The organism is Microbispora sp. KK1-11, from assembly GCF_006874435.1.
GTDB lineage: Bacteria > Actinomycetota > Actinomycetes > Streptosporangiales > Streptosporangiaceae > Microbispora > Microbispora catharanthi.
Genome location: NZ_VIRJ01000017.1, coordinates 115344 through 171781, shown reverse-complemented (window position 1 = coordinate 171781; position 56438 = coordinate 115344). Strand labels below are relative to the sequence as shown.

52 protein-coding genes (1 of these 52 only partly in view) are annotated in these 56438 nt (G+C 71.4%); 18 read left to right on the top strand and 34 right to left on the bottom strand.

From position 1 onward, the window contains the following. The first annotated feature begins 733 nt into the window (after positions 1-733). Together FLW16_RS24210 and FLW16_RS24205 are read left to right on the top strand one after the other, a co-directional pair. Positions 734-6067: a LamG-like jellyroll fold domain-containing protein gene (locus tag FLW16_RS24210; protein ID WP_142562399.1), complete on the top strand. Its 5334-nt coding sequence runs from the start codon at positions 734-736 to the stop codon at positions 6065-6067. 73 nt (positions 6068-6140) lie between these two features. Continuing rightward, complete coding sequence (locus FLW16_RS24205; RefSeq protein ID WP_142562398.1) at positions 6141-6731, top strand: DUF6461 domain-containing protein; 591 nt, start codon at positions 6141-6143, stop codon at positions 6729-6731. A 132-nt stretch (positions 6732-6863) separates the two neighbouring features. On the opposite strand, the gene FLW16_RS24200 is transcribed toward FLW16_RS24205, so the two are convergent. Beyond that, a complete protein-coding gene (locus tag FLW16_RS24200; protein WP_142562397.1) occupies positions 6864-7277 on the bottom strand; it encodes a hypothetical protein in 414 nt (137 codons plus the stop codon). 262 nt (positions 7278-7539) lie between these two features. Here FLW16_RS24200 and FLW16_RS24195 point away from each other — a divergent pair, with 262 nt between their 5' ends. The 3 genes from FLW16_RS24195 (at position 7540) to FLW16_RS24185 (ending at position 11252) form a co-directional block, all read left to right on the top strand. Beyond that, positions 7540-8088, top strand: coding sequence for a TetR/AcrR family transcriptional regulator (locus tag FLW16_RS24195; RefSeq protein WP_142562396.1), 549 nt, complete (start codon positions 7540-7542; stop codon positions 8086-8088). Between the two features lie 23 nt (positions 8089-8111). Next, on the top strand, positions 8112-10268 hold the full coding sequence (locus FLW16_RS24190; RefSeq protein ID WP_142562395.1) for an MMPL family transporter: 2157 nt from the start codon (positions 8112-8114) through the stop codon (positions 10266-10268). A gap of 123 nt (positions 10269-10391) precedes the next feature. After that, positions 10392-11252: a universal stress protein gene (locus tag FLW16_RS24185; protein WP_142562394.1), complete on the top strand. Its 861-nt coding sequence runs from the start codon at positions 10392-10394 to the stop codon at positions 11250-11252. A 96-nt stretch (positions 11253-11348) separates the two neighbouring features. Here FLW16_RS24185 and FLW16_RS24180 read toward each other — a convergent pair whose 3' ends face one another. The 12 genes from FLW16_RS24180 to FLW16_RS24125 all read right to left on the bottom strand — a co-directional run bounded on the left by FLW16_RS24180 (position 11349) and on the right by FLW16_RS24125 (position 23389). Then, positions 11349-11693, bottom strand: coding sequence for an RNA polymerase-binding protein RbpA (locus FLW16_RS24180; protein ID WP_139579392.1), 345 nt, complete (start codon positions 11691-11693; stop codon positions 11349-11351). Between the two features lie 125 nt (positions 11694-11818). Then, positions 11819-13168: an MFS transporter gene (locus FLW16_RS24175; protein ID WP_142562393.1), complete on the bottom strand. Its 1350-nt coding sequence runs from the start codon at positions 13166-13168 to the stop codon at positions 11819-11821. A gap of 150 nt (positions 13169-13318) precedes the next feature. Further along, positions 13319-14116 (bottom strand): glycerophosphodiester phosphodiesterase, encoded by a 798-nt coding sequence (locus tag FLW16_RS24170; RefSeq protein ID WP_396686806.1) that lies wholly within the window; start codon positions 14114-14116, stop codon positions 13319-13321. A 174-nt stretch (positions 14117-14290) separates the two neighbouring features. Next, a complete protein-coding gene (locus tag FLW16_RS24165; RefSeq protein WP_142562391.1) occupies positions 14291-14842 on the bottom strand; it encodes a TrmH family RNA methyltransferase in 552 nt (183 codons plus the stop codon). A gap of 14 nt (positions 14843-14856) precedes the next feature. Then, positions 14857-16239 carry a S8 family serine peptidase gene (locus FLW16_RS24160; protein ID WP_142562390.1) on the bottom strand — a complete coding sequence of 461 codons (1383 nt, stop codon included), beginning with the start codon at positions 16237-16239 and terminating at the stop codon, positions 14857-14859. Between the two features lie 8 nt (positions 16240-16247). Beyond that, on the bottom strand, positions 16248-16847 hold the full coding sequence (locus FLW16_RS24155) for a class I SAM-dependent methyltransferase (RefSeq protein ID WP_142562389.1): 600 nt from the start codon (positions 16845-16847) through the stop codon (positions 16248-16250). Between the two features lie 76 nt (positions 16848-16923). Next, entirely contained in the window at positions 16924-17619 is a 696-nt protein-coding gene (locus FLW16_RS24150) for a response regulator transcription factor (protein ID WP_142562388.1), read from the bottom strand. 1 nt (position 17620) lies between these two features. Continuing rightward, complete coding sequence (locus FLW16_RS24145; RefSeq protein ID WP_142562387.1) at positions 17621-19654, bottom strand: sensor histidine kinase; 2034 nt, start codon at positions 19652-19654, stop codon at positions 17621-17623. Continuing rightward, the gene (locus FLW16_RS24140) at positions 19651-20349 is read right to left on the bottom strand and encodes a hypothetical protein (protein ID WP_142562386.1); all 699 of its coding nucleotides are present in this window, start codon (positions 20347-20349) and stop codon (positions 19651-19653) included. Before FLW16_RS24140 ends, FLW16_RS24145 begins: the two co-directional genes overlap by 4 nt. 135 nt (positions 20350-20484) lie before the next feature. After that, positions 20485-21432 (bottom strand): VWA domain-containing protein, encoded by a 948-nt coding sequence (locus tag FLW16_RS24135; protein WP_142562385.1) that lies wholly within the window; start codon positions 21430-21432, stop codon positions 20485-20487. Next, positions 21429-22349, bottom strand: a complete 921-nt coding sequence (locus FLW16_RS24130; RefSeq protein ID WP_142562384.1) for a DUF58 domain-containing protein — start codon at positions 22347-22349, stop codon at positions 21429-21431. Before FLW16_RS24130 ends, FLW16_RS24135 begins: the two co-directional genes overlap by 4 nt. Continuing rightward, positions 22346-23389, bottom strand: coding sequence for a MoxR family ATPase (locus FLW16_RS24125; RefSeq protein WP_142562383.1), 1044 nt, complete (start codon positions 23387-23389; stop codon positions 22346-22348). Before FLW16_RS24125 ends, FLW16_RS24130 begins: the two co-directional genes overlap by 4 nt. Positions 23390-23514: 125 nt before the next feature. Here FLW16_RS24125 and FLW16_RS24120 point away from each other — a divergent pair, with 125 nt between their 5' ends. Then, on the top strand, positions 23515-24267 hold the full coding sequence (locus FLW16_RS24120) for a hypothetical protein (protein WP_260615520.1): 753 nt from the start codon (positions 23515-23517) through the stop codon (positions 24265-24267). An 8-nt stretch (positions 24268-24275) separates the two neighbouring features. Here the strand turns inward: FLW16_RS24120 and FLW16_RS24115 are convergent, their stop codons facing one another. The 6 genes from FLW16_RS24115 to FLW16_RS24090 form a co-directional block, all read right to left on the bottom strand. Further along, the gene (locus FLW16_RS24115; RefSeq protein WP_142562381.1) at positions 24276-25499 is read right to left on the bottom strand and encodes a beta-ketoacyl synthase; all 1224 of its coding nucleotides are present in this window, start codon (positions 25497-25499) and stop codon (positions 24276-24278) included. A gap of 384 nt (positions 25500-25883) precedes the next feature. Continuing rightward, positions 25884-26276, bottom strand: coding sequence for an MmcQ/YjbR family DNA-binding protein (locus tag FLW16_RS24110; protein WP_260615519.1), 393 nt, complete (start codon positions 26274-26276; stop codon positions 25884-25886). A gap of 68 nt (positions 26277-26344) precedes the next feature. Continuing rightward, positions 26345-27262 carry an NADP-dependent oxidoreductase gene (locus FLW16_RS24105; protein ID WP_142562380.1) on the bottom strand — a complete coding sequence of 306 codons (918 nt, stop codon included), beginning with the start codon at positions 27260-27262 and terminating at the stop codon, positions 26345-26347. A 36-nt stretch (positions 27263-27298) separates the two neighbouring features. Beyond that, positions 27299-27946, bottom strand: a complete 648-nt coding sequence (locus FLW16_RS24100) for a nitroreductase family protein (protein WP_142562379.1) — start codon at positions 27944-27946, stop codon at positions 27299-27301. Between the two features lie 56 nt (positions 27947-28002). After that, entirely contained in the window at positions 28003-28797 is a 795-nt protein-coding gene (locus FLW16_RS24095; RefSeq protein WP_221891256.1) for an isocitrate lyase/phosphoenolpyruvate mutase family protein, read from the bottom strand. A gap of 114 nt (positions 28798-28911) precedes the next feature. After that, a complete protein-coding gene (locus FLW16_RS24090; RefSeq protein WP_142562377.1) occupies positions 28912-29457 on the bottom strand; it encodes a carboxymuconolactone decarboxylase family protein in 546 nt (181 codons plus the stop codon). Positions 29458-29591: 134 nt separating this feature from the next. On the opposite strand from FLW16_RS24090, the gene FLW16_RS24085 reads away from it, so the two are divergent. Continuing rightward, positions 29592-30245 carry a TetR/AcrR family transcriptional regulator gene (locus FLW16_RS24085; protein ID WP_142562376.1) on the top strand — a complete coding sequence of 218 codons (654 nt, stop codon included), beginning with the start codon at positions 29592-29594 and terminating at the stop codon, positions 30243-30245. 423 nt (positions 30246-30668) lie between these two features. Here FLW16_RS24085 and FLW16_RS24075 read toward each other — a convergent pair whose 3' ends face one another. From FLW16_RS24075 to FLW16_RS24060, 4 genes are read right to left on the bottom strand one after another with little or no spacing between them, the layout of a single operon-like run. After that, positions 30669-31316: a response regulator transcription factor gene (locus FLW16_RS24075; protein WP_142562375.1), complete on the bottom strand. Its 648-nt coding sequence runs from the start codon at positions 31314-31316 to the stop codon at positions 30669-30671. Continuing rightward, positions 31313-32656, bottom strand: coding sequence for a sensor histidine kinase (locus FLW16_RS24070; RefSeq protein ID WP_260615517.1), 1344 nt, complete (start codon positions 32654-32656; stop codon positions 31313-31315). The genes FLW16_RS24075 and FLW16_RS24070 overlap by 4 nt, the downstream gene beginning before the upstream one ends. 43 nt (positions 32657-32699) lie before the next feature. Further along, positions 32700-34031, bottom strand: a complete 1332-nt coding sequence (locus FLW16_RS24065; protein WP_142562374.1) for an alpha-amylase family protein — start codon at positions 34029-34031, stop codon at positions 32700-32702. Between the two features lie 28 nt (positions 34032-34059). Further along, the gene (locus FLW16_RS24060; RefSeq protein ID WP_142562373.1) at positions 34060-35013 is read right to left on the bottom strand and encodes a hypothetical protein; all 954 of its coding nucleotides are present in this window, start codon (positions 35011-35013) and stop codon (positions 34060-34062) included. A 118-nt stretch (positions 35014-35131) separates the two neighbouring features. On the opposite strand from FLW16_RS24060, the gene FLW16_RS24055 reads away from it, so the two are divergent. Together FLW16_RS24055 and FLW16_RS24050 are read left to right on the top strand one after the other, a co-directional pair. Then, a complete protein-coding gene (locus FLW16_RS24055) occupies positions 35132-36016 on the top strand; it encodes a DUF2268 domain-containing protein (RefSeq protein WP_142562372.1) in 885 nt (294 codons plus the stop codon). A 50-nt stretch (positions 36017-36066) separates the two neighbouring features. Next, positions 36067-36834, top strand: coding sequence for a TSUP family transporter (locus FLW16_RS24050; RefSeq protein WP_142562371.1), 768 nt, complete (start codon positions 36067-36069; stop codon positions 36832-36834). 25 nt (positions 36835-36859) lie between these two features. On the opposite strand, the gene FLW16_RS24045 is transcribed toward FLW16_RS24050, so the two are convergent. The 6 genes from FLW16_RS24045 to FLW16_RS24020 all read right to left on the bottom strand — a co-directional run bounded on the left by FLW16_RS24045 (position 36860) and on the right by FLW16_RS24020 (position 41714). After that, a complete protein-coding gene (locus tag FLW16_RS24045; RefSeq protein ID WP_221891255.1) occupies positions 36860-37876 on the bottom strand; it encodes a zinc-binding dehydrogenase in 1017 nt (338 codons plus the stop codon). A 177-nt stretch (positions 37877-38053) separates the two neighbouring features. Then, positions 38054-38875 carry a class I SAM-dependent methyltransferase gene (locus tag FLW16_RS24040; RefSeq protein WP_142562369.1) on the bottom strand — a complete coding sequence of 274 codons (822 nt, stop codon included), beginning with the start codon at positions 38873-38875 and terminating at the stop codon, positions 38054-38056. Between the two features lie 16 nt (positions 38876-38891). Beyond that, a complete protein-coding gene (locus FLW16_RS24035; protein WP_142562368.1) occupies positions 38892-39494 on the bottom strand; it encodes a TetR/AcrR family transcriptional regulator in 603 nt (200 codons plus the stop codon). Positions 39495-39655: 161 nt separating this feature from the next. Continuing rightward, complete coding sequence (locus FLW16_RS24030; RefSeq protein ID WP_142562367.1) at positions 39656-40372, bottom strand: DUF3618 domain-containing protein; 717 nt, start codon at positions 40370-40372, stop codon at positions 39656-39658. Then, positions 40348-40746: a phage holin family protein gene (locus FLW16_RS24025; RefSeq protein ID WP_079319590.1), complete on the bottom strand. Its 399-nt coding sequence runs from the start codon at positions 40744-40746 to the stop codon at positions 40348-40350. Before FLW16_RS24025 ends, FLW16_RS24030 begins: the two co-directional genes overlap by 25 nt. Further along, positions 40743-41714 (bottom strand): hypothetical protein, encoded by a 972-nt coding sequence (locus FLW16_RS24020; RefSeq protein WP_142562366.1) that lies wholly within the window; start codon positions 41712-41714, stop codon positions 40743-40745. The genes FLW16_RS24025 and FLW16_RS24020 overlap by 4 nt, the downstream gene beginning before the upstream one ends. Positions 41715-42352: 638 nt before the next feature. Between FLW16_RS24020 and FLW16_RS24015 the strand changes: the two genes are divergently transcribed. From FLW16_RS24015 to FLW16_RS24000, 4 genes are all read left to right on the top strand, one after another. Beyond that, positions 42353-43672 carry an extracellular solute-binding protein gene (locus FLW16_RS24015; RefSeq protein WP_221891254.1) on the top strand — a complete coding sequence of 440 codons (1320 nt, stop codon included), beginning with the start codon at positions 42353-42355 and terminating at the stop codon, positions 43670-43672. A 353-nt stretch (positions 43673-44025) separates the two neighbouring features. Beyond that, positions 44026-44931 carry a carbohydrate ABC transporter permease gene (locus FLW16_RS24010; RefSeq protein ID WP_260615513.1) on the top strand — a complete coding sequence of 302 codons (906 nt, stop codon included), beginning with the start codon at positions 44026-44028 and terminating at the stop codon, positions 44929-44931. Continuing rightward, complete coding sequence (locus FLW16_RS24005) at positions 44924-45763, top strand: carbohydrate ABC transporter permease (protein WP_142562364.1); 840 nt, start codon at positions 44924-44926, stop codon at positions 45761-45763. The genes FLW16_RS24010 and FLW16_RS24005 overlap by 8 nt, the downstream gene beginning before the upstream one ends. A gap of 44 nt (positions 45764-45807) precedes the next feature. Continuing rightward, positions 45808-47178, top strand: a complete 1371-nt coding sequence (locus FLW16_RS24000) for a GH1 family beta-glucosidase (protein WP_142562363.1) — start codon at positions 45808-45810, stop codon at positions 47176-47178. A gap of 28 nt (positions 47179-47206) precedes the next feature. On the opposite strand, the gene FLW16_RS23995 is transcribed toward FLW16_RS24000, so the two are convergent. Further along, positions 47207-48256 carry a LacI family DNA-binding transcriptional regulator gene (locus tag FLW16_RS23995; RefSeq protein ID WP_142562362.1) on the bottom strand — a complete coding sequence of 350 codons (1050 nt, stop codon included), beginning with the start codon at positions 48254-48256 and terminating at the stop codon, positions 47207-47209. Between the two features lie 200 nt (positions 48257-48456). On the opposite strand from FLW16_RS23995, the gene FLW16_RS23990 reads away from it, so the two are divergent. The 3 genes from FLW16_RS23990 to FLW16_RS23980 all read left to right on the top strand — a co-directional run bounded on the left by FLW16_RS23990 (position 48457) and on the right by FLW16_RS23980 (position 50416). After that, the gene (locus FLW16_RS23990; protein ID WP_142562361.1) at positions 48457-48990 is read left to right on the top strand and encodes a GNAT family N-acetyltransferase; all 534 of its coding nucleotides are present in this window, start codon (positions 48457-48459) and stop codon (positions 48988-48990) included. Positions 48991-49038: 48 nt separating this feature from the next. Then, the gene (locus FLW16_RS23985; protein WP_142562360.1) at positions 49039-49482 is read left to right on the top strand and encodes a protein-tyrosine phosphatase family protein; all 444 of its coding nucleotides are present in this window, start codon (positions 49039-49041) and stop codon (positions 49480-49482) included. Between the two features lie 187 nt (positions 49483-49669). After that, a complete protein-coding gene (locus FLW16_RS23980; protein ID WP_260615512.1) occupies positions 49670-50416 on the top strand; it encodes a sulfite exporter TauE/SafE family protein in 747 nt (248 codons plus the stop codon). Here FLW16_RS23980 and FLW16_RS23975 read toward each other — a convergent pair. Beyond that, on the bottom strand, positions 50401-50592 hold the full coding sequence (locus tag FLW16_RS23975; RefSeq protein ID WP_142562359.1) for a hypothetical protein: 192 nt from the start codon (positions 50590-50592) through the stop codon (positions 50401-50403). The two genes, FLW16_RS23980 and FLW16_RS23975, sit on opposite strands and share 16 nt — an antisense overlap. Before the next feature lie 32 nt (positions 50593-50624). On the opposite strand from FLW16_RS23975, the gene FLW16_RS23970 reads away from it, so the two are divergent. Further along, positions 50625-51317, top strand: coding sequence for a hypothetical protein (locus FLW16_RS23970; RefSeq protein WP_221891261.1), 693 nt, complete (start codon positions 50625-50627; stop codon positions 51315-51317). Between the two features lie 153 nt (positions 51318-51470). Then, positions 51471-51680 (top strand): hypothetical protein, encoded by a 210-nt coding sequence (locus tag FLW16_RS23965; protein WP_142562357.1) that lies wholly within the window; start codon positions 51471-51473, stop codon positions 51678-51680. A gap of 16 nt (positions 51681-51696) precedes the next feature. Here FLW16_RS23965 and FLW16_RS23960 read toward each other — a convergent pair whose 3' ends face one another. The 3 genes in view from FLW16_RS23960 to FLW16_RS23950 are tightly spaced (at most 3 nt apart) and all read right to left on the bottom strand, a layout consistent with a single transcriptional unit that may run on beyond the window. Beyond that, positions 51697-53808 carry a prolyl oligopeptidase family serine peptidase gene (locus FLW16_RS23960; RefSeq protein ID WP_142562356.1) on the bottom strand — a complete coding sequence of 704 codons (2112 nt, stop codon included), beginning with the start codon at positions 53806-53808 and terminating at the stop codon, positions 51697-51699. Next, on the bottom strand, positions 53808-55589 hold the full coding sequence (locus FLW16_RS23955; protein ID WP_142562355.1) for an N-acetylglutaminylglutamine amidotransferase: 1782 nt from the start codon (positions 55587-55589) through the stop codon (positions 53808-53810). Before FLW16_RS23955 ends, FLW16_RS23960 begins: the two co-directional genes overlap by 1 nt. 3 nt (positions 55590-55592) lie before the next feature. Beyond that, positions 55593-56438: the 3' portion of a glutamate--cysteine ligase gene (locus FLW16_RS23950; protein WP_142562354.1), read on the bottom strand. The gene runs 294 nt beyond the window's last position; the window shows 846 of its 1140 coding nt (coding positions 295-1140); its start codon lies beyond the right edge, outside the window; its stop codon occupies positions 55593-55595.

The window sequence follows — 56438 nt, the reverse complement described above, 5'->3', positions numbered from 1 at the left end:
CTGTGGCGTTGCGGTGCGTGAGCAGGGAAAGCACAGTCACCGAGGAGCGGACCTGCGCGTACAGAACGTGCGCGGGTGTAAGGGCGGGGTGTCGACGTTCGGGCTTATTTACCCGCCTCCCGTTCCAGCCGGTCGAAGGTGGTCGGCGTGGGGCACGCCGCTTGCCGCGACGACGGCGGCCGGCCGGTCTTCGAATTCTGCCGGATTAGGCCGCCCGCCGCTTTCCCTCGTCGGTGAGGCTCAGCCGCCGGCGGTTGCCCCCGGCGAGGTCCGACCTGGACATGGCACCAGGCCGTCGGCGGCGTGCACAAATCGCCATGAAGCGTGCAGAAGAAGTCAAGACATCCATGAGGGCTCCCGGCACCCTGGCTACATACGCACCCGTCGGCCAGGGTGGTACGCCGTGCTGCAAGAGAAGGGTTTGGCCCTTGTACTTCACGTGGGGAGCACAGTGAACACGGGATGAAGCCGCTGCCGTTCAAACGGAAGGCGTATCGACCCCTCACCCGTGCCTCGCAGCGAGAGAACCAGGCACGGCCATGTGAGTCGCGTAACCACTCCTGGCGCAGGGCGGCTCAAACATATCTGTTTCCATTCCTGGTCGTGCTGTATCCCCCCATCCATGTGTTGCGAAAGGTTGTGAGTGAACAGACGCCGATCAGCGTCCGGCTTATCCGTCCGGACGCGCCGCCGTGCTGCCCTGATCGCGACCCTGGTGCTACCGCTCCCGCTCATGAGCGCGCCCGCGGTCGCCCAGGCACCCCCGCCACCCCCGACCCCCGCCTCCTCGTCGGCAACACAACCGAAGGCATCTTCGGATTCAGCGGTCAAGGCCGCCTGGGAGAAGGCGGCCAAGTCCGGTAAACCCGTCGAGGTCCCCGCCCGCTTCACCGAGAAGATGAAGGTCTGGGCGCAGCCTGACGGCAAGCATCTGCGCGCCGAGTTGTCCACTCGGCCCGTACAGCTGAAGAACCCGTCCAGCGGCGCGTGGGAGCCGATCGACACCAGGATCGTGGCCCGCGACGGCACGTTGCAGGCGGCGCGGGTGAAGTCGCCGCTGACCTTCGGTGGGCGCGGGGCCAAGCACCTGGTCTCGGCGAAGGGGGAGCAGGGCACCAGCGGCCTGAGCGTGAGCCAGCCGCTGCCGGAGCCGAAGGTCTCCGGCAGCACGGTCACCTACCCCGACGCCGTTGCACCGGGGGCTGACCTGGTGGTGATCGCCCAGGGCGACGGTTTCGTCTCCCAGGTGGTCTTCCGGCGCAAACCGGACGGCCCGGTGACCGTACGGCTGCCGCTCACCCTTCCCGACGGCACCAAGTTCGGTAAGGGCCCCGAGGGGTTGCCGCAGTTGCAGGACGCCAAGGGCAAGGCGGCGGCGGCGCCGGTCGTGCTGACGGCGATGGACGCCAAGGTGGAGGCCTCGCCCGAGCAGGGCAGGAGTTCCCGGGTCGACGCGCATGTGGAGACCGCCGGCGCGACGTCGGAGCTGGTGTTCACCCCGGACGAGAAGTTCCTGGCCGACCCGGCGGTGACCTACCCGGTGACGATCGCCGCCTCCTCCGAGTGGTTCGGCGGCGGCAAACCCGCCGACTCCTGGGTCAACAAGAACGAGCCCTACAGCAACCACGGCCCGGACGGGTGGCTACGCGCGGGCACCACCCAAACCAGCGCGGACATCGCGCGCGTGTACCTGAAGTTCAACACCGAAGACCTGTGGGGCGCCACCGTCGTCGACGCCGACCTGATCATTTGGAACTACAAGTCCGGCGGCCCCAACGGAGCGTTGTGCGCTGAAACACTGGGGTCGGGCATTGTCGCCCAGCGGGTCACCTCCGACTGGAGTGAAGGTTATGTGACCTGGGACGAGCAACCGACCAGAGCCAGCGGCACCGAGGGACTCAACAAGGCTGGCTACAACTACGACGCCAGCGGCACCTGGTGCGCCAAGGACGAGGCGTTGTGGCATCAGGTCAAGACCATGGCCCGCGCATGGATCGAACAGGACGTACCCAACCACGGGATGGTGCTGCGAGCCTACAGCGAGACGGCGGCAACCAACTGGCGCCAGTATTACTCCAGTGAATACAGCGGCGGACAACCCTACCCGGGCTATCGTCACCCTCCCACTTTGATGATCGAATACACGCCGCCGGTGACTAACTATGTGAGCATGTGGATGGGCTCCAGTGAGCCGCTGGATCACATGCCCAGCTATGAAGAGGCGGAAGCCAATCGGATTACCGGCTATTCCGGCATTCCTGATCTGCCTGGTCGGTCCATCGAGGAGGTCAACGCCCTAAGCGGGAGCCATGACCCCTACGACGTCGAACGCGATGCACTCCAGCCACTGCCCGGCGAGGACCCTGACGTGGTGGCCGAGGTGCCATGGCCGTCGACATCGCCCACGCCCACACCCGAGCCGGACTCGACGCCGCCGACCGTGAAGTCAGCCGCCCCGGCCGCGAACGCCACCGGCGTGCCCGTGGACGCCCGAATGAGCGTCGAGTTCACAGAGGCGGTTAATGGAGCACAGCTAACCCTCACGGACCCCTCCGGGACTTCCATTCCAGGCGATCAGGCATTGGATCCGGACAACGGCGTCATTGCCTTTTCGCCGCAGCAGAGCCTGCAGAGCAGCACCGTCTACACGGCCACCGTTCAGGGCGCCAAAGACTACGCCGGTAATCCCATGGCAGCCCCTTACTCATGGTCGTTCACCACGGCTGACCCTGATACAGACGCACCGACCGTGACCGGAATCGAGCCCGGCCGTGACGCTTCCAACGTGCCAGCCAATACCGCAGTCAAGGTGACGTTCAACGAGGCGGTGTCCGAGGTCCAGGTCACGGTCAAGGACCCGTCGGACGCGACCGTACAGGGAACGTTGGCGGGCGGCAACGGCAACTCTGAATGGACCTTCACGCCAACCTCGCCGCTTACTGCCTCGAAGGCGTATCGAGTCGAGGTCAGTGGGGCCAAGGACGGCTCGGGTAATGCCATGGCCCCCTACACTTGGTCGTTCACCACGGCTGCGGACACGCCGGCTCCCATTACGGGCCTGGTCGCGGCCTACGGCATGAACGAGGGATCGGGCACCAGCGTGGGCGACTCCTCCGGGCGGAGCAACACTGGCACGGGCAGCAACACCGGCTGGGCGAATGGTAAGTTCGGTAAGGCGCTGTCGTTCGACGGCTCCTCCAGTTGGGTCACCGTCCCGGACGCCGCGTCGCTGCGCTTGACGACCGGGATGACGCTTTCGGCCTGGGTCAACCCGGCCACGGTGACCGACTGGAGAAGCGTGCTGGCCAAGGAGCTGAGCACCGAGGGCGTTTCCTACACCCTGTACGCCTCCAACGGCACGGGCCCGGCCGGCTGGGTGCAGACCGCGCCTGACAACTTCTCCACCCTCAGCGGGAGTTCCCCTCTGGCGGTGAACACCTGGAGCCACCTGGCGCTGACCTACGACGGTGCCGCCCTGCGGTTGTTCGTCAACGGCCAGCAGGTCGCCCAGAAAGCCGTGAGCGGAAGCCTCTACGACGACGGCAGCCCGCTCCACATCGGCGGCAACGACGCCTGGGGCGAGTTCTTCAGCGGGCTGATCGACGAGGTCCGCATCTACAACCGCGCCCAGACCGCGGCCGAGATCCAAACCGACATGAACACCCCCGTCGGCTCCACCACACCGGGAACCAGCCCCAGCCCGACACCGAGCCCGACACCGAGCCCGACACCAACGCCGACTCCGGTTCAGGGGCTGGTGGCGGCCTACGGCATGGAGCAGGGCGCCGGCACCGTGGTCGCCGACTCGTCGGGGACGAACAACACCGGCACGGCCACGGACACCAGCTGGACCACCCAGGGCAAGTACGGCAAGGCCCTGTCGTTCAACGGCACCTCGAGCTGGGTCACGATCAACAACGCGCCGTCGCTTCGCCTGTCCACCGGCATGACCTTGTCGGCCTGGGTGAAACCCAGCGCAGTGACGGGCTACCGCAGCGTGATCATGAAGGAGCTCAGCTCGCTCGACGGAGCCTCCTACTCGCTGTACGCATCCAACGGACAGGGACCCGTCGGATACCTCACCACGGACTACGACTGGGAGTTCGGCCCCTCCACGCCACTGCCGACCAACACCTGGAGCCACATCGCCGTCACCTACGACGGCACGACCGCCCGCCTGTTCGTCAACGGCAGCCAGGCGGCCACCGCCGCGATAACCGGCAGTCTCTATGACGACGGCGGCCCCCTCCACATCGGCGGCAACAACGTATGGGGCGAATACTTCCAAGGCCTCATCGACGAGGTCCGCATCTACAACCGCGCCCAAACCGCAGCGCAGATCCAAACCGACATGAACACCCCCGTCGGTGCCGCAGGGACGAGCAGCGCAGCACAGAGACTGAGCACCGGCGCGGCCGGTAACCCCGCCACCGCAGTTGAGAAGCTGACGGTGGACGACAGCCGCACCGAGAACGGTGTCACCGTCGCCGATACGCTCACCCCCCGCCTGACCACTTGGCTCACCGGGCACGACGGCGAGGCGAAGGTGGAAGTGGAGATCGCCGGCGAACCCGCCAAGCCCATCAAGTCCGCCAAGACGCACAAGACAGCCGAGGGCAAGCATCGGATCTGGTCGGGCCAGACCACTGCCAAGGCCGGCGAGTCCCAGGTGACGCTGCAGGTGCCCAAGGACCAACTACAGAACGGCGAGAAGGTCCGATGGCGTGCCCGTGTCACTGACTCCGGAAAGACAAGCGCTTGGACCGGCTGGCAGTCGCTTGCCACGCAGGCACAGACATCCAGGGAGGGGACGTCGCAGGCCGCAGCCTCGCTGGCGGCGGCGACCGCGCAGTTTCCGTACGGCTATCCCGACCTGCAGTCGGGGCATCCAACCGCGGAGTGGTGCGAAAACGAGCAGTTCAGATTGCGCTCGAACGTCCCCGAAGGCGCCATAGCATACGTCCGTCCGTACTTCTATTGCTACAGCCAGTGGCTGATGCTCCCGATCTTCAAGGTGACCGTCAACAGCAGTGGCCAGAAGAAGAGGGTCGGATTGGGCGCCTTCCAATTCTCGGCGTCATCGGTAGTACACACCTATGTCGGCGACGGCGCCGGCGCCTCTGCCATTCCTGATCACTGGGGTACCTCGCCGGGCGGAACCCGGCCGCGAGACATGAAAGCCTGGATCAAGGTGAGCCAGCCCTTCTGGATAGACACCGAGGGGCACGCCATGACGACGCCTCCGGATACTTACATCAAGGCGTTCATCAAGGCGGCGCCGGAGCCCGGGCATGCGGCAGCCGAATGTCAGGAGGTCAACCCTCGGTCGGAGGCGCAGAGGACGAGAAGCCTGGCGTCCTGGAAATCCGACCCGCACGAGGAGTTCATTTTCCACTCCGACGGAGGTTCTGGCCCGGACAACACGGCGACCTGCACCCTGCGGCCATGGATTCACATCGATTCGTCATTCGGCGAGCTTCCGGTCGACACGGCACCGCTGTCCCAGCCGGAAATCGAACCCGATGTCTTCTGTGACACCAGTCCGGCGATCGTGCGTTACAAGGGCGGCTGTCGTCTCAAGCACGCACGCATGATCTACCAGATGAAGCGGACCGACCCCGCCATCGGACAGGTCGCCAGCCACGTCTGGCAGGCGTTCTATCAGCCGTGGACAACGAAGCCGTACGCGGACAACAAGGTCGTTCCTGGAAACGCCGACTTCCTGCCCGGACGCATGCAGGAACCGACCGACCCGCGCGCGTTTCCGTTGCACCGTGCCGCACGTTATAAGGACCTGCCGCCGGGTTATATGGATATCCCGACCAAGAATGAGAACAGAAAGGACACACTCTGCATCAGGGAGTGGACGGCGGCGGAGAGAAGCGGAAAGCAATGCGATGAGTATCCGTTCGCGACAGCCCATGAGGGAGCTGCGTTCGCCGGAACCAACATCTCCATCAAGCCAGTCGACCGCTTGCACAACAGAGACGCGGGCATCGACCTGAACTTCTTCTACGAGAGGTTCAGAATTCTCGACGGCGACAAGTTCTGGGTGCGTATCAAGTAGGATAGCTCTCTGACATCAGGGCGGCTCCCGTTCAGTCACGGGGGCCGCCCATTTCCCTCATCAGCGAGGTCCTGTGAACGCCAGAGACGTGGCCGACATGCTGGAAGGCGTGGGGCTGTTCGAGCAATTCTGCGGGACATGGGTCCGTGGTCTCCACAGCGACGACGTCGCCCGCGCTCTCGGTGCAGATCCGTCGTCCGCCGTTCTGCGCACGATTCACGAGCTCAACGCCGAGCGCTGGCGCCTACCTGGCGACCAGCCCATCCTCCTCATAGGGCCGATCGGCGACGCTCACACGCTCGTTGTGGAACCGCAGAGCTATCTGGGAGCCGAACCGGACCGGCTCCGTTCCCTGTCCTCCGGCGGAGGGCAGGCGATCAACATCTACTGGACCGTCAACCTCGACAGCGGCCTGACCTTGGCCCGGGATGGCGCCATCGTCACCGCATTGTCGCTGACCGCCCCCCATATCGATCGCGAGGGCATCGATCCCGGCTATCTGGATCAAGACTTGGAGGCCGCCGGACTCGCCCCAGGGCAGGACTTCAACGCGCGCGTGGCGGTGGCCTTTTCCTTGGCGGGTCGGCTGAGCGGTGCGATCGTCAACGGCAATTGGTTCGGCCTCCCGCACAGGCAGTATCTGGCCACGAGGCGCCGCCGCTGACTTAATCGATCCAAGCGATAGCGCTTCTTCGCGGACGACAGACTGCGAATTTCCCCAAGCACCAGGGCATCGACAGGGGAGGGCCTGGACCTCCGCCCCCAGCCTTCGACGCACAGTCGGATCTGTACGAGGTCAATGCGGCCGATTGGCTCGTCGCAGGGGACAACGCGATCGCGCCCACGAAGAGTTCACATCAGAACTCATCGGCATCACCTGCTGGTAGTGCAATTTTGGCAGGCGGCACAATAGATTCATGCAGCGGGCGGTACGGGGGCGCTGAGGATTGACCGACCCATGACGCGCCGGCCGGGACGAGCTTCCGACCGTCTCGGCCCCTTCGTTCTCATGGGCGATCCGGCCAGAACTGAAGGAGTCGCGCCCTGCGATCGACTCGATGACCATCAGATTCTGGGTGGTGGAGCACAATTCGCCGCCCAAGAGCCGCGCATCTTCCGTGTCGATGGTCGGACCGTCGCCGTCGACGATGAGGTAGCGACCATATCTGCGCTGGAAGGTGTCTCCGGCGATGATCAGTAGCTCGGTCATAACCTCGTACGCTGTCACACACGACGGGACAACTCGGCCCAAGTCGGCTGGTTCCTTCGGCGCTATCGCATGACACCGGTCGCCGCATACGCCGAGCCCCGCATCGGGTCGTCGTGCCGCATGTCTGTACCGATGGACGGCGCATGAGATCTCCACGAGGTGGCCGTGCCAGGCGAAGGCCGGCATGGAGCACCGACTACTGCCGGAGGCGGTTACTGTCCGATCGGTCAAAGCTGGCCGATCGGTCAGCTAGGGTATCCGCATGGCACGTTCCGCAACCACCATGCGCGCGGACATCCTGGATTCGGCCGTGCGGCTGTTCGCCGCCCACGGCTTCCGCGGCACCTCCCTGCAGGACATCGCCACGGACGCGGGCTGCTCCAAGGCGTCCTTGCTCTACCACTTCACGAACAAGGACGCGATCTTGACCGAGCTGCTGGCGCCCGTCGGGCCGGAGTTCGCCGCGCTGGAAGGGCGGCTCGCCGGGCTCGACGGCGAGGAGGCCGCCCGTGCCGCCGTCGCCGGGCTCGTTGACCTGTCCCTGCGCTTCCGGCTGCAGGTGAAGATCCTCCTGCAGGACGTCGACGCGCTGATCAACCGGCCGGAACTGCCGGACGTGGACGGCATCACCGGACGGCTGACGGACGCCCTGTCCGGCCGCTCGGCCGCCCCCGAGGCCCGGGTCTGGGCCTGGATGGCGATGCTGGGGATCATCCTGACCAGCGCCGGCGAGCTCGCGCTCCCCGAGGAGACGCTGCGCGCGGAGCTGACCCGCGGTGCGTTGCGCACGCTCGGTCTGCGGACCGACTGACCTCCCGAAGAAAGAGATCTGCTTTGGCAACCCTGCTGTACCGGCTGGGCCGGTTCTCCTTCCGCAGACGCGGGCGCGTGGCCGCCGTGTGGCTGCTGCTGCTCGTGGTCCTGGGCCTGGCCGCCGCGGCCTTCCACGGCCCGACCGGCGACAAGTTCGCCATGCCCGGCACCGAGTCGCAGCGCGCGCTGGACGCCCTGGCCAAGGAGTTCCCGCAGGCCAGCGGTGCCACCGGCACCATCGTCGTCGCCGCTCCGCAGGGCCGGAAGCTGGACGCCGCCGCGGTCGCGCCCGTGGTCAAGGAGGCCGCCGCCGTGCCCGGCGTCCTCGCCGCCATGGATCCGTTCCGGGTCGGCTCGGTCTCCGCCGACGGCCGCTACGCCCTGGTCCAGGTGCAGTTCGACCGCGGGCTCAAGGACGTGACCGACGCCCAGCGCGCGGCCTACCTGAAGGCCGGGTCCTCGGCGACCGGGCTGCGGGTCGAGCACGGCGGCGAGGTCCTGAACGCCGCGCCGGAAGTGGGCGGGTCGGAAGGGATCGGCGTCGTGATCGCCGCGGTCGTGCTGATCGTCACCTTCGGCTCGCTGGTGGCCGCCGGCATGACCCTGCTGAACGCGCTGATCGGCGTGGGGGCCGGCATGGGCGGCCTGTTCGCGCTCAGCGGCCTCGTCGAGCTGACCTCCGTCACGCCGGTGCTCGCGCTGATGCTGGGCCTGGCCGTCGGCATCGACTACTCGTTGTTCATCACCTCCCGCTATCGCCAGTTCCTGGCCGAGGGCGTCGAACCCGCGGAGGCCGCGGGCCGGGCGGTCGGCACCGCCGGCTCCGCGGTCGTGTTCGCCGGGGCCACCGTGGTCATCGCGCTCGCCGGTCTGTCGGTGGTCGGCATCCCGTTCCTGAGCGTGATGGGCCTGGCCGCCGCCGGCACCGTGGCCGTCGCCGTGCTGGTCGCCCTCACGCTGCTGCCCGCCTTCCTGTCGTACGCCGGAGCCCGGGTGCTGCCCCGCAAGCAGCGCACCGGCGAGAACGCGGACGCGGGCGGCAGGGGCTTCGGCTACACCTGGGGACGGGTCGTCACCCGGCTGCGCGTGCCGATCCTGCTGGCCGGAGTCCTCGGCCTCGGCGCGCTCACGCTGCCGGCCCAGGACCTGCGGCTGGCCCTGCCCGACGCCGGCACCGCCGCTCCCGGCACCCCGGCCCGCGAGGCGTACGACCTGACCAGCGAGGGGTTCGGCGAGGGCTTCAACGCCCGCCTGATCGCCGTGGTCTCCGCCGCCGACCGCGCGGCCACGACCGCCGCCGCGGGTGAGGCCGCCCGGATGATCCAGCAGACCCCCGGTGTGCTGGCCGTGGCCCCGCCGCAGCCCAACGCCGCGGGCACCACCGCGCTGCTGACCATCATCCCCAAGGCCGGGCCCACCGCCGCGGCCACCGAGGACGCCGTCCACGCCATCCGCGCCAAGGTCGCCGCGATCCGCGGCGCCGAGATCGCCGTCACCGGCGCGACGGCCGTGGGCATCGACGTCTCCGACAAGCTCGCCGACGCCATGCCCGTGTACCTGCTGCTGGTGGTCGGCCTGTCGGTGCTGCTGCTCATGCTCGTCTTCCGCTCGATCCTGGTCCCGGTCAAGGCGGCGCTGGGCTTCCTGCTCACCGTCGGCTCGACCTTCGGCATCACCGTGGCGATCTTCCAGGAGGGCCACCTGGCCGGTCTGCTGGGCGTGGACGTGCCGGGCCCGCTGGTGAGCTTCCTGCCGATCCTGCTCATCGGCATCCTGTTCGGCCTGGCCATGGACTACGAGGTGTTCCTGGTCTCGCGGATGCGCGAGGACTACGTGCACGGCGACACTCCCCGCCAGGCGACGATCAACGGGATGGGGCACAACGCGCGGGTCGTCACCGCCGCGGCGCTGATCATGACGGCCGTGTTCGGCGGGTTCGTGTTCATGAACGACCCCATCATCAAGTCGATGGGCTTCGCGCTCGCGGTCGGCGTGCTCGTCGACGCCTTCGTGGTCCGCATGACCCTCGTCCCCGCCGTGATGTCCATGCTCGGCCGCGCCGCCTGGTGGCTGCCCCGCGCCCTGGACCGGGCGCTGCCCGACCTCGACGTCGAGGGCGAGCGCCTGCGCCACCACCTCACCGCCCGCGCCGCCTCCCCCGAGCACGCCCTGTTGTAGGAGTGGGGGTGTCGTAGGCGGCGTGGGGGCCGGAGGTCCCGTCCCGGCGGGACCTTCGGCGGCGCTCGCATGGCCCCGCAGAGGGAACGGTGTGATGGAAGGACCGGCCGAGGGGAGGGCATCATGATCGTCGTGGGCGTCGACGGCTCGCACGCCGGCATGGAGGCCGCCTGCTGGGCGGCCCGGGAGGCCGACCTGCGCGGCGTCCCCCTGCACATCGCCAACGCCATCCCCGCCTGGGCGTGCTCGACCGCTCGGCAGGGTCCGTACACCAGCGTCGCGGCGTGGATGCGCGACGGCGCCGCCGCCGTGCTCGGCGCCGCCGCCGAGCGGGTTCGCGCGGAGGCTCCCCGGGTGCCCGTCGACACCGCGATCCTGGCCGGCGACCCGCGCTCGGCGCTCGTCGAGGCGGCCGTGGACGCCGATCTCCTGGTGCTCGGCAACCACGGGCTCGGCGGCTTCCGCGGCCTGCTGCTCGGCTCGGTCGCGTACGGCGTGGCGGGTCGCGCCCCATGCGATGTGGTGGTCGTGCGGGAGGTGCCCTCCGCGCCACGCCCGGAGATCGTGGTCGGCATCGACGGATCGCCCGCCTGCGCCAAGGTGCTCGACTTCGCCTTCGCCGAGGCGGCGCTGCGCGGGACGGGACTGCGGGCGGTGCACGCCTACAGCCCGCTGGAGGCGGGCGGCGGCTTCGCACCGCTCCCCGACGACTTCGACGATGAGAAGGTCGAGGTGCGGATGATCAGGGAGGCCCTCGCCGGGCGCCGCGAGCGCTATCCCGACGTCAAGGTCGTCGAGGAGGCCGTCCGGGGCCATCCGGTGGACGTGCTGCGGCACGCGTCGGCGAGCGCCGACCTGCTCGTCATCGGCTCCCGGGGCCACGGCGAGTTCATGGGTCTGGTCCTCGGATCGGTCTGCCAGGCCATGCTCCACTACGCGAGGTGTCCCATGGTCGTCGTCCGTGCGCCGGCGCCGGCCGGCTGAGCGGTCAGGATCGAACGACCGGCTCGCCGGGCCGGACACGCGAACGCCCCCGGCGGCCTGGGAGAATTCCAGGCTGCCGGGGGCGTCGCAGGCGTCCTACGCGCTCTTGCGCCGCTGCTCGCGCAGAATGGCGAGACGCTCGTTCAGCACCTCTTCGAGGTCCTCGATCGAGCGACGCTCCAGCAGCATGTCCCAGTGGGTCCGCGGGGGCTTCGCCTTCTTCTGCTGGGGCTGCTCCGCGTCCACCCGCAGTGCCGGGCTGCCGCAGTAACGGCACTCCCAGTTCGTCGGGATCTCGGCCTCGACGGCGAGCGGGACGGTGGTGAGATGGCCCTTGGGGCACGTGTAGGACACCTCCTGACGCGGGGCCAGATCGGTGTTGCGGTCGTTCTCGTAGCTGGTCGCGCCGAGCCGGGTACCGCGAAGTGCACGCTCGCCCATGTCTTTAAGCCTCCTGAGGTCCCCGCCTTCGAGGGGTTCGTTCGCCACCGCGTACAACGCCTGATACCGTGTGTGGATTCCCAGCCGAGACCTGATCCAATCGCGCTTTTTCCGTCCCACTGGTCTCAGATGTGGTCGGGCACCTCGTTCCCCGCCTCGCGGATGGCCTGGGGCAGGTTGACAACGGTGAGCAGTACGAACCCGACGACGAAGAACACGATCAGCGAGACGATCGCGGTGCGATAGCTGTCGGTGAGCTGAAGCGCCAGCGTGAGCACCAGCGAGCCGAGGAACGCCGAGCCCTTGTCGCTGATCTGGTAGAGGCTGAAGTACTCCGCCTCCCGGCCGGGCGGGATCACCAAGGAGTACAGCGAGCGCGACAGCGCCTGCGTGCCGCCCATGACGATCGCGATGGCGAAGGCGATCGCGTAGAACTGGACCGCCGCGCCTTTCTGCAGGAAGTAGGCCACCCCCACCACCGCCGTCCACACGACCAGGCTGGCCAGGACCGTGCGCTTGGTCCCGATCCTGGCCGCGATCCACGCGAGCCCGAGCGCGCCGCCGACGGCGATGAACTGCACCATGAGGATCGCCCCGATCTGGTGCGTCTGGCTCAGCCCCAGCTCCTGGTCCGCGTACGTCGCGGAGAACCCGATCACCGTCTGCACGCCGTCGTTGTAGATCAGGTAGGCCGCGAGGAACAGCAGCGTGCGGGGATAGCGCCGCAGGTCGGCGAGGGTCCGGCCGAGCTGGCGGACGCTGCCGGCCACGGCCCGGGCGGCGGTCGCCTCGTGGACCGGCACCCGCCGGTTGCGCAGGCGCAGCATCGGGATCAGGGTGAACGCGCCCCACCACAGGCCGGCCGACGCCAGGCTCACGCGGACCGCCAGGCCCTCCTCGACCGCGCCGGACAGGTAGAGCACCAGGTTGAGCGCGAGCAGCAGGCCGCCGCCGAGGTAGCCGAAGCCCCAGCCCCTGCTGGAGATCGCGTCGCGTTCCTCCGCGCCGGAGATCTGCGGCAGGAAGGAGTCGTAGACCACGCGCGCCGAGCCGAAGGTCACGTTGGCGACCAGGAACAGCACGCCGCCGAGCAGGTAGCCGCCGCCGGAGACGAGGTAGAAGCCGAGCGTGGCCGCCGCGCCCGCGTACGCGAAGGCCCCCAGGATCTGCTTCTTGCGGCCGGTGTGGTCGGCCAGGGCGCCGACGATCGGCATGATCACGATCTGCAGCAGCACCGAGATCGTCACCAGGGCCGTGAAGTACGCCTTCGGCCGCAGGTCGAGGCCGAGGAACGACACGAAGCCGCCCTCGCCGCCCGCCGCCGTCGTGGCGACCGAGGTCAGGTACGGCCCGAGGAAGACGGTCAGGACGGTCGTCTGGAACGCCGAGTCCGCCCAGTCGTACCAGTACCAGCCGCGTTGCTCGCGCCGCCGCGCGCCGGGGATCTCCTCCTGAACGACCTGGGGGGCGGTCATGGTCTCTCCTCACGGGGGTGGAGCGTCGCCGGGGGCCGGGGTTCTGCAGGGGCAGGGGTTCGGCGGGGCCCGGGCTTCGGCGGGGTTCGGCGTGGACAGAGGCTCAGCGGGTTCGGCGGGGCGGTCCGGGTCGTGCCGGGTGGTCCGGGGTCACGGCTCGGCCGGGCGGGGGTGCCACTGCCCGCGCGACTTGAGCACGTCGCGCAGGCCGCTGATGTTGTCCGTCATGATCCCGTCGACGCCGAGATCGAGCAGATACGCCATCGTCACCGGGTCGTTCACCGTCCACACGTGCACCTGCATGCCGATCGCGTGCGCGGTCCGCACGAGGGCGCGGGTGGTCACCCGCAGACCGCGGAACCCGATCGGCGCCTGCGCGCACGGCACTCCCGCCCGGGCCAGCCCGGACAGCAGCCTGCCGTACCCGCCTCCCATCGCGGCCGTACGCAGGGCGGCCAGGCCGCGCGGGCCGAGCGAGAAGCAGACCTCCCGGTCGATGGCGCGCCGGGCGCGGGCCAGCCGCACGTCGGAGAACGAGGTCAGGCACACGCGGTCGTAGGCGCGGGTGCGGCGGATCGCCCGGGCCAGCGGCACGATCGCGGCGCTCTCCTTGACGTCGATGTTGAACCGCACGTCCGGCCAGGCGCCGAGCAGGTCCTCCATCAGCGGGATCTCGTGCCGGCCGCCGATCCTGGCCCTGCGCACCTCGCGGTAGGGCAGCCGCGAGATGCGGCCGGTGCGGTCGGTGACGCGGTCGAGGCTGTGGTCGTGGAACGCGAGCAGCACGCCGTCGGCGGTCGCGTGGGCGTCGGTCTCCAGGTAGGTGTAGCCGAGCTCGACCGCCCGGGAGAAAGCGGCCATGGTGTTCTCGCGGGCCTCCGCCGCCCCGCCTCGATGCGCGAAGGCGAGCGGTCCGGGGTGGTCGAGGAACGCGAAACGGCGATGCACGAGAGGAGTATGCCGGGTTCCGGCCATACAGTCAGCGCACCAAGGTGAACATTTGCGTCACAAGAGTCCCTTGTCATCTTCGGGGCGGATTTTCCCCTTCGGCGTGTCGCGGTTCACTCCGTGTCCGCACGCCCCGGGTCCGGGCTCGGCGCCGGAAGCCGTCTCAGGGGGCGGCTACCCGGCGGACGACGCCCATTCCTGCCGCCGGGCCTCCGCCATCGCGATGGCCGCGGCGACCGCCACGTTGACCGATCCGACCCGGCCGACCTGGGGGATGTAGGCCACCGAGTCGGCCGCCTCGAGGCAGGCGGGGGAGCAGCCGTGGTCCTCGCTGCCGAGCACCAGGCAGACGTCGCCGTCGAGCTTGGCCTCGTGCAGGGGAACGGCGTCGCCGGTCAGCTCGACGGCGACCACCCGGAACCCCTCCTCCCTGGCCGCGCGTACGGCCTCGGCGACCGGGACCGGCTCGTGCCACTCGACCAGCCGGTCGGTGCCGAGCGCGGTCTTCTGCGCCTTGGGGTTGGTGGGCGGGGTGGCGTTGCCGGCCAGCCAGATCGTCTCCGCGCCGAAGGCGGCGGCCGTGCGGAAGATCGATCCGATGTTGAAGGGGCCGGTCACCGATTCGAGGATCAGCGCGAGACGGCCCTCGGTGTTGCGGCGCCAGGTGCGGTTGAGCCGCTTGACGTCGGTCGGCTTGAGCTGCCTGCGCGGGTTGGAGCCGCTCATCGGCCGCTCATCGATCATCGCTCGCTCGCAGTTCCGGGCTCCTGGGGAGGCCCATCGGGTGGCATGGTGGATTCTCGCCTCGGCGGCTCGTGGGGAGGTGCGTCCGGTGCCGGCGGCATGGTGAACCCCTGTCTGGGCGGGGTCGCGCCGGGATGACCACGCGCCGGGCCCGGTCCTCCCCGATCTCCGAGGAAATCCGGGTGGCGGTTCCCGGGCCTGGCGGGCCGTGTCACCCGCCCGACGAGAATGCCGAGGGTGAACATGACGATGATAACCAGGATCAGCACGGGGACCGTCAGGCTGGTGCTGAGGCCCTTCTCGGACCTGTCCGCCTGCACCGCGGCCGCAGAGGTGCGTTCCACGCTCTCGGCGGGCGTGGTTCGCGGGTGCTTCCATTGGTCGAACCGCTCGTAGGGCGGATTCGGCGAGCCGGGCGGCACCGGGTAGGCGTCCGGGTGCATGGCCCGGTTGATCCGGACGATGCCGTACCCGGTCTGGTCGTCCCTGCCGGGTGCGTCCACGTCCAGGGTCGTGCCGATGAGACGGCGGACGACCTCCCGCGCCGGCATGGCCGGATTCGCCGCCCGTACGAGCGCGGCCGCCCCGGACACGAGCGCGGCCGCGCCGCTCGTCCCGCTGGCGTGGGGGTAGGAGTACTCCTCGCTCTTGCTCGCCACCGGGAGGTCGACGCCGGGTGCCGCCACCGACACGTACTCGTTCGACTCCGTGCTCTTCCAGGGCCGCGAATGGTCGTCCGTGGCCCCCACGGACAGGACGCCCGGACACGACGCGGGAAACATGATCGGATTGTCGTGGTCGCCGTCGTTCCCCGCCGCGGCCACTATGACCACGTCGTGCTCGACGGCGTAGGCGACCGCGTCCCGCACCTGGGAGGGGCACGCCTCCAGGCTGTTATCCCCCTGCGAGATGTTGATCACTTGTGCGCCGTGGTCGGCCGCGAATCGGATCCCCCGCGACAGTGACATCTCGAACTCGATCGTCGAGATGGGCCCGTCGGTGACGGCCACCGGCAGGATCCGAGCCTCCGGCGCGATGCCGACGAGATGGGTGGTTCCGCCGCCCTGACCGGCGATGAGGATCGCCATGCCGGTGCCGTGACCGTCGTCGCTGAAGTCGGTGTGGCCGTCCGTGCCGTGTCCCGTCGTGTCGCCCCCCGGTAACAGTGCGCGGGCGATCTCGGGCAGGGGCCTGACACCGCTGTCCACCACGGCGACGGTGACTCCCTGTCCCCGGGTGGTGGGCCACACCTTCGTCTGGATGGACCATGGCGGGAACCACCACTCGTCCGATCGAGGAGCAGGCGTCGCCGGGCGAGGCAGGGCCTGAACGGGAGACTGGAACACGGCCAGCGCTCCGAGGGCCGCCAGTCCGGCCATCAACCGCCTCACCGCTCGCGCCCGTCCACCCGCAGCACGCGGTAGGCGGACCGGGAGGCCAGCCGTGAGGTGGGCAGGCCCTGGTCGCTCAGCCAGCGCTGCAGGGAGTCGGAGCCCAGGTGCTTCTGCACGACCAGGTACGCGCTGCCGTCGGGGGTGAGCCGGTCGAGCCACCGGATGAGCATCTCGTGGAGCGCGGCCTTGCCGATCCGGATGGCCGGGTTCGACCAGATGGCCCGGAACCTGACGTCCTCCGGCATCTCGTCGACATGAACCGACCTTACTTTGTCAAGGCCGGCGCTCTTGGCGTTCCGCGCGCACAGCTCCACCGAGCGGCGGTTGACGTCGACGGCCCACACCGTGGCCCCCGGCGCCCGCGACGCCATCGTCAGCGCGATGGGCCCGTATCCGCATCCGAGGTCGAGCAGGTCGCCCTCGGCCGGAGGCGGAGGCACGGTCTCCAGCAGCACCCGGGTTCCCGGATCGACCCGATCGGGGGAGAACACCCCACGGTCGGTCTCCAGTCGCAGGTGCAGATCCGGGAGGACCAGAGTGACCCAACCGGGCCGGCTGGCCGTCTGGGGGCTCTCCTCGAAGTAATGGGCCACGTGCCCAAACGTACCAACGCCGCGGACCGCTGATCTCCACGCGTGCGGTCCCTGCCGCGCGTCCGTGGCCCCGGCGTCATCGCCGCTCGGTCGTATGCCCCTGACCGCCCGGCTCCGGTGAGCCGAGGCCCACGCGACGGGCCCGCACGATGGCCTGCGCCCGGTCGTCGACCTGCAGCTTGCCGAAGATGCTGGAGATGTGGTTGCGGATGGTCTTCTCGCTGAGGAAGAGCCGCCTGGCGATCTCCGCGTTGTTCAGCCCGTCGGCCACCAGCCGGAGCACCTCGATCTCGCGGTCGGTGAGTTCGGGCAGGGGCCGGGCGGCCCGGCCTCCCACCGGGGCCGCGGCGAAGTAGGCGAGGGCGCGCTCGGCGACGCCGGTGCCGAAGACGACCTCGCCGAGGACGACGGCCCTGACCGCGCGGACGATCTGCTCCTGCTCGGCGCCCTTCACGAGGTAGCCCCTGGCCCCGGCGCGCATGGCGGTGAACAACGACTCGTCGTTGTCGTACATCGTGAGCACCAGCACCGCCACCTCGGGCAGCCGCCTGCGCAGTTCCCCGATGGCGTCGATGCCGTTCATGCCGGGCATGTCGAGGTCCATCAGCACCACGTGGACGCCGAGATCTCCGGCCATGGCGACGGCGGCGTTTCCGTCGGCCGCCTCACCGGCGACCGTGATCCCGTCCACGTCGGAGAGCGCCGCGCGCAGGCCGTACCGGAACATGGGGTGGTCGTCGGCGATGAGCAGCCTGATGGGCCCGTCCGTCATCTCATCCCTCCAGTCGCAGTGTCGCGAGGACCAGTGTGCCGCCGCCGTCCGCGGGGCCGACCTCGCACGCTCCGCCCAGCTCCGCCGCCCGCTCGGCCATCGACCTCAGCCCGATGCCCCGCCTCGGACGGCCTCGCTCCATGCCCACGCCCACGCCGTCGTCCCGTACGGCGAGTCTGAGCAGGCCGGACTCCGCGGCGATGTCCACCGCGCAGGTGCGGGCGGCCGCGTGCCTGGCCACGTTGGTCAGCGCCTCCAGTGTGATGCGGTAGGCCGCCACCTCCACCGCGGGCACGAGCGGCGGCAGGTCGGCGGGAGCCGTGACCGTGATCGTCAGGGCGCCGCCCGCATGAGCGGACAGCGTCTCGGCGTGCCGCCGCAGGGCCGCGACGAGGCCGAGGTCGGCCAGTCCCGCGGGGTGCAGATCCGCGACCAGGCGCCGGACCTCGTCCAGCCCGCCGAGGACCTCGGACTCCAGGCGCCCGAGCAGTTCGGCGGGGCCCTCCGCGCCGACGGCCCGCCGCGCCGCGCCCAGCCCGAGCGCGACCCCGGCGAGCGTGGGGCCGAGACCGTCGTGCAGGTCCCTGCGGATGCGGTGCCGCTCCTCCTCACGGGCCGCCAGCACCCGGTCACGGGAGCGGCGCAGGTCGCGGGTGAGACGGACGCCGTCGGCCGCGGCTCCCGCGTGCCGGGCGAAGTCGTGCAGGAGGCGCTCGTCGGCGGGGTCGAGCCGGCGCTGCCCTTCGCGCAGTCCGATCGTCAGGCGGCCCACCTCCTGACCGGCGTGCCGGAGCGGCAGGTCGACCAGGCCGGCGGCCGGCTCCCCGTACCGGGAGGCGGGTGTCTCCTCCCCGGCGAGGGTCACCGCGGCGTACGGCAGGCGCAGACCGGCGGCCACCGTCCGCACGATGATGGGCAGCACCTCGTCCGGGGCGATGGCCGCCGACAACTGCCGTCCGAGATCGGCGATGACCGCGTAGGGATCGCGGCTGCCGCCGTAGAGCAGGCGGTCGATGCCCCGCTGGACGAGCGCCCGGGCGGGGGACAGCCCCAGAGCGATCACCACCGCGGCGGCCACGGCCCCGGTGCCCCCGCCGCCGAGGACGTTGGAGGCGAGCCCGATGAACAGCCCGAAGACCCCCGCGACCAGGACGGTCAGCGCGACGTAGACAAGAGTGCGGCTCAGCAGGCGGTCGGCGCCGAACAGCCCGTGGCCGACCGTGGCCACGCCGAGTGCGACCGGGAAGAATCCCCACGCCACGGCGGGGAGCAGCCCGGTGTCGTCCTGAGGCAGCTGGGCCAGGGCGCCGACGAGGAAGGGGACGAAGAACCAGCCGATGCGGCGCCGCTCGGGCCCGGCGGCGCGGCGCAGGCGCAGCACCAGTCCCGCCGCGCCCACGAGCGCGCACGCCGCCGCCACCAGGGCCGACGCCACCGCCACCGCTCCCAGCGCCGTCTCGGCGGCTCGCGGCAGGGCGAGGGGATCGGTCCACTGGGGGAACGTGTCCCGCATCGGCGCGTCGGACACGACGATGGCCGCCGTGCCGCACGTCACGGCGGCGCCTCCCAGCCACAGCAGCGGACGCCACCGCGGCGACGCGGCCCTGCCGTCGGGGAACAGAGGGGTGATGAACGCGGCCGCGAGCAGAATGCCGGGGAACCACACGTACGCCCCGAAAAAGGCGGCCACACCCGCGAGCGGCAGCGGCGGCGTGCGCTGCGCGTACTCCGCGCCGAGGACGCACAGCCCCTGGAGCTGGCCCTCGGCGACGAAGATCCAGCCGAGCACGTGGCCGGGACGGCCGCGTACGACCAGTGCGCCCACGACGCCGAAGGACACGGCCACGACGGCGCCGGTCACCTCGTTCTCGGCGACCAGCCGGGCCGGTGCCTGCCCGTTCACCCACGCGAGGACGGCCCACAGCAACACCTCGACCACGGCGGCCACGCCGAGGGCGACGGCCGCCGTGGAGCGGGCGGCCCGGCGGCCGGTGTCCGCGGAGGCGGTCACCGTCGCCGGGCCGGTAGGGATCATGACCGCTCCATCACGCCGCCGCGGCCGTCGAGGCTCTCCACCGCGGGCGTGCGCAGCACCGCCACCGCCATCCAGACCAGTCCGGCCGTCGCGAGGAGCGTGGTCGGGAACGGCGGGTTCACCAGTTCGGTCAGCTGGAAGGCGACCAGCAGTGCCGCGGCGGCCCGGGGGAGGGCGCGGGAACGCCAGACGGCCGCCATCATCACGACGATACCGAGGAAGGCCCCGGCGAAGAACATCACCGTGAAGACCGTTTCCGGGAGCGAGGCGCCGGGAGCGTCGCCCACCACCGCGGAGAACACGGCCGGGTCGATCTTTCCGCTGCGGGCGACCATGTAGCCGACCAGCCCGACCCCCATGATCATGGCCTGACCGGTGAGCCCGAGGACCAGCAGCACGGCCCCCGTCCAGGCGAGGCGCGGGGATCGGCGCCGGGACAGCAGCAGCCAGACGGCGGTCGCGCCGGCGAGGCAGGGGGTCGCGAGGATGTCCGCCGTGATGCCGATCCCGGCGGGGCCGGGGTGGGCGGCGGTCCAGTTCAGCGAGGCCGCGCCGTCCAGTTCGGGTTCGACGAGGTCGGCGACGGCCCACAGCACCCCGGACAGGGTCAGGGCGAGCGCGCCGGCGACGCGGGCCGCGCCGCCCCAGGCGGCGGCGGGGGAGGTGACGCGGACGGGACTGTCGAGCGATGTCATGGAGGGCTCCGTTCGTGACCGGCCGGGTCCGGCCGTGTGGCAGAACGGTCCACCGGGACGTGTCCCGGTCGCATCAGCCCGGTGTCCCGTCCAGAGCCGGGCAGGCCGCGTCGCGTCGGGAAGGCGTCGGGCGGGTCAGGGGATGCGGGCGCCCAGCAGCATCGCCGCCGCGGCGGCGAGCAGGCCCACGACGATCGCCGCGACGAGGAACCGCTGGGTGATCTCCTGGTGCACGACCTTGTAGCCGAGCGAGGTGCCGATCTGCGCGTACACGTCGCGCAGTTCGCTGCCCGACTCCGCGGTGTACGCCCGGCCTCCGGTGCCGTCCGACAGCGACTTCAGCGTGGTCTTGTTGACCGGCACCTGCACCGCCCGGTTGTCGATCGTCACCGTGCCCTCGGGCGTGCCGTACGCGATCGTGGACACCGGCACCTTGGCGCCGACCGACGCCTCGATGGCCTCGTTGACCGACCGTCCGGAGGTGTTGTCGCCGTCCGAGAGCAGCACGATGGCGGACGGGGGCGGATCGGTGACGGCCCGCTGGTCGAACGACCTGATCGAGTCGAGCGAGTTGAACACGGCCTCGCCGATCGCCGTGCCGGGCCGGGTGGTGAGGCTGGAGATCGCGGTGTTCACGGCGGCGTGGTCGGTGGTGGGGGAGATCACGACGGCGGCCGATCTGGCGAAGGCCACCACTCCGACGTTGAACCGCTCGGGCAGGTCTCTCACGAACTGCTGGGCGGCCTGCTTGGCCGCGACGAGCCGGGTGGGCGGGACGTCGGCCGACTCCATCGACAGCGACACGTCCACGGCGACCATGATGGTGGCGCGGTCGCGGGGCACCTTCGCCTCGCCCGCGGGCCGGGCTGCGCCGAGGACCAGCAGGCTCATCAAGACGAGGAACAGCACGGCCGGCACGTGCCGCCGCCAGGTGGGCCGCTCCGGCGCCACGAGCGACAGCAGCGCGAGGTTCGTGAAGCGCACCGTGTAGCGGCGGCGCGCGAACTGCGCCGCGATGTACGCCGCGATCAGCGCGATGACCAGGACGAACAGCCAGAGCCAGCCGGGGGCGAGGAAGGTCATGCGCCCGCCTTCCTGTTCGCGGCGCGGCGCAGCAGGTGGGAGGCCCGCCGCTGGCGCAGCACGAACTCGGCGATGTCGAACACCCAGTCGCGGTCGGTGCGCAGCACCAGGTGGGCCGCCCCGGCCCGGCGCAGCGCCGCCCGGGTCGCCCGGCGCTGCTCGGCCGCCGCCTCGGCGTACCGCTCCCTGAGCGTGTGCGACAGGTGGACGCCGCGCGAGCGCCCGGTCTCGGGGTCGGCGAGGGTGACGAACCCGACGTCGGGCAGCTCCAGCTCGCGGGGATCGATGATCTCCACGGCGAGCACCTGGTGCCGCGCGGCCAGGCGGCGCAGCGGCGGCTCCCAGGAGTCGGGCGAGTCGAGGAAGTCGGAGACGACCACCCGCAGCCCGCGCTTGCGGTGCGCCGTCGCCATCATCTCCAGAGCCTCCCCGAGGTCCACCGCGCCCTGCGCGGGCGGCGCGCTGAGCAGCGAGTGCAGCAGAGCGTACAGCCGGGGCCGGCCGGGCTTGGCCGGAAAGCGGTGCACGTCGTCGCCGTACAGGATGTAGGCGCCGAACCGGTCGCCCACCCGGCTGGCCAGGATCCCGATCGCCCCGACGGCGCTGACGACCAGGTCGCGTTTGGACATGTCGGCCGTGCCGAACTCCATGCTGGCCGACAGGTCGGCCACCGCCCAGGTCTCCAGCTCCCGGTCGGCGATCAGGTCGCGCACGTGCGGGACCGTCGTGCGCGCCGTCACCGCCCAGTCCATGCGGCGCACGTCGTCCTCTCCGGGCACGTACACGCGGGTGTCGCCGTGGTCGCTGCCGGGCCCGGGGATCAGCCCCTGGTGACGGCCCTGCAGCAGCCCGTCCAGTCGCCGCACCACCGTCAGCTCCAGCCGTCGCAGCGCCTGGTCGGGGTTCGCCCCGCTCATCGCATGCCCTGGTTCCACACGACGAGCGGCGGCGGCACCGCCTGCAGGACCCGGCGTACGACGTCGTCGGGGTCCACCTCGTCGGCCAGCGCGTCGAAGGTGAGCATCAGCCGGTGCGACATGACGTCGACCGCCACGTCGCGGACGTCGTCGGGCAGCAGGTAGTCGCGTCCGCGCAGCAGGGCCAGGGCCCGTCCGGCGGCGATCAGGCCGAGCGTCGCCCGGGGGCTCACCCCGATCTCGATCGTGTCCTGCAGGTCGGCCAGGCCGTAGTCCGCCGGGGTGCGCGTCGCCATGACCAGCCGCACGACGTAGTCGGCCACGAGCTGGTGGACCGAGACCTCCTCGGCCATGTCCTGCAGCCGCACCAGCGTGGCCGGGTCGAGCACCGGCCTGGGCACGGGCGGGCGCACGCTCATCCGCTGCAGGATCTCCAGCTCCTCGTGCGCGCTCGGATGGGACACGCGCACCTTGAACAGGAACCGGTCGCGCTGCACCTCGGGCAGGGGGTACACGCCCTCCGACTCGATCGGGTTCTGCGTGGCCAGCACGATGAACGGCCGCGGCAGCGGATGGGTGCGCCCCGCGAGCGTCACCTGCCGCTCGGCCATCACCTCCAGCAGGGCCGACTGCACCTTCGCGGGAGCGCGGTTGATCTCGTCGGCGAGCAGGAAGTTGACGAACACCGGCCCGAGCTCGACGTCGAACCGCTCGGAGCTCGGGTGGTAGACGCGGGTGCCGACGATGTCGCTGGGCACCAGGTCGGGGGTGAACTGGATGCGGGCGAACGTGCCGCCCACGACGGTGGACAGCGTCGAGGCGGCCAGCGTCTTGGCGACCCCCGGGACGCCTTCGAGCAGGCAGTGTCCCCGGGCGAGCAGCGCCACCAGCAGCCGCTCGACCATGTGCTCCTGTCCGACGATCACACGCCGGACCTCGGCCAGCGCCTCCCGCAGGGCGTCCAGCCGGGCCTCGTCCTCCTCCTGCTCCGTCACGCCCTCGCCGGGCTCCGGGTCACTGCGTTCATCGGCAACGGTCATGCTCGTTATTCAATCGTGACTCGGCTGGAGAATCCATTTCTCTCCCATTTGCCCGTCCCGGCGCGTGCCACACCCCCTGACGCGCCCGTGTGTTCCGGCTGTGGGGGTGTGTTTTCATGTGGGGGATGGTCACTCCGCTGCAGTACGGCGACCCGCCCCACGTGGGGCCGTTCGCGCTGCAGGCGCGTCTGCAGACGGCCCCGGCCGGGCTCGTCTACCTGGGCCAGGCGCCCGATGGCCGGGTGGTCTCGGTGGCGGTCCTGTCCAGCGGCGCCGCACTCGACGCGGCCGCGAGGGACCGGTTCGTCACCGCGATCAAGGACGCGCAAGGCCGGACGGGTGTACGCGCGTGGGGCGCCTCCTTGGTCGACCGGGTGCGCGGCAGGGTGTCCCCCGACACGCCTCCCGTCCTGGCGATGCAGGACGGGCCCGCGCCCTGGGTGGCCGTGCCGTACGTGCCGAACGGACCGGGAGCCGAGCGGTTCCTCGACCCGGTCACCGTCTCCGGCACGCTCATCGGGCAGCGGCACGGGCCCGACTTCGCGCATTACTGGCTGGGTGACCGCACCCCCGCGCTGCCGGCCCCGCCCGCGCCGCCCCCGCCGCCGGTGGCCACCCGGCGCTCGGTCGTGCTCGCCTCGACACTGCTGGCCACGCTCGTGCTCGCGCTGCTGCTGGTCACCTGGATGCTGCTGTTCCGCGCCGAGGACGAGCCGGAGCCGCCCCGGCCGCTGCCGAACACGCAGTTCGTGCCCACCCCGCCGCCCGAGCCCGCCTCGCCCGAGCCGCAGCAGCCCACCCCCGGCCCGTCCGGCAGCGGCGACGGCAGCCAGAGTCCCTGGCCGGACGACCTCTTCGACGGCCGCGGCCCGATCTGACGCACACGTCAGGCGGCGGTGAAGACGAGTGAGGCGTTGTGGCCGCCGAAGCCGAAGGAGTTGACCAGCCCGGCCGTCCAGCGGCCGCTGCGCGGCGCCCCGGCCACCAGGTCGAGCTTCACCTCCGGGTCCGGGTCGCCGAGGTTGCGGATCGCGGGGATCACCCCGTCGCGCAGGGCGAGGACGGTGGCGATCGCGCCCAGCGACCCGGCCGCGCCGCACAGGTGACCGGTCATCGACTTGATCGCGGTGACCGCGGGATGCGTCCCGATCGCCTCGGCGATCGACGCGTTCTCGGTCAGGTCGCCCGTGGGGGTCGAGGTGGCGTGGGCGTTCACGTGCCCCACGTCGAGCGCGTCCAGACCGGCGTCGGTCAGGGCGAGCCGCATCGCCCGTGCCTGTCCGGCCGCGTCGGCGGCGGTGACGTGGAAGGCGTCGGAGGTGACCCCGGCGCCGGCGAGGGTGGCGTGCACCCGGGCGCCGCGGGCGGCGGCGAACTCCTCGCGTTCCAGCACCACCAGCGCGGCTCCCTCGCCCAGCACGAAGCCGTCGCGCCCCACGTCGAACGGCCGCGACGCCTCCTGCGGCGCGTCGTTGCGCGTGGAGACCGCCTTGGCCTGCGCGAACCCGGCCAGGGTCAGCCGATGGACGCACGCCTCCGCCCCGCCCGCGATGACCACGTCGGCGCGCCCGAGCCTGATGAGGTCGAGGCCCATCGCGATCGCCTCGGCGCCGGTGGCGCAGGCGCTCACCGGCGTGTGCGCGCCTCCGCGCGCGCCGAGCTCGATGCTGACCACCGCCGCCGGCCCGTTGGGCATCAGCATCGGCACGGTGTAGGGCGAGATCCTGCGCGGTCCGGACCTGTCGAGGATCTCGTTCTGGGTCAGCGTGGTCAGGACGCCGCCGACTCCCGTGCCGATCACCACGGCGAGGCGCTCGGGCTCGACGCCGGGCGCCCCCGCGTCCGCCCACGCCTCCCGCGCGGCGACCAGCGCCGTCTGCTGGCAGCGGTCGAGCCGCCGCGCCGCCACCCGGCCCAGCATCTCCGCGGGGTCCACCGGCAGCCGGCCGGCGATCCGTACGGGCAGGTCCTCGGCCCAGTCCTCCTCGATCAGGCGGATGCCGGACCGTCCTTCCAGCAGGCCCGCCCAGGTGGTGGTGACGTCTCCGCCCAGCGGCGTGGTGGCGCCCAGCCCGGTGACCGACACCCGCGCCCTGATCCCGTCTCCCATCGACGACCCCTCTTCTGTGACGGCCGCACCGACTCGTCCCGTACGGCGGTGGGCGAATCGCCCGGACACTTCCGGTTTTCACGCTGCCAAAGCGCCCCATCTCGGGCAGGCGTGACGATCAACCAAAAAGCCGTGGAAGATTTGTCGGTGCCGCGCAGCCGCCGCTCCTCACCGGTCCGTGTTCGCCTGTCCGCCCCTGAACCGATGACGGGCTCGCTCGCGGGGTTCCTGGGCGTGCTCTCGCCGGTCAGGGGGAGTGCGTCGACCTGGTCGCGCGGGCACCGCTCGCCCGCGTCCGCCGCACCGCGTTCGCCCTCGGCACGCGGACCGGAGCGCTGGCCGCCGTGCCGGCTCAGGCCATGCGGCCACCCGCCGGCCCCGTGCTCAGGCGCGGCGGCCGTAGGTACGCGGATCCACGGGCTGCTCGGACTTGGGAAGCCCGCCGACCACGAGACGGTAGGAGTCGATCACGAGCTCCTTCACCAGCTTCTCGTCGAGAATGCCCCCTCCTTCCAGCGTGATCCAGTGCCTCTTGTTCATGTGATAGCCGGGAGTGATGTCTGCGTACTGCTCACGCAGGGCTGCGGCGTCGTCCGGATCAGCTTTCAGGATCACGACGGGGCGCCCTGGCATGTCGGTCATGAGCATGAAGACCTTGCCGCGCACCTTGTAGAGGTGCCAGTCGGGGCCGGAATGCTGCTCCAGCTCGGCGCCGGGCAGGCCCACAGTGCAGTCGCCCGCGATCTTCTGCAGCTCCTGTCCATCCAGGGTGATCAACTCCTCTGTCGATCCGAGTGCCCTGACCGCCCGGTCAAGGCCAAGGTGGCGCTGCGGCCGTCCGCTCCCTACGGGCGTATGCGGATGACTGTCTTCCCGCTGCGTCGGGTGGTCGGGTTAAGGGCATCAATGGCATCGTCGAAGCTCGCGACGTCACCGATGTTCGTCCGCAGCCGTCGGTCCCGCACCCGCTGCACGATCTCGCCCAGTTCGGCACGATCGGCCTCGACAACGAAGTCCACCGCCAGGCCGTCAGCGGGCCGCGCCTGGACCGGACCGACGACGGACACCAGCGTTCCTCCGGCCTTGATCAGGGCAGCGGACCGCTTCTGAACGTCGCCGCCGATGACATCGAAGACCAGATCGACGCCTCCGACGTCTTCCAGTGCGTCGTTCTCGAGGTCGACGAACTCATGCGCGCCGAAGTCGAGTGCCTTTTCACGGTCGGCGGCGCGTCCGGTGCCGATGACGTATGCGCCTGCCTCCCGGGCGAGCTGGGTCACCATCGTCCCGACCGCCCCGGCTGCGCCATGGGCGAGGACGGTCTGGCCGGCCTGAAGGCGGCCGTGCTGGAACAGCCCCTGCCACGCGGTCAGACCTGAGATCGGCAGGGACGCGCCGACTGTGAAGTCGACGTCGCCGGGCAGCGGTGCGAGGTTGCGTGCTTCGATCGCCACGTACTCCGCAAGGGTGCCGTCGCGGTGCCAGTCGGCGAGGCCGAACACCCGCTGCCCGACCGACAGCCCCGTCGTGCCGTAGCCGAGGGCGGTGACCACGCCGGCCAGCTCGTGCCCGGGGATCGAGGGTGTCCTATCACGGCCGGCGCGATCGGTCCAGGTCGATGGCCACTCCATCTCAGTCGGGACGAAGCCCGATGCATGAATCCGAACGATGACATCGTTGATCGCTGCGGACGGCTCGGGCCGCTCCGTCAGCGTCATCCCTGCCGTTCCCGCGGCCTGGTCGGTTACCACAATGGCTTTCATTGAGGTTGCCCCCTTCCTCGTATGTGTTGTGGGTTTTCAGATGAAGGTGAACAGCTGGTCGGCGTCGAATCGCGAGATCGGGTTGGTATACACCTTCGCGAGGTCGGGGTAGCCCAGGGCCAGCAGCACCGTCGTGCTGTGTCCGGTCTCGCGGATCTTGAACGCCTTGTCGACACTGGCCGGGTCGAACCCTTCCAGCGGCGTGGCCTCGACGCCGAGCTCAGCGGCCGCCATCATTGTCAGGCCCACCGCCATGTAGGTCTGCTTCTCCATCCAGTGGTTCAGGTCCTTGTAGCCGTAGTTGCGCAGGTTGAGGAAGTCTCGGGTCATGGATTCCCACAGCTCCTGCTTTGACTGGTCAGGGAACCGGCCGTCGGCCCTCTCCTTCGTGAACACCGCATCGAGGTGGCTGTCAGGCACATCTGCCCGGGTGGTGAGGATGATGGTGTGCGACGCGTTCAGGATCTTCTCGGCGTTGTCCTGGAATCGTTCGCCCAGGTTGTCGGCGAGCCGTTCTTTGCCTTCGGGCGTGGCGAGGACGTAGAAGTGGTTGGGCTGTACGTTCACCGATGACGGCGTGGAGCGCAGGAACCTCAGCAGCTGCTGAAGGGTTTCCTCTGGAATGGTCTTGCTGGGGTCGAAATACCTGGTGAGGTGCTTGTTCATGAGCTTGTCGAGATTCATGTCAATCCGCCTTTTTTGTACGAGTGCGTTAGGAGTGGTGGTTGGCGTGGTTTGGGCTAGTTCGTGCCGCGGGCAAGTAGGTCGCCGATGCGCTCGAAGCCGATTCCTGTCGTCGCGGCGGTGAGGTCACCCGCGACGAGAGCCTTGGTGGCCTGTTCGAGTGCTTCCATCGCGTGGGTGTAGAGCGCTGGACCCACGCTGATGCGTTTGACCCCGGCCTTCTGGAGTTCTGCGACGGTCAGTACCTTGTCCGCCGGAGAGATGAGGACGTTGACCGGTGTCGGTGCGACGGCGGTCACGATCGCGACGAGTGCGTCGAGGTCGGGCGGGTAAGGGGCGTAGAGCACATCCGCGCCGACCTCGGCGAAGGCCGTGAGACGCCGGATGGTGTCGTCGAGATCGGGCCGTCCCTGGATGAAGTTGTCGGTGCGGCCGGTTACGACGATGCGTCCCTTGGCCGCGTTGACGGCGCTACGCATGCGGTTGACGGCATCGTCGAAGTCGCGGATCGGTTGATCGGGATTGCCCGTGGTGTCTTCGATCCCGATACCGGCCAGGCCGGACGCCACGGCGGCTTCCACGGTCGCGGCGACGTCTTCAGACGTCTCGCCGTAGCCGTCCTCGAAGTCTCCGTTGACGGGCAGCCCGGTGAGTCGGCCGAACAGCCGCGCATGCTCGAGGTGCTCTTCGCGGGTGACTTGGTGACGCCCGTCGGACCGGCCGAGCGTGGCAGCGAGCGCGGCTGACGATGTCGCGATCGCCTCGAAGCCGGCATCGGCCAGCATCAGCGCCGAGAGGCCGTCCCAGGCGTTCGGCATGACAAGGCCACCGTCGCGGGTGTGCAGTGCCATGAATTTCTCATAGAGCTCGGAGCCTGGCATGCCGAACCTTTCCCGAATGATCAGTGGAGGCAGTGACGGATCGAGCGGCTCGGTATGCCGCCTCGACGAGGACCCGAACGCTCATCACGGGGTACCGACCGAGCTGACGGCGGGGATGTCGATGTCGGTCCGGTTGACGTTGTTGATGAAGTTGGTCAGCAGGACCTGCACCGCCACCGTGACGATCGCCAGGATCTGCGGGTCGGTGTATCCCGCACCTCGCACGGCCGCCAGGTCGGCGTCGCTCACCTGACCGCGGCTCTCCACCAGCCGCTGAGCGAAACGGGCGACCGCAGCGCGCTTGGGATGGATCGAGCTCCCGGCGCGGGCCAAGTGGATGTCATCGCTCGACATGTCGCCGAGTTCGGACGACGCGTACGTGTGCACCGCCAGGCAGTAATCGCAACCGTTCGCCTGCGACACGGCCAGCGCGATGGTGTGCCGCGTCTTGGCGTCCAGAACCCGGCTCAAGGTGCCCTGCAGTGTCATGACGACGTCGAGGACGGTCGGGTTCGACGCGAGAGTCGCGAACATGTTCGGGACGAAGCCGAACTGTGCGCCGACATTGTCGAGGATGCCCTTCACCCCGTCGGGGACGTCGTCAGGAGAGGGGACGTTCAGTCGTGACATGGCGAATCAGCCTCCGGTGAGTGGTCGTCGTCAGCCTGGGATGCGCTCGAGATTTTTGGGCTTGTCAGCCCATTTCTTGAGTGAACACCGCCAGAGACTGGGCTGTCAAGCCCAATCCAGCTATCCTCTGAAGCATGAAGCCCACCGCAGGAGCACGGGAGCCCCACAAGCTCACCGACAAGGGACAGGCAACGCGGGCCCGCATCCTGGAGCACGCCGCGGAGCTCATCTACACCAAGGGGGTCCATGCGACGAACAACGAACAGCTCCGCCGCGCCGCCGGCGTCAGCGGATCGCAGCTCAACCACTACTTCCCGACCAAGGAGAGTCTCGTCCTGGCCGTGATCGCCTGGCAGGCCGAGCGCGTTCTCACGTTCCACCGCGGCGAGCGGTTCACCTGCTTCGACAACCTCGACGCCTTTCGGGAGTGGGCGGATTTCTACGTCCGCTACGAGCGCGCCTACCAGGAAGGCTGCAGCCTCGGCTCCCTGGCGAGCGAGATCATCAAGACGGACCTTGACGTTCACGACGAGCTCGCGAGTGCGTTCGACCAGTGGAGGGGCATCTTCCGCGATGGAATCGAGCGCATGCAGCGACTCGGCCGCATCAGAGCTGAGGCAGATCCCACACAGCTGGCCAATCTGCTCCTTGCCGCCTTCCAGGGCGGCATGCTCCTCGCCCAGGTCGCGCGGGACATCGCGCCGCTGAAAGACGCGTTGCAGGCAGCCATCGACTACGTGCAGACCTTCGCGACGTCTCTCGACGCCGGCGTACTCCAAGCTCGGTAGCCGCTTCCACGTGTATGGGTCAGCGGAGCTTGGCTCATGCGACGCTGCGGAGCGCTCCGCCGGCAAAACGATCGCGCCCCAACCCGAGTGCCAGACGTGCCCACCCCGCTGTGCGCAAGCCGGGCTCGGCCTGGATCGAGTTGCCCCACCCGCGGACCGCCGGTGCCGGGCCGGTCGGGCACGTCCGCGCCCAGCGGTGTGATGGCGCCCAGCCCGGTGACCGACACCCGCGCACTGATCTCGTCTCCCATGGACGAGGAGACCCCTTCCTCCGGGCGGCGACGCCCGTGAGGCCCTCCACATCCACCGCCGGGCCCGCAGGGACCGCGCCCGCGTCCTGGGCAGGCTCGTCGTGGTGCTGGACGACACCCACGCCCTGGACCTGCGCTGCTCGGCGGGGGGCTCAGCGGGGTTCAGCGGGGTTCAGCGGGGGGAGACGAAGCCCGACTCGTAGGCGGCGACCACCGCCTGCGTGCGGTCGCGGGCGGCCAGTTTGGTCAGGACGTTCCCCACGTGGGTCTTGACGGTCTCCGTGCCGACGACGAGCTCGGCGGCGATCTCCGCGTTCGACAGGCCGCGTGCCATCAGCCGCAGCACGTCCCCCTCACGCGCGGTCAGCCTGCCGATGCCGGGGACGGCGCGGGCGGCGCCGCGGGCCGCGACCAGCGACCGGATGGCGGCGGGGAACAGCAGCGACTCGCCCGCCGCCACCACCCGGATCGCCTGGACGAGCTCGTCCGCCCTCGCCCGCTTGAGCAGGAAGCCGCTCGCGCCGGCCCGCAGCGCCTCGTAGACGTAGTCGTCGTTCTCGAACGTCGTCACCACGACCACCTTGGGCGCGCTCTCCGCGGCCGTAAGGGCCCGCGTCGCCTGGATGCCGTCCACCGCGGGCATGCGCACGTCCATCAGGACGACGTCGGGCCGGAGCGAGCGGGCCAGCGACACCGCCGCCGCGCCGTCGGCCGCCTCGCCCACGACGCTCAGGCCGGGCTCGGACTCGATGATGATCCGCAGGCCGGTGCGGATCAGATCCTCGTCGTCGGCGAGCAGCACTCCGATGCTCGTGCTCATGTCCCCGTCCGCCTCTCATCGGAGTCCTCGCCCATGCCCTCGCCCGCGCTGCCGGCGCGTGCTTCCGGGAGCGGGGCGGCGTCCGCGCCAGGAAGCGGGACGCGGACCTCGACCCGCCACGTCTCGCCGTCGCCTCCCGCCTCCATCCGGCCGCCGAGCAGGGTCACCCGCTCCCGGATGCCGTCCAGCCCGTGCCCCACCCCGCCGCCGCCTCCGCCGCGCCGGCGTGGTCCGGCGGGGCCTCGCCGGTGATGCGCACGGACCTCGTTGCGCACGCACAGCTCCAGGACGCGGTCGCACACCTCGGCGTCCACCTCGATCGGGCCCGTGCCGTGCCGGATCGCGTTGGTCAACGCCTCCTGCGCGACGCGGTAGGCCTCCCGGGAGATCACGGGAGGCACGCCGGACAGGTCGCGAAGCCGCCGGACGACCGGCCTGTCTCCGGTGACGGCGGCGTCGAGCAACGCGGGGAGGTCGCCGAGGGACGGCTCGGGGGAGGCCCGCCCCGCGCCCTCCCGCAACACGCCGATGACGTGGTCGAGCTCGTCCAGCGCGCTCCGGGCGGAGGCCTCGATCGCCTCCAGCGCTGCCCGGGCGGCGGCGGGGTTCCGGTCGAGCACCCGGCCCGCGGCGGCGGCCTGCACGGTCACCACGCTGAGGGCGTGGCCCACCGAGTCGTGCAGTTCCCTGGCGAGCCGGTTGCGCATCGCCAGCCGATGGGCCGCCTGCCGTGCCAGGGCGAGCCGGTCGGCCGCGGACGGCCCGAGGAACGCGGGGGCCAGGCGGGCGAGCAGCGCCCCGGCGCCGACCGCGAGGAAGAGCAGGCAGACGAGGGCGGCCAGCCCCGCGGGCGGACCCCACATCGTGGCCCAGCCGGCGCGGATCCCGCGGTCCACCAGCGCGAGGTGATCGCCGGCCAGCGGGAGGACCGCCAGCCAGACCGCGAACGGCACCATGGCCAGGGTCACGCCGCTCACCAGGCCGCCGATCCCGAGGTGCAGGGTGAACCACGCCGCGGTCCTGCGGCGCTCTGACCATGTCCGGCGGACGGAGGACGGCGGGGTCTCGACGGCCGCGCCCAGCAACGTGCGGGCGGCGGCGACCTCGAAGGCCCGGACCGGCAGGAAAAGCCCCGACACGGCCACCGCCGGGAGCACCCCGATGAAGATCAGCGGCTGCACCGACAGCAGCGGATCGCCGACGTCGGGCGTCGGACGCCACAGCGCCGTCGCGACCTCTCCGGCCATCATGTAGGGCATGAGCAGCGCCCCGCCGACGATCAGGCAGGCCCACCTGCGGTAGGTGACCCTGTCGAGGAGCGGGGCGAGGACGCGGTTCACGGTCCGATGCTCCCGCACTCGCAGCGCATGCCGTGCCGTCCGGTCACGGTCTGTGGACGAGCACCCGCCACCCGTGCGCGGGCACGAGAGCGGGATCCTCGTCCGGGCCGCCCGCCCCGGCACAGCTCTCCGCACCGGCACAGCTCTCCGCGACGGTCAGACGGGAGACGTCCACGGGGAAGCGGTAGGCGTCGTCGCCGATGTTGAGCAGTGTGACGACTTCTCCCATCCCCGCTCGGCTGCGCAGCGCGAGGGCCCTGTTGGCGACGTGCGCGGCCTCCGTACGAGCCCGGACCAGCCAGGGGTGCCGGCGGCGCAGCCCGACCAGCCGCTGGTGGAGCCGGTAGACGGGCATGCCGTGCGGCGTCAGGTCGTCCGGACCGTCGGGGAAGGCGGGCCGGATCGCGTCGTCGCCCCCGGCGCGTTCCTCCTTGACCCCGACGAACGCCTGCTCGTCGCCGTAATAGAGGCTCGGCACCCCGCCGACCGTCATCAGGACGGCCAGCGCGTGCCCCAGGTGCCGCGGATCGGCGAGCCTGCTGGCCAGGCGCGTCACGTCGTGGTTGCCGACGAACGTCATCGGCGCGAACACCTCCAGCAGCCGGTTGTGCCGGTCGAGCGCCCAGGCGAGTTCGAAGAAGTTGCCGTCGTTGAGCGAGCTCCAGATGGCCTTCCACAGCTCGTACTGCGTCACCGAGTCGAGCCCGCCCTCGGTCACGTACGCCGCGTAGTCGCCGTGGATCACCTCGCCCACGAACCAGGCGTCCGGATGCTCCCGCCGCACCCGGGTGACGGCCTCCCGCCAGAAGGCGCGCGGCACCGCGTACGCCGCGTCGAGCCGCCAGCCGGACGCGCCGCGGCCGAGCCAGTGGCCCATCACCCGTACGACGTGGTCGAGGACGGCGGGCTCCGCGTGGTTCAGCGCGACCAGGTGGTCGTGGCCCTCGAACACGGCGAAGCCGCCGGCGCCGTCACCGGGGCGGAACCAGCGGGCGGCGGGGGAGTCCTGCCCTTCCGCGAGCGCCCGCGCGAAGACCGGAAACCCCCTGCCCACATGGTTGAACACCCCGTCGAGCAGCACCCGCAGCCCGCGCCGCCGCGCCTGCGCCACCAGATGGTCGAAGTCGTCGTCGTCCCCGAGCCGGGGATCGACGCGGAAATGGTCCACCGTGTCGTATCCGTGCGTCTCGGACGCGAAGATCGGGCCGAGCTGGAGACCCGAACAGCCGAGGTCGACGGCGTAGTCGAGCCAGCTCTCCAGACGCCGCAGCCGGTGCCGGACCGGCGCTTCCCCGGACGCCGCCGTCAGCGGGGCGCCGGTGAAACCCAGCGGGTAGACATGCCACCAGATCGCGTGGTCGCTCCAGGACGTCACATCCGCTCCTCATCGTTCGTCCCTCTGGTCACAGTGTCGTCGGCGCCGCCCCCTCCCGTGCCGGCGGCCCCTCGGCGCCGGTGTGCCGTACGAAGGCGGGACGCCCCCGACCGCAGGCGCGGCAGACGCCACGCGTGCGGTGGTGGTAGCCGACGGCGGCCGTCCCCATCGCCAGCCCCCAGGCGAGGAACCAGGGGTAGATGACGTCGAACACCCAGGGAGACAGGCCCTCCAGGGGAACCTTCGCGAGGCCGAGGGCGACCGCGACGCGCAGTCCCGTGCCGAGGACGCCGACCGGGACCAGCATCACGCTCCCCACGAAGGCGGCGGTCAGCGGCATCCACCGCGGCATGCGCAGCGGCGGCCGCCAGGTCCGGGCGAAACCGAGCCCGAGCGCCATGCCGATCAGCGCCAGCACCCCGGTGTCGCCCAGCCCCGGCGTCCACAGGTGCACGTCCCCGAACGCCCGGGGATCGGCGAGGCCGAACGTGCCCCCGAGGCCCCACTGCACCTTCAGCGCGCCGTATCCGGCCGCGAGCAGCACAGTCAGATATCCGGCGCGGACGCTCAGCCTCTGCCACGATCCCCGGGCCTGCCCCGTCCCCCGGCCCCCGCCGGCGGGAGACGTGTGGCCCGCGTCGCCGCGGCCTTCGGGCTGAGCCGCGTCGTGGCCCGCGGGCCGGCCGCAGCGTGCGCACGCGCCGCGCGAGCGGCGGCGACGCCGTACGGCGGTCACGAGGAGCGTCGTGCCGGCGGCGAGCGCGGCGGCGCGGCCGGCGGCCATCGGCCAGTCGAAGCCGAGGTCGACGACGCCGCTCTCCCCGGTGACCGCCGCGATCGCCGCCATGATCCCGCCCACGATGTCGAAGGCGATCCCGCTCGCCCCGACGCCGGCCAGCGCGAGACCGGCCACCGCCGCGGCGCCGGTGGCGAGCGCGCCGGTGCGCGCGGGCGGGGACTCCCGAAGGTGTGTCTTCTCCATGACCCCAGGCTCGCGGTCGCGTCCTCGCCGGGCCTCCCCACCGGGCGGGACGCGCCTCCCCCGCACGGGGGAAAAGTCGTTTGAGCCTCACGTAGCGTGAGCTTTTAGCGTCGGCGACATGGAGATCATCGTTCACGACACGGCCACCGCGATGGCCGATCTGCTGGCCGCCCCCCTGGCGGAACGGCCCGCGGCGCTCACCGGCATGCTCCGCCCGATGTGGGACGCCGTGCCCTGGATGCCCGTCGCCGACGTCGTCGGCATGCACCACAAGGGCTTCGGTTTCCGCGTGGACCGGGACGACGAGCGCTATCTGCCCGCGCTGCGGCGGATGCGCGACGCGGGGGTGTGGGAGCAGGTCGGCGGCGCGCTCACCGCCGCGTGGAGCCGCCAGCGCGAGGCCGTGCCCGGCGTCCGGCACCCCGAGACGCTGCAGGTCTACGTCGTCCTCGGCGACCCGGACGCGGAGCACCTGGTGCGGCGCAACCACGGCTACCTCGGCATGAGCGGCAAGGGGCTGGTCTACCTCCTCGTCTGGCCGACGGAGGAGAACGTCGGCCGCCTCGGGCACTGCGCCGTCCACGAGCTCAACCACAACGTCAGGTACTCGAACGTCGTCTGGGACCCCGCGATCGTCACCCTCGGCGAGCAGGTCGTCTCCGAAGGGCTCGCCGAGGCGTTCGTCCGCGAACTGCACGGACCGGAGGGGCTCGGGCCGTGGAGCGCTTCCCTGGACGGGCCCGCGCTCGACACCGCGTACGCCACGATCACCGGGGCCCTCGACCTGACCGGCATGCACAACTTCGCGGCGTACGTGCACGGGGACGCCACAGCGGAGCTGATGGGGCAGCCGCCCGTCGGCCTGCCCGACCACGCGGGCTACCCGGTCGGGCTGCGGATCGTCGACGCCCACCTCGCCGCCTCGGGCCTGACCGCCGCCGAGAGCACGACGTTGCCCGGAGAGGAGATCCTGGCCAACGCCGGGCTGCCCGCCGCCCGCTAGGCTCGCTCGTCGGGCTTAGGTCAAACGGGCGCAAAGGGGGACCGAGCCGCATGGGTGCCGGACAGGTAGTGCTCCTGCTCCTCGCCGCCGTGGCCGCCGGGTGGGTGGACGCCGTCGTCGGCGGGGGAGGGCTGCTGCAGCTTCCGGTGCTGCTCCTGGCCGGTCTCACGCCGGTCCAGGCGCTGGCGACGAACAAGTCGGCCGCGATCTTCGGGACGGGCTCGGCCGCCATCACGTACGCGAGGAAGACGAAGCTCGACCGGGCGGTGGCCGGGCCGGCCGCGGCGCTGGCGGTCGTGTGCGCCGGCCTGGGCGCCGCCTCGGCGGCCCTGCTCGACGCGGACGTGCTGAAGCCGCTGGTGATGGTCGTGCTGCTGGGCGTGGGGGCGTTCGTGACCCTGCGGCCGGGGTTCGGCCGCCTGCCCCATCCGCACCTGCGTACGCGTGCGCGGGTGGTGACGGGAGTCGCGGTGGCGGGCGTCGGCATCGCCTACTACGACGGCATCGTGGGGCCGGGCACCGGCACGTTCCTGCTCATCGCGTTCACCTCGATCCTCGGGATGGACTTCGTCCACGCCTCCGCCACGGCGAAGGTCGTCAACACCGGCACGAACCTCGGCGCGCTCGTCGTCTTCGCCGCGCAGGGTCACGTGGTGTGGGCGCTCGGCCTGGCCATGGCCGCCTGCAACATCACCGGAGCGCAGATCGGCGCGCGGATGGCGCTCAACCGGGGCGCGGGGTTCGTCCGCGTCGTCCTGCTGTGCGTGGTGGCCGCCCTGGTCACCAAGCTCGGGTACGACCAGTTCTTCAGTCGCTGAGATCGCGAAGGCCGGGGCCGGCGCCTCAGCCGTGAGGGTCCACCACGACCTTGAGCCCGCGCCGGGAGACGGCGGCCGCGAAGGCGTCCGCCGTGGCCGCGAGCGGGAAGCGCTCGGTGACCAGCGACGACACGTCCACCGACCCGTTCTCGACGAGGCGGATCGCCCGGGGATAGGTGAGGTTCATCCGCCGCACCAGCGCGAGCGTGAGGCCCTTGCGCCGGGCCAGCGACGCGGGGAACGACGTGCGGTCCTCGTCGGGAATGCCGGCCAGGACGACCCGGCCGCCGGGCCGGGCCGCGGTCATGGCGGCGCGCACCGCGTCGTCGTCGCCCGCCACCTCGAAGGCCACGCCTACGCCGAGGCCGTCGAGCCCGTCGATCCCGGTCCAGGCGGCGGGTCCCGCCTCCTCGGGGGACAGGGCGTGATCGGCGCCGAACCGCAGGGCGGCGGCGCGGCGATGCGGCAGGGGATCGACGGCGACCACCGTCGAGGCGCCGGCGAGCCGGGCGAGCTGGACCACCAGCAGCCCGATCGGCCCGCACCCGACGACGGCGACGGGAGCCCCGAGCCCCAGATGCCCAAGGTCCACGGCGTGGATCGCCACACCGAGCGGTTCGAGCATGGCCCCGTCGCTGTCGGAGAGCGCGTCGGGCAGCGGGTGCAGCAGGTCGTCGGGCCAGGCGAGATACTCGCGCAGGCCGCCGTCGAGCGTGCCGTGCCCGGCGAACCGGACGTCCGGGCACAGGTTGCCGTACCCCGTCGCGCACACCCCGCACTTGCCGCAGGGGATGGCGGGGTCGACCGCGACCCGCGTGCCGTGCCGTGGGCCGCCCTCGATCACTCCGGCGATCTCGTGCCCCACGACGAGCGGATCGTCCAGCACCGCGTCGCCGATGCCGCCTTCGGAGTACCAGTGCAGGTCGGAGCCGCACAGGCCGACGGCGGTGACGCGCACCAGGCTCTCGCCGGGCAAGGGGACGGGGCGAGGTTCCTCGGACAGCCGGATGTCGCCCACCTTGTGCAGCCGGGCGGCCCTCACGGCCTGGTCCCTCGCGCCATCGCCGCTCCCCCTCGATCCGTCCTCCACCTTGATCATAACCCGGCGCCCGATCGGGGGCTTCGGCGGCTGTCACCGGTGTCCAGCCGTGCCGGTGGGGGCCGCGCCGGGCAAGCGCGGCGGTGCCGTCTCAGGGACGTGCCCCCCCTCGACGCGGCGTCAGAAGCGATAACGCAGGATCCAGCCGGCGTTCCTCCACGCGGGGACCAGGCCGATCAGGGCCACCAACAGCCGGTAGTACAGCGGGGAGCGGCGGAGCAGGGAGGCGTCCCCTGGGCTGCCGACCTCCGCGAGGCGAAGCCGGCGATGGAATCCTTCGACGGCGCGCGGATCGTCGGGAAACCATTGTTCGGCGATCCCGAACTTCGTGAAAAGCGGCACGGGCCGTTTCTCACGCTGCTTCCTCACCACAGGGGAGGTGATGTTGAAGCAGACCTCGCCGCTGGGAAAATGCTCGACGATCTGGGTGAGGATCCGTCGTACGTCGTGTTCGGGGAGGAAGTTCAGCAGGCCGTCGGCGACCACGATCGCGGGTCTGTCCCGGGGCACCGAATCGAGCCAGCCGGGCTCGGTGACGGATGCGCCGACGGCGGTGTGACCGGGACGCGGGGAGTACAGCCGGCCGGCGATCTCGACGACGTCCGGGAAGTCCACATCGTACCAATGGTGGCCGTCTCCCGGGTCGATGCGCCGGACACGGCTGTCGAACCCGCAGCCGATGTCGAGGACGACCGCGCCGGGCGTACGGCCGAGAAACGCCCTGATCCAGTCGTCCATCATCCTCGAGCGCACCCCGACCGCGAAGCGTCCGAGGCCGAGCGGCTTGAACTGGTCGAAGTCGAAGTCCAGCAGGTCGATCGCCCGCTGGGCCCACTCGTCGCCGAGGATCGGGTGCCGGTCCCGGCTGTCGAGCCAGCGCAGGTAGAGCTCCAGGAGCGCGGTGACACGCACTCCCGTGAAGTCGACGGGGATCTTTCGCATTCGGTCCTCCCGGTGATCACACCGGTCGCTCGCCCCTGCGGTAACCGGTCTGGTGGAGCACGGCCAGCAGAAAGTCGCGGATCTCGTCCTCGCTGCTGGTGTCGGGCTGGGTGGTGAGGTGCGTGCCGACCGCACCGGTGAGAATCGTCTGGATGACACCGAGGTCGGCCGAGGGGGGAAACCTTCCGCGATCACGCGCGTGCTCCAGGCTGGCGCGGATCGCCTCCTCGCGCCGCCGGATGCTTGCGTTCCAGTACGCCTCGCGCAGGGCCGGGTAGTCGTGGAGCGACGTCATCAGCCGGCGGGTGAGCTGTCGTAGCCGGGGCCGGGCCAGGTGGTGGGCCCATGCGGCGAGCATCTGCTCGATGTCGACCGGCTCCGGCGGCGGAGGCGACGCGTCCTGGCCCGCGCCGATCGCGGCGACGAGCAGCCGGATCTTGTCAGGGAAGCGCCGGTAGACCGTCGCCCGGGTCACGCCGGCGCGGCGGGCGACCTGCTCGATCGTTACCGCGTCGATCCCGCGCTCGATCAGCAGGTCCACGGCTGCCGAGAGGATGGCCGCGTCGATGTCCGCGCTTCGCGGACGTCCCGGCGGCCGCTCTCGTTCCGCTTCCCTCATGCTATATAAAATACAGTACAGCTCTGTATTGTAAATGTCCCGCCGTCGACGGTCCGGAGCGGGTGGAGACGAGCCGGAGGGCCAGGGGGCCGGGAGGGGGCGGACACGCCGAGGGCCGGGCTCTGCCGGGCCCGGCCCTCGGAACGTTCCCACGCGGGACGCTATGACCGGGTTTGCCCGGTCATCTGCCGTGCCTGGTCGCGGGTCTGCTCGGTGACCTGGCGCGCCTGGTCGCGAGCCTCCTCGCCCGTGGTCCTGGTCGCCTCCGCGGCCGTCTCGCGCACCTGCTGGACCGCCTGCCTGGCGTCCTCGCCCACACGCTGCGCGGTCTCCTGGACGGCCTGCTTCACCGGCTCGACCATCTCACCGGCCCGGTCCTTGACCTGCACGGCCGCGCGTTCCTCCGCGGAGGTCTTCGGCAGCAGGCTCGCGGCCAGCAGCCCCGCCCCGAAGGCGATCAACCCCGTGGCGAGCGGGTTGCCCTGCGTGCTGCGCATCGCCTGCCGCGGCGCGTCGCGCACGGTCTGGGCGGCCTGCTGGGCGCCGTGCCGCACCATCTCGCCCGCCTCGGCCGCGGTGCCGCGGACCGTCTCGCCCGCCTGCGCCGCCGCGTCGCGGACCGTCTCGCCGGCGTGCGCCGCGGCGTCCCGCATCGTCCCCGCGGCCTCACCGGCCTGGTCGCGAACCGTGTGGGTGGCGTGTGCCAGCACTCCCATCACCTTCTCCCTCACCGATTGCGCCACCTGGCGCACCCTGTCCGTACGGCGCGCCACGATGCGCGCCGGGCTCGTCCGGTCGGCGAGCCGGTCCACGTCGGCGGCGAGTTCCGCCCGCGTGACCTCGATCTCGGCCCTTATCTCCTCTGGGCTCGCGCCCATCGCACGTCCTCCTTCAGGGTCTCGATGGTCTGCTCGGGCGTGGGGTTCACCTCGCGCATGCGCTCCTTGCCCCGCGCGAACAGCACCCCGCCGATCACCGCCCACACGGCCGCGACGATGAGCGCGGCCCAGGCCAGGTCCATGACGTTGCCGAGCCCGAACACGACGGCCAGCGTGACGAGGAGCGCCACCATGTATCCGGCGAAGCCGGCCCCGCCGAGCATTCCGGCGGCCTTGCCGGCCTTGGCGGCCTCCTGTCGGATCTCGGCCTTGGCGAGCTCCACCTCCTGGCGGAACAGCGTGGACAGGTCCTCGCCGATCTCCCCGACCAGCTTGCCCAGTGAGGGCTCGGCGGGTGGGCTAGGGTAGCTCATCGCGGGCCACCCCCGTTGCCCGGCGTCCCCGGATAGCCGTCCGCGCGGCCGTCGGGGTGGCCGTCCCGGATCTCCTCGGACGGGTAGCGCGCACCGGTCGCGTAACCGGTCCCGGTGCCGTTGCGCGTTCCGTCACCGGCTCGATATCCGTCGCCGGTGCCGTTGCCGTACGACGGCGGGGAGGTCACGCCGGTTTCCGGGCCGGCAGTGCCCGTGCTCCCGCTCACCGGCTCTCCGGCCAGGGTGTGCTGCGTGCCCGTGCCGTACGTCGTCGGCGGGCGGGTGCCGTACGGGGCGGACGAGGGCGATCCGGAACCGTATGCGGCGCCGCTCCCGTCGCCGGCGTATGCGGTGCCGTATCCGGTGCCGGAGTCGAACCGCCTCGCCGCACCGTCCGTGTGGGGGTCCTCGGCCGAGGCGACGGCCTTGACGGCACGTCCCACGAGGAAGCCCGCGACCAGGGCGCCGGTGAGGAACAGCCCCGGGCGGCGCCGGGCGAAGTCCTGCACGTCGCGCACCGCGCCGTGCAGACCCTCGGTCTCCAGGTAGTCGGCGGCGCGGTGACCCTGCTCCGCGACCTGCTGGACCACGCCCCGCATGGGGGAGTCGGGCTTGGCGTTGTCGCCGATGGCCTCCAGCTCGCCGGTCCACTGCCGGATCGCGCCGGCCGCGCGCCTGCTCTGGTGCCGCGCCTGCTCGTCGGTGTGCCTGCGCAGCTGGTGGAGAACCTGCCGGGTCTGCTCCCTGGCCTCGTCGGCCACCGTACGCGCCTGGTCCTTGGCGGTGACCGCCACCTCGCCGGCGGCCGTCCTGGCCTCGTGGGCCGTCTCCTGCGCCACCTGCCGGACCTGCTGCGCGGTGCCCTGCCGGCTGGTGCCCTGCTGCATGGGCGCCTGCTGCCTGCCGTCGCCCTGCGGCAGCTCGCTTCCCCCGGCGTATGTTCGCGTCTCGGCATGGAAGTCGCTCACTGAAGCCTCCTTGGGTCGAAATCGTCCCTGGAGCGGCGAGCTACCCCTGAAGTCCGAACGGACGCACAAATTGCCCAAAAAAGTCAAAAGGGCGTATTGGTGCGGTCAAGTGTCCTGCGCACAGGTTTGAACGGCCGGGGCCAGGGCGGTGCAGGCCCGGCTGAGGGAAGGCCGGGGACGTGCCCGGCATGCGGTGGGGAAACGGGGGCCTCTGTTCTGCGGAGATGGGGGAAGCGGACTGGAGAGCGCTTTCCCAGAGCCTGGACCCCGATGACCCCCCTGTCAAGGCCGGCCCGCAACGTCGCGGAAACCCGCAGTTCAACCAGGTGAAGTCGAGTCGGCGCGGTCGGCTGCGCGGGCGCGGGGGAGGGCCGCCACTTGACACTCTTCGCCTTCCGCGACACTCTCCTCCTTGGAGAGCGCTCTCCAAGCCGACAGCGGTGAGGAGAGCCGATGCTCGCGTGGCCGACGCCCGTCACCTGGGGCGACTCCCGCACCTGCGGGGGCCGTCCGCGCCGCGCTGTCGCAGGACCGCGCTGTCACAGCACCGCGCTGTCACAGGCACAAGGACCGTTCACCCCCCAGGCCGCCGCCCTCGCGGGCGGGCGGTCGCACCCGCAAGAGTGAGGACAACACCCGTGCGCAGACGCAAGCCATATCTCTTCGCCGTCGCCGGCGCCCTCGTGCTCGCCGCGACCGCCTGCGGTGCCGACGACACCTCGCCCTCGGCCGGCTCGGCGGGTGGGAGCGGGGCCCAGACGATCACCTACTGGGCGTCCAACCAGGGCACCAGCCTGGAGAACGACAAGGAGGTGCTCAAGCCCGAGCTGGACAGGTTCACCAAGGAGACCGGGATCAAGGTGAACCTGGAGGTCGTCCCCTGGGCCGACCTGCTCAACCGGATCCTCGCCGCGACCACGTCGGGCAAGGGCCCGGACGTCGTCAACATCGGCAACACCTGGTCGGCCTCGCTGCAGGCGACCGGGGCGTTCGTGCCGTGGGACGACGCGCTGCTCAAGACGCTCGGCGGCAAGGAGCGTTTTCTCGGCCCCAGCCTCGCCGCGACCGGCGCCCCCGGCCAGCCGCCCACCGCCGTGCCGATCTACGGCATGACGTACGGCCTCTTCTACAACAAGAAGATGTTCAAGGAGGCCGGCATCGACAAGCCGCCGGCCACCTGGGACGAGCTGATCGCCGACGGCAAGAAGCTGACCAAGGACGGCAAGTGGGGGCTCGCCGTGGAGGGCGCGAGCGTCAGCGAGAACGCCCACCACGCCTTCATCTTCGGCCAGCAGCACGGCGCGGACCTGTTCGACGCCTCCGGCAAGCCGCACTTCGACTCCGACCAGGAGGTCGCGGCCATCAAGCAGTACCTCGATCTGATGGCCGCCCACAAGATCGTCAACCCGAGCAACGCCGAGTACGCCAACGGCACCGAGGCGGTGCAGGACTTCGTCTCCGGCAAGGCCGGCATGCTGATGTGGCAGTCGATCGCCACGCAGCTCAAGCAGGCGGGCTGGACCGAGGACGACTACGGCCTGGCCCCGATCCCGCTGCCCGACCCGTCGCAGGGCGGCAAGCAGGTGAACGCGATGGTCGCCGGCATCAACCTCGCCGTCTTCAAGACGGCCGCGAACAAGGACGGGGCGCTGAAGTTCGCCCAGTTCATGACGTCCAAGCAGACCCAGCAGGCCCTCAACAAGGCGTACGGCTCGCTGCCGACCGTCACAGATGCCTACGACGACCCGGCGTTCGAGAGCGAGACGATCAAGACGTTCCAGCAGATCCTCTCCACCACGGCCGCGCCGCTGCCGCAGGTGGCGCAGGAGAGCCAGTTCGAGACGCTCGTGGGCAACGCGATGAACCAGCTGTTCGCCGACGCCGCGAGCGGCAAGCCGGTCACCGAGGAGGCCGTCAAGGCCAAGCTGACCGACGCCAATCAGCAGATGGGCGGCTGAGCGGCCCGGTTACCCGGCGCCGGGCGGAGGATCCGCCCGGCGCCCCGACGCAGACCCTCGACATCGAGAGGAAGTCCGTGACTCCTCCGTCCCCTGAAGAGGACGGCTTCTCGCTGCCCCCGGCCGAACTGGCCGGGGCAGGCGACGGCCAAGCCCTGACCGATGCCCCACCGGGGCGCACAAGGACGGCATCGGGCGAGCGATCCCCCCGCCGGACGGATCCTGCGGTCCCCACACCCGATTCGACCGTGGTGCCCGTCACGTCCCGGCCCGGCGCGGGACGAAGGCCCGCGTCTCCAGGCGGCCCTCCGGCCCCGGGCGGCCGGCGGCGGGGGCTCGCGGACCGGGTCCCGGTGCGGTTGCGCCGCGTCGCCCTGCCCTACCTGCTGATCCTTCCGGCCGTGCTGCTCGAACTGCTCGTCCACCTGGTGCCGATGCTGATCGGCATCGGGATGAGCTTCCTGAAGCTCACCCAGTTCTTCCTGCGCAACTGGTCGGCCGCGCCCTTCGCGGGGCTGGACAACTACAGCGTCGCCGTCGACTTCGACAGCGCGGTCGGCCGCTCGCTGCTGCACTCGTTCCTCGTCACCGTCGGGTTCACCGTGCTCACCGTCGGGCTGTCGTGGCTGTTCGGCATCTGCGGCGCGGTGCTCATGCAGGGCTCGTTCCGGGGCCGGGCCGTGCTGCGCGCGCTGTTCCTCGTGCCGTACGCCCTGCCGGTCTACGCCGGGGTGATCACCTGGAGCTTCCTGCTCCAGCGCGACTCGGGGCTCGTCAACCACGTGCTCGTGGACCAGTTGCACCTGTTCGGCGAGCGGCCGTTCTGGCTGATCGGGGCCAACAGCTTCTGGTCCCTCATCGTGGTCTGCGTGTGGCGGTCGTGGCCGTTCGCCTTCCTCGTGCTGATGGCCGGGCTGCAGAACATCCCCGACGACCTGTACGAGGCGGCCGCGATCGACGGCGCGGGCTGGGGACGGCGGCTGCGCGCGGTGACGCTGCCCATGCTGCGCCCCGTCAACCAGGTGCTCGTGCTGGTGCTGTTCCTGTGGACGTTCAACGACTTCAACACGCCGTACGTGCTGTTCGGCAAGTCGGCCCCGCACGAGGCGGACCTGATCTCGATCCACATCTACCAGAGCTCGTTCGTCACCTGGAACTTCGGCTCGGGCTCGGCCATGTCGGTGCTGCTCCTGCTGTTCCTGCTGCTGGTGACCGCCGTGTATCTGGTGGCGACGTCGCGGAGGAGGAGCGATGCGTGAACCCCGATGGCTGCCCTGGGCGCGGTGGGCCGGCCTCGGCCTGCTCGGCCTGTTCACCCTGACCCCGCTCTACGTGATGCTGACCTCGGCGATCAAGCCGCTGCAGGACGTGCAGGGGGACTTCCACTGGATCCCCACGACGATCACGCTGCGGCCGTTCGCCGACATGTGGCGGACGGTCCCGCTGGCGCGTTACTTCGCCAACAGCCTGATCGTGTCGTCGGTGGCCGCGCTGGTGTCGGTCCTCATCGCGATCTTCGCGGCGTACGCGATCAGCCGCTTCCGCTTCCCCGGCCGCCGGATCTTCTCGGTTACCGTGCTGTCGACGCAGATGTTCCCCGGCATCCTCTTCCTGCTCCCGCTGTTCATGATCTACGTGAACCTCGGGACCGCGCTCGGGGTCGAGCTGTACGCCAGCCGCACCGGGCTGATCATCACCTATCTGACCTTCTCGCTGCCGTTCTCGATCTGGATGCTGGCCGGATATTTCGACTCGATCCCGACAGCCCTGGACGAGGCCGCCCAGGTGGACGGCAGCGGCCCGATCGGCGCCCTGCTGCGGGTCGTCCTTCCCGCCGCCACCCCCGGTATCGTGGCCGTCGCGATCTACGCGTTCATGACGGCGTGGGGGGAGGTGCTGTTCGCCTCGGTCATGACCGACGAGTCGAGTCGCACGCTCGCCGTCGGCCTCCAGGGATACGCCACCGAGAACGACGTCTACTGGAACCAGATCATGGCGGCCTCACTGGTCGTCAGCGTCCCCGTGGTGGCCGGGTTCCTGCTGCTGCAGCGCTACCTCGTGCAAGGCCTCACCGCGGGCGCCGTGAAGTGAACGCTCACCGTCACCACCACCATCGAACCAAGGAGAACCAGCGAATGGAGCCGCAGCGCGGCCACGCCCCCGATGTAACCGCTTTCGACGATTTCGTGTGGGGCGTCGCCACCTCGGCCTACCAGATCGAGGGCGCGGCCCTCGAGGACGGCAGGCTGCCCTCGATCTGGGACACCTTCTGCGAGGTGCCCGGGGCGATCGACGGCGGCGACACCGGGGTGGTGGCCTGCGACCACTACCACCGGTGGCGCGAGGACGTCGGCCTGCTCGAACGCCTCGGCGTGGACGCCTACCGCTTCTCGGTGGCGTGGCCGCGCGTGGTGCCCGACGGCACAGGACCGGTCAACCCGCGCGGGCTCGCCTTCTACGACCGCCTCGTGGACGCCCTGCTCGACGCCGGCATCCGGCCGTTCGTGACCCTCTACCACTGGGACCTGCCGCAGGCGCTGCAGGACCGCGGCGGGTGGCCCGAGCGCGACACCGCCCAGCGCTTCGCCGACTACGCCGCCGTCGTGGCCGAACGGCTCGGCGACCGCGTCGCCGACTGGACGACGCTCAACGAGCCGCTGTGCTGCTCCTGGCACGGGCACCTGGAGGGCTCCATGGCGCCCGGGGTGAAGGACCTGGAGGCCGCCGTCCGCACGTCCTACCACCTCCACCTCGCCCACGGCCTGGGCACGCAGGCCGTGCGGGCCGCGGCGCGGCTGACGCCGTCGATCGGGATCGTCAACAACCTCAGCCCCTGCGACCCGGCGACCGACAGCGAGGAGGACCACGCCGCCGCGCGGCGCCTCGACGGGCACGTCAACCGGTGGTGGCTCGACCCGGTCACCGGCCGCGGCTACCCCGAGGACATGCTCGCGGTGTACGGCGTCGACCTGCCGATCCGGCCCGGAGACCTGGAGACGATCGCCGCGCCGCTCGACTACCTGGGCGTCAACTACTACTTCCGGCAGGTTGTGGCGGCCGACCCCGAGGGGCCCGTGCCGTACGCGCGGCAGGTCGAGGTGCCGGGGGCGACCACCACGGCCATGGGCTGGGAGGTCGACGCGGGCGGTCTGGAGCGCCTGCTGGTGCGCCTCGCCCGGGAGTACGCCGCGCCCCGTCTGTACGTCACCGAGAGCGGGTCCGCCTGGCCCGACACGGTCGGCGCGGACGGCACCGTCGACGACCCGGAGCGCCTGGCCTACCTGGAGGACCACATCGCGGCCTGCGGCCGGGCCATCGAACAGGGGGCGCCGGTGGCGGGCTACTTCGCGTGGTCGCTGCTGGACAACTTCGAGTGGGCCTACGGATACGACAAGCGGTTCGGCCTGGTGCACGTCGACTACGAGACCCAGGCGCGGACCGTCAAGTCGAGCGGCCGGCGCTACGCCGAGATCATCGGAGCGAGCAAGCGGCTGCGGGTGGCCTGAGAGCGGGGAACGGGGCGCAGGTGGTCCGTCAGGCCGACTCGCGGACCACCAGCGTCGGCTGCACGATGACCGAGGTGACCTGGAAGTCCGGGTCCGCGGCGTGCGCGAGCAGCAGGCGGGCCATCTCGGCCGCCATGTCCTCCATCGGCTGGCGCACGGTCGTCAGCGGCGGGCGGCAGGTGACCGCGGCGCTGTCGTCGAACCCGATCACCGCGACGTCCTCGGGCACCCGGCGCCCGAGGTCGCGCAGCGCGAGCAGCGCGCCCTGCGCCATGAGGTCGTTGGCGACGAAGACGCCGTCGATGTCCGGGTGCTCCTTCATGAGCCGGTGCATGCCGGCCTCTCCGCTCGCGGGCATGAAGTCGCCCTCCACGGCCGGCACGTACGGGTGGCCGTGCCCGGCCATGGCCTCCTGGAATCCCGACAACCGGTCCTGGGCGGCGGGCACGTCGAAGGGGCCGCTGATGGTGGCCACCCGCCGGCAGCCGCGCGCCACCAGGTGGTCGGCGGCCAGCGCCGCGCCGGCCCGGTGGGCGAGGTCGACGTAGCTGATCGGGATCGGCCGGGCGGGCCGCGCCCACAGCACGGCGGGCAGCCCGGCGTCCACCAGCAGCTTCGGCAGCGGGTCCTCGCCGTGCGTCGAGACCACCAGGGCGCCGTCGGCGCTGCCCTGCCGGAGGAAGGACACGACGTCATCGCGGGTCTGCGCCGAGTCCGCCAGCATCAGCACCGGGTGGATGCCCCGCGGCCGCAGATATCCCACCACGCCGCTCGCGACCCGGCCGAAGAACGGGTCGGCGAAGACGCGGGACTCGAACGGCTCGCCGCCCTTCGCGTCGCCCGCGCCCGACACGACCAGCGCGACCGCTCCCGTACGGCGGGTGACGAGGGAGCGGGCGGCCCGGTTCGGCACGTAGCCGGTCGTCGCGATGGCGCGGTGCACCGCCTCCTGGATGTCCGGCGCGACGTTGCGGATGCCGTTGATCACACGCGAGACGGTCGCCCGGGACACTCCCGCCACACGGGCCACGTCCTCCAGTGTGGGGGCTCCCGACGTATGCGGGAGATCGGTGCTCATGCAGCCATTTATAGCACGAGGTGGAGAGCGCTCTCCGGTGTCGCGGGGGCGGCGTACGGGCACGGGCCGGTGGTCACGGACGGGGATGCGATGATCGGTTGCTGCGCCCACCGCGCGGAGTGGACGACGCGAACGTCCCTCGTCCGGCCGTGCGGGCGAGGCCGCCCGCACTCGAACGACCGTGAGGAAGAGCGACAGGAATGCCCGACCACCTGGCACTTCGACCCGTCACAGAAGCCGATCTGGACGCCTTCGACTCGGCCTTCCAGAGCGAGAGCGGCGCGACTCCGCACCAGTGGTTCGGATTCACGCCGACCATCGCGCTGCGGGAGGCGCTGCGCACCCGCGGGCTCCTGGCCGGAGCCGACAACATGCTCGCCGTCACGGTGGACGGCGAGCTCGCGGGGCGGGTCGAGTGGCTGGAGCGGCGCTGGGGCCGCCGTGACACGTCGCTGTGCTGGGAGATCGCCGTCGGCCTGCTGCCGGACTGGCGGGGCAGGGGAATCGGGACCCGGGCCCAGCGGGAACTCGTCCGCTACCTGTTCACGCACACGCGGGTGGAACGCGTCCAGGCGACCACCGACCCGGAGAACACGGCCGAGACACGGTGCCTGGAGAAGATCGGGTTCCGGCTCGAAGGCGTGGTCCGGCGTGCGCAGTGGCGAGGCGGGCGCTGGCACGACCAGCTCCTGTTCTCCATCCTGCGGGACGAGTTCGACCTCGCGTCCGGATGAGCCGGAAAATCGGCTGCCAGGGCGGCAGCGCGGGGGACAAGATGAGACATGCCCATCGATGATCTTCCTGGTGCCATCCGGCTTCCCGACGGCACCCCGGTGCGGGGCCGCGGCCTGAGACGTCCGACGCCGCCGGGCATCCTGCCCGATCACGGCCTCTACCTGGGTAGCCGGCGGCTCAGGCACAAGCACGACCACGGCCTCACCTGGCCACACGAGTGGATCGACTGGCCCGACTTCCTCCTGCCCCGCGACCGCGAGCACGCGATCGGCCGCATCCGGGCGCTGCACGCGCACGCGCGCGCGGGCCGCCGGGTCGAGGTCGCCTGCGGCGGGGGAGTGGGGCGCACCGGCACCGTGATCGCGTGCCTGGCCGTCCTGTCGGGCCTGCCCGCCGACCGCGCCGTCGCCTGGACCCGGGCCGAATACCATCCGCGGGCCGTGGAGACGCCCTGGCAGCGCCGCTGGGTGCTGCGCTTTCCCGCGTCCTGACAGACGAGTCGCGCCCGGGCGGGCGGTGTACGGCGAGGGGCGCGGCGACCACGGAAGCGGCGCCGCGTGGAGGGGATCCGCGAGCCGCCGCCACGCTGCCCGCGGCCGAGGGGAAGCCGGCGCGGGGAGAAGGAGACAGGCCGGGCGCGACCGTCCGAAACCCGTATGGTTGGGTGCCCTTGTGCTTGTGGACGTGCTGGGGCTGGCCGGGGTCGGCCTCGTCGCCGGAGTGGTCAGCACGGTTGTGAGCCTGGCCTCGATCGTGTCGTACCCCGCGCTGCTGGCCTTCGGCCTGCCGCCGCTGGCCGCGAACGTCACCAACACGGTCGCGCTGCTGTTCACCGGTGTGGGAGCGGCGGCCGGGTCGCGGCCCGAACTGGCAGGCCAGGGACGTCTCGTCGGCCGCATCGGCTTCGCCGCCGCGCTGGGCGGCGCGGCCGGCGCCGGGCTGCTGCTGGTCACGCCGTCGCGGACGTTCGAGATGGTCGCCCCGTGGCTGGTCGCGGGCGCCTCGCTGCTGCTGTTGCTGCGCCCGCCACGACCCGGCCAGGTGAGCCTCGGCGGGGAGAGGGGCCTGGGGCTGCGCGTGGGCGTCTTCTGCGTCGCCGTCTACACGGGCTACTTCGGCGCCGCCGGCGGGATCATCATGTTCGCCGTGCTCGCGGCGGCGCTCGACCGGCCGGCGGCGGGCGTCAACGCGGTCAAGAACATCATCTCGGCGCTCGCCAACGCCGTCGCGGCCGTCTGGTTCGCCGTCTTCGGCCCGGTCGACTGGGCGGCGGTGGGCCCGCTGGCCGTTGGGTTCCTCGTGGGCGGCTGGCTCGGCCCGGCGGTCGCGCGCCGCCTGCCCGGCCAGACGCTGCGCCTCGCCGCGGCCGTCTGCGGCCTCGCGGTCGCGGTCAAGCTCGGCGTCGACGCCTACCGTGGCGGCTGAGCAGCGATCCCGGGCGGCTCCGCCGCCGCGACGGCCTCGGCGTGCCGGGCCCGCAGGCGCTCCCGGATCTCCTCGGGCGTGTACGCACGCCGCCGGCGTTCGGCCCGGGCGAGCACCACACCGGTCGCCGCGACACCCGCGAAGGCCGCCAGACCGAGTATCTTCCACCAGCGCATGTGCCTAGGCTACTGCCGTGGCTCATACGCGGATAAGTCTCGACAAGGCGCTCGAACTAGCCCGTACCGGCGACCTCTGGGTGTTCCGCGGACGCAGTGTGCCGGACCGCGCCATCCAGGTCACCACCAACAGCCCGGTGAACCACGTCGGCATGGCCGTCGTCATCGAGGACCTGCCGCCGCTCATGTGGCACGCCGAACTCGGCCGGTCGCTGCCCGACATGTGGTCGGGCACGCATCAGCGCGGCGTCCAGTTGCACGACATGCGTGACGCGGTCTGCGTCTGGGCGGCCAGGTATGGCCAGCGCGCCTGGCTGCGGCAGTTGGAGCCGTCCGTCACCAGGGAGATGGAGGACGCCGTCCTGCGGACGATCGCACGGCTGGACGGCACGCCGTTCCCGTCCACGGCCCGCCTGGCGGGGCGCTGGCTGCGCGGGCGGCTGCCCTCGCTCCGGCGCGGAGCACGGGACGGCACGAAAGACGGCACGCGGGACAGCGGTCAGGACAACGCGCGGGACCGTGCGCTGGACCGTGCGCTGGGGACGGCCTACTGCGCCGAGGTCGTCGCCGTGACGTACGAGGAGATGGGCCTGCTGCCCGCCGGCCGCCGCCCGAACTGGTATGACCCCGGAAGGTTCTGGAGCGGCGACAACCTCGTGCTCGGCGGGGGGCACCGGCTGGGCGGAGAGATCGCGGTCGACGTCCCCGGCGGCGAGGCGCCCTGACGGGACATCGAGGGGACCGGTCACACCTACTCGCCGGTACGCACTCGTTCCGAAGTTTTTCTCCCAGCGGTCAACCTAGGGCCACTAAGGCGCGTCAGGTGTAGGCACCGTTCGTCCAGACCCGGAGGGCAGAGCCCCATGCCTACTCCTGAGATGAGACGCGAGGATCTCGCCGGGACCACCGACCGAGAGCGGCAGGCGCGTCTCGCGCTCGACGCCATACGCCGCCAGGGTCCAGAGGCGGTGCAGGAGGAGACGCTCCGCATGAAGTCCGAGTTGTTCCGGTTGTATGGCTGGGAGGGGTACCAGCGGGTCATCGCCAAGATGGAGAGCGACCTGGCGCGGCTGCACGAGTCGCGCTGAGAGCCGCCGCCGGGACTCATCCGGAGGAGACGCCGGTCAGGCGCCGTCCGAGCCACTCGGTCACCCGCCTCACGAACCTGACCCGGTTGGCCCGCCGCCGGATCTCGTGCCCCTCGTCCTCGAACAGCAGCAGCTCGCAGGGCACGCCCCGGCCCCGGGCCGCGGCGACGACCTGCTCGGCCTCGTACACCGGGACGTTGGTGTCCCGCGCGCCGTGCACCACGAGCAGGGGAGCGGCCAGGCGGTCGAAGGCGTGCAGGGGCGACAGGGCGTGCAGCAGGTCGCGGTCGGCCTCCGGATGGCCGTACTCGCTCACGGCGGCCGCCGCGATCCAGGGCTCCGTGCGCTCGTAGAAGGTGGCGAAGTCCGCCATCCCGCACACGTCCACCCCGGCGCGGAAGAGCCGTGGATAGGTGACGAGCGCGGCCAGCGTGAGGTAGCCGCCGTACGACCAGCCCAGGCACGCGAGCCGGGCGGGGTCGGCGAGCCCGGCCCGCACCAGATGGGCCGCGCAGTCGGCCACGTCGTCGATGGCGCGGAAGCGCAGCGCGTGGTTGTCGGCGTCCCTGAAGGCCCGCCCGAACCCGGCCGAGCCGCGCACGTTCGGCGCGAACACGCCGATGCCGGCGGCCACCAGGCACTGGTACAGCGGGGTGAACACCGGTCGCTCCTGGTCCTCGGGCCCGCCGTGCAGGAAGACCGCGTACGGCGCCGGGCCCAGGACGCCTGGTGGCCGGTAGAGCCATCCGCTGAGCTCCAGCCCGTCGCGGGCCGGAACGCGCACGAGTTCGGCGTCCACGGCCCCGGCGAGCCGGCCGGCCCCCGCGACCGGCAGGTAGTGGCCCGCGTCCAGGTCGCACAGCACGACGTGCGACGGCTGGGCCGGCCCCTCGACGGCGAGCACGGCCATCCGGCCGTCCAGCGAGAGTCCGATCGAGGAGACCACCTCCCCGGGCGGAGCGGGGAGCGGACGTCGCGCCCACCCGGGGCCGCCGCCGGTCCATGCATCGAACCCTGCACCGGACCCTGCCGCGAACCCGGCCGCCGCGCCGCCACTTGCGCCACCGACCGAGCCTCCGGCGCTCGTGGCGGCCTCGGCATTCGCGCGCCCGGCGCCCGCGCCCCCGGCGGCCCCCGCGCGTCCGGCGTCCTCGGAACCGCCGCCGGGGCCGCCGGAGGGGCCGTTGGCCGCCTCCAGCACCTCCAGTTCCGAGCGTCCTGCCGCGTTCCACACCAGCACGAGGCGGCGGCCGTCCACGCTGAGCGCGAAGCGGTCCAGTTCGGCGTCCGGGCGTTCGGCCACCACGGCCGGCAGGCCCTCGGAGCCCCCGCCGACCGGCCCGTTCACCGGCCCGTTCACCGGCACGGCGACCAGCGCGGCACGGTCCCGGCCCGCGTCGGTCAGCAGATAGGCGGTTCCGCCGTCCGGGGAGAGCACGCCGTGCTCGGTCGAGCCGGGCAGGTCGGCAAGCAGCGACCGCTCGGCGCCGCCCCCGGACGGGCCCGCGCCGCCCCCCGGGAGGTGCGCGCCACCCGGGGAAAGGTACTTGACGTACATCCGCCGGACTCCGCGAGGGCCGTGCCGCAGCAGCACCCTCGCGTGGTCGCGGCTGACCGCCTCCGGGTGCAGGAGCGGCCCCGCGGCGACCGTCTCCCGGCTCCCGGTGGCCGCGTCGATCAGCAGGGCCTCGGTCAGCCCGGCCGCGGAGACCTCGGCCACCAGGAGCAGGTCGCCCCGGCCGGTCCACTCGACGAACCACGCCGATCCGTCCTCGGGCGCGGCCAGCGGGCGCAGGTCGCCGCCGTCGGTTCCGACCGTCCAGACCTGCGTGTGCTCGCCGCCGCCCGGTGCCACGAGCACGGCCAGCCGGTCTCCGGCCGGCGACCAGCTCACGTCGGCGACCGGCTCGGGCCCGGTGTCGACGACCCGTGCCCGCCCGCCCGGCCCCAGCGGCTGGACCCAGACCCGCGGCGCGCCGTCCCTGTCGCTGACGTACGCGACGGCGCGCCGGTCCGGCGCCAACGCCGGCGCCCAGCAGCCCCAGGCGTCGAGAACCGCGGCGTCGAGGAACCCGGAGTCCAGGGACCCGGTGCCGAGGAACCCGGTGCCGAGGAGGTGCTCCGCCATCAGATTCCTTGAGCCTGCAGCCACATCTCCAGCAGCCCGAGCTGCCACAGCATGTTGACCCCCGTCGTGGTGCGGTGGGCCTCCCGGTTCTCCAGCAGCTCCTCGACGTACGCCTTGTCGAACAGGCCGCGGGAGCGTGCGGCGGGCGCGGTGAGCGCGTCGCGCACCAGATCGAGGAACGGCCCGTCGATGTGCCGGATCGCGGGCACCGGGAAGTAACCCTTGGGCCGGTCGACGACCTCGCGCGGCAGCAGCGCCCGGGAGGCCTCCTTCAGGATGCCCTTGCCGCCCCCGGCGAGTTTGAGCTCCGGCGGGCACGCCGCCGCCAGCTCGACCAGCTCGTGGTCGAGGAACGGCGTGCGGGCCTCCAGACCGTGGGCCATCGTCATGTTGTCCACGCGTTTGACCGGGTCGTCGGCGAGCATCAGCCGGGTCTCCAGACGCAACACCGCGTCGAGCGCGGTCTCGGCGCCCGGCCGGTCGAGGTGACGGCGGACGACATCCGCGCTCACGTCCTGCTCGGCCAGGTGGTCCGGTGCGACGATGCCGGCGAGGTCCTCGTGCGGCCGGTCGAAGAACTCCCGGGCGTACGTCGCGAAGGCCTCCTCGCGTGGCACGGCGGCCAGCGGCGGGAACCAGCGGTATCCGGCGAACACCTCGTCGGCGCCCTGCCCGGACTGCACGACCTTGACGTGTCTGGCCACCTCTCCCGACAGCAGGTGGAAGGCGACGCAGTCGTGGCTGACCATGGGCTCGCTCATGGCCCGCACCGCCTCCGGCAGGCCGGAAAGCAGGCGGGAGTCCTCGATGAGGATGCGGTGGTGGTCGGTGCCGAAGCGTTCGGCGACCAGGTCGGAGTAGTGGAACTCGTCTCCGGCGTCGCCGCCGGCCGCGTGGAATCCGATGCTGAACGTCGACAGGTCCCGCTGGCCCTCCTCGGCGAGCAGGGCCACGATGACGCTGGAGTCGAGCCCGCCCGACAGCAGCACGCCCACAGGCACGTCCGCGACCATGCGCCTGCGGACGGCGGCGCGCAGCCGGTCGAGCACGGCCTCGCGCCAGTCGTGCGCGTCCATCCCCTCGTATCGCGGCAGGCGGGTGAAGGGCGGGTCCCAGTAGACCGTGTCATGGGAGGTCCCGTCGGCCTCGACCGTGCGTATGGTCGCCGGAGGCAGCTTGCGCACGCCGGCGAGGATGGTGCGCTCGCCGGGCACCAGCGAGTGGAAGGTCATGTAGTGGTGCAGCGCGACCGGGTCGATGTCGGTGCTCACCTCGCCCCCGGCCAGCAGCGCGGGCAGGGTGGAGGCGAAGCGCAGCCGCCGCCCGTCCCCTGACACGTACATCGGCTTGATGCCGAGCCGGTCGCGGGCGAGCGTCAGCCGTCCCGTCGCCGGTTCGAAGACGGCGAAGGCGAACATTCCCGCGAAGCGGTGCACGCAGTCGGGTCCCCAGCGGTGGAACGCCTTGACCAGGACCTCGGTGTCGGAGTCGGAGAAGAAGCGGTATCCCTCGGCCCGCAGCTCCTCGCGCAGCTCACGGTAGTTGTAGAGGCAGCCGTTGAAGACGGCGGCCAGGCCGAGGGAGGAATCCGCCATCGGCTGGGCCGCCTTGTCCGACAGGTCGATGATTTTCAGTCGCCGGTGGCCGAGGGCGACCGGGCCCTGCGACCACAGGCCCGACCCGTCCGGGCCGCGATCGTGCATCGCGTCGGTCATCCTGCCCACCGCGCCGATGTCGGCGTGCCGCCCGTCGAACCGGATCTCGCCGGTCAGTCCGCACATCTCCTACCTCCCGGCCGCCGCGAGTCGCCGGTCCCCGGATCTCGTCTCGGCCAGCAGGAGGTCCACCACGTCGGTCAGGCGGCCGCCGCGCCGGAACGCCTCGCGCTGCCGGGCGGCCGATCCGCCGTCCGACAGCGCGCGGGCCGCCAGCGACGAGACGAGCGCCCAGTCGCCGGCCTCCTCCAGCTGCGGCCGGAGCCCCTCCAGCATCCGGCCGACGACCGTGCGGGCCGGCCTCGGCACGCCCTCGACGGGATCGACCAGCTCGCCGTCCAGCCCCGACCGCGCCGCCCGCCAGGAGGCGGCCCGCACCAGCTCCGTACGCACGGACTCCTCAGTGGCGGAGGGCGGCTCGCCGGCGGCGAGGGCGTCCAGCTCCCGGCCGACGAGCGCGCGGAACAGCCCGGCGATCAGCACGATGTCGTCCACGCGCGGGCAGGCGTCGCACACCCGCAGCTCGACGGTCGGCACGTGCGCCGACGGCCGGACGTCGAAGTAGAGCATGCCGGGATCGCTGATGACCCCCGACCGGATCAGCTCGTCCACCATCGCGTCGTACTCCTCGGCCGACTCGAACCGCGTCGCGGGTCCCGCGGTCGGCCAGCGCTGCCACACCATGGACCGGAAGCTCGCGTAGCCGGTGTCGGTCCCCATCCAGTACGGCGAGCTGCAGCTCAGGGCCAGCAGCGGCGGCAGCCAGGGAGCCAGCCGGTGTGTGACGGCCACGGCGAGATCGCGGTCGCGCACCTCGGCGTGCACCTGCGTGCCGCAGATGAGCTGCTCGCGGGCGAGTGCCTGGTAGTCGGCCAGCATCTGCTCGTAGCGCGGATCGGGGGAGATCTTCATCGT

What these genes read in the sequence shown, in the direction of transcription:
- FLW16_RS24120 (WP_260615520.1), top strand. Translation starts at nt 23,515, where the DNA reads ATGGTCACTCCGCTGCAGTACGGCGACCCGCCCCACGTGGGGCCGTTC.
- FLW16_RS23995 (WP_142562362.1), bottom strand. Translation starts at nt 48,256, where the DNA reads ATGAGCACCGATCTCCCGCATACGTCGGGAGCCCCCACACTGGAGGAC.
- FLW16_RS24175 (WP_142562393.1), bottom strand. Translation starts at nt 13,168, where the DNA reads ATGACCGCCCCCCAGGTCGTTCAGGAGGAGATCCCCGGCGCGCGGCGG.
- FLW16_RS24140 (WP_142562386.1), bottom strand. Translation starts at nt 20,349, where the DNA reads ATGACATCGCTCGACAGTCCCGTCCGCGTCACCTCCCCCGCCGCCGCC.
- FLW16_RS24130 (WP_142562384.1), bottom strand. Translation starts at nt 22,349, where the DNA reads ATGAGCGGGGCGAACCCCGACCAGGCGCTGCGACGGCTGGAGCTGACG.
- FLW16_RS24005 (WP_142562364.1), top strand. Translation starts at nt 44,924, where the DNA reads ATGCGTGAACCCCGATGGCTGCCCTGGGCGCGGTGGGCCGGCCTCGGC.
- FLW16_RS24150 (WP_142562388.1), bottom strand. Translation starts at nt 17,619, where the DNA reads ATGACGGACGGGCCCATCAGGCTGCTCATCGCCGACGACCACCCCATG.
- FLW16_RS23985 (WP_142562360.1), top strand. Translation starts at nt 49,039, where the DNA reads ATGCCCATCGATGATCTTCCTGGTGCCATCCGGCTTCCCGACGGCACC.
- FLW16_RS24135 (WP_142562385.1), bottom strand. Translation starts at nt 21,432, where the DNA reads ATGACCTTCCTCGCCCCCGGCTGGCTCTGGCTGTTCGTCCTGGTCATC.
- FLW16_RS24090 (WP_142562377.1), bottom strand. Translation starts at nt 29,457, where the DNA reads ATGTCACGACTGAACGTCCCCTCTCCTGACGACGTCCCCGACGGGGTG.
- FLW16_RS24030 (WP_142562367.1), bottom strand. Translation starts at nt 40,372, where the DNA reads ATGGGCGCGAGCCCAGAGGAGATAAGGGCCGAGATCGAGGTCACGCGG.
- FLW16_RS24210 (WP_142562399.1), top strand. Translation starts at nt 734, where the DNA reads ATGAGCGCGCCCGCGGTCGCCCAGGCACCCCCGCCACCCCCGACCCCC.
- FLW16_RS24125 (WP_142562383.1), bottom strand. Translation starts at nt 23,389, where the DNA reads ATGACCGTTGCCGATGAACGCAGTGACCCGGAGCCCGGCGAGGGCGTG.
- FLW16_RS24035 (WP_142562368.1), bottom strand. Translation starts at nt 39,494, where the DNA reads ATGAGGGAAGCGGAACGAGAGCGGCCGCCGGGACGTCCGCGAAGCGCG.
- FLW16_RS24100 (WP_142562379.1), bottom strand. Translation starts at nt 27,946, where the DNA reads ATGAATCTCGACAAGCTCATGAACAAGCACCTCACCAGGTATTTCGAC.
- FLW16_RS24165 (WP_142562391.1), bottom strand. Translation starts at nt 14,842, where the DNA reads ATGAGCGGCTCCAACCCGCGCAGGCAGCTCAAGCCGACCGACGTCAAG.
- FLW16_RS24025 (WP_079319590.1), bottom strand. Translation starts at nt 40,746, where the DNA reads ATGAGCTACCCTAGCCCACCCGCCGAGCCCTCACTGGGCAAGCTGGTC.
- FLW16_RS24095 (WP_221891256.1), bottom strand. Translation starts at nt 28,797, where the DNA reads ATGGCACTGCACACCCGCGACGGTGGCCTTGTCATGCCGAACGCCTGG.
- FLW16_RS24075 (WP_142562375.1), bottom strand. Translation starts at nt 31,316, where the DNA reads ATGAGCACGAGCATCGGAGTGCTGCTCGCCGACGACGAGGATCTGATC.
- FLW16_RS24085 (WP_142562376.1), top strand. Translation starts at nt 29,592, where the DNA reads ATGAAGCCCACCGCAGGAGCACGGGAGCCCCACAAGCTCACCGACAAG.
- FLW16_RS23990 (WP_142562361.1), top strand. Translation starts at nt 48,457, where the DNA reads ATGCCCGACCACCTGGCACTTCGACCCGTCACAGAAGCCGATCTGGAC.
- FLW16_RS23955 (WP_142562355.1), bottom strand. Translation starts at nt 55,589, where the DNA reads ATGTGCGGACTGACCGGCGAGATCCGGTTCGACGGGCGGCACGCCGAC.
- FLW16_RS24050 (WP_142562371.1), top strand. Translation starts at nt 36,067, where the DNA reads ATGGGTGCCGGACAGGTAGTGCTCCTGCTCCTCGCCGCCGTGGCCGCC.
- FLW16_RS23975 (WP_142562359.1), bottom strand. Translation starts at nt 50,592, where the DNA reads ATGCGCTGGTGGAAGATACTCGGTCTGGCGGCCTTCGCGGGTGTCGCG.
- FLW16_RS24160 (WP_142562390.1), bottom strand. Translation starts at nt 16,239, where the DNA reads ATGGCCGGACTGGCGGCCCTCGGAGCGCTGGCCGTGTTCCAGTCTCCC.
- FLW16_RS24060 (WP_142562373.1), bottom strand. Translation starts at nt 35,013, where the DNA reads ATGGAGAAGACACACCTTCGGGAGTCCCCGCCCGCGCGCACCGGCGCG.
- FLW16_RS24180 (WP_139579392.1), bottom strand. Translation starts at nt 11,693, where the DNA reads ATGGGCGAGCGTGCACTTCGCGGTACCCGGCTCGGCGCGACCAGCTAC.
- FLW16_RS24195 (WP_142562396.1), top strand. Translation starts at nt 7,540, where the DNA reads ATGGCACGTTCCGCAACCACCATGCGCGCGGACATCCTGGATTCGGCC.
- FLW16_RS24105 (WP_142562380.1), bottom strand. Translation starts at nt 27,262, where the DNA reads ATGAAAGCCATTGTGGTAACCGACCAGGCCGCGGGAACGGCAGGGATG.
- FLW16_RS24115 (WP_142562381.1), bottom strand. Translation starts at nt 25,499, where the DNA reads ATGGGAGACGGGATCAGGGCGCGGGTGTCGGTCACCGGGCTGGGCGCC.
- FLW16_RS23965 (WP_142562357.1), top strand. Translation starts at nt 51,471, where the DNA reads ATGAGACGCGAGGATCTCGCCGGGACCACCGACCGAGAGCGGCAGGCG.
- FLW16_RS24055 (WP_142562372.1), top strand. Translation starts at nt 35,132, where the DNA reads ATGGAGATCATCGTTCACGACACGGCCACCGCGATGGCCGATCTGCTG.
- FLW16_RS24200 (WP_142562397.1), bottom strand. Translation starts at nt 7,277, where the DNA reads ATGACCGAGCTACTGATCATCGCCGGAGACACCTTCCAGCGCAGATAT.
- FLW16_RS24145 (WP_142562387.1), bottom strand. Translation starts at nt 19,654, where the DNA reads ATGATCCCTACCGGCCCGGCGACGGTGACCGCCTCCGCGGACACCGGC.
- FLW16_RS24185 (WP_142562394.1), top strand. Translation starts at nt 10,392, where the DNA reads ATGATCGTCGTGGGCGTCGACGGCTCGCACGCCGGCATGGAGGCCGCC.
- FLW16_RS24000 (WP_142562363.1), top strand. Translation starts at nt 45,808, where the DNA reads ATGGAGCCGCAGCGCGGCCACGCCCCCGATGTAACCGCTTTCGACGAT.
- FLW16_RS23960 (WP_142562356.1), bottom strand. Translation starts at nt 53,808, where the DNA reads ATGGCGGAGCACCTCCTCGGCACCGGGTTCCTCGGCACCGGGTCCCTG.
- FLW16_RS24040 (WP_142562369.1), bottom strand. Translation starts at nt 38,875, where the DNA reads ATGCGAAAGATCCCCGTCGACTTCACGGGAGTGCGTGTCACCGCGCTC.